The following is a 55666-nucleotide window of genomic DNA, read 5'->3' as shown; positions in this document are numbered from 1 at the left end:
CGCGCCCTGATGGATGAGCTGGTCGAAATGCTGATTCGCGACGAAACCATCGAAGGTGAGGCCTTTAGAGCGGTGGTGACAAGCCATGAGGCGGCCCATCCGCAGCCGACTGGTTCAGCTGTTGCCCTGCAGGCCACCGGAAAAGCGGATGTCGAGGCTGCGCAAGTAGGTGTGTAGGCCGGCATCTTGAATCGGCAGCAACCGGGAAATCCGCTCGCTGCTGTTGACATGGGCGTGCCAGTAGCCAGGCGGGGTGATGAAGGCCCCACCGGACTGCCAATCGATGCGGCGGGGGTTGGCGATGGCGCCGCTGGCATCGAGCTCCGTGCCCACCAGGGTGTAGCAGCCCGGGTCGCAATCGATGATTAGATCAAGGGCCACCGACTGGTGCCGGTGCGGTGGCTGGATGGCGCCAGCAGGCACCACCCCGAGCATGGCCCATAGGGTGTGGGTCACGGTGCGGCTTTGGGGCAGATCGCTATTAGCTAGCAGCAGGCTCAGCCGGTTGCTGCGAGCGGCGCTGGGATCGGCAAGCAGCTGGTTGAGTTCGCGCTGCAGCAGGGCGGCGGGGTAGTGGGTGGGTTCAAAGCGGGCGGCGCTGGTCTCGACGCCGAGGTGGCTGAGCAGGGGGCCGTCATGCACCCAGTAGAGAACACTGGTGCCCTCTGCCGTTAGCAGGGGGGGCTCGCCAGCTGGCAACACAAATAAATCTCCAGCGCTCCAGTCAAGCTGCGGGGTGCCAGAACGCTTGAGGCCGCCCGATCCGTGCAGCACATAAAACAAGGAGCTAGTGGCGTTCGCCGCTGCCTTGAGGCTTTCACCAGCTTCGATGCGCAAAAAGTTTGCCGCCAGGCCAGGGCTGGTGGCCGGGGCGCTACAGCCGAGCTCGCTGCTGAGATCGAGGGGCAGCACCGCCGTGGGCCCTGACTGGTGCAGGGCTGGGTCCCATTGGCGCAGGGGTATCGGTTCGGTTAGCCCAGCTCGTACCGGATTGGCAGCCTGGCGGTAGTCGAACAACTCGGCCTTGGCTTGCCACTGGGCGGAGCCGGCAGTGGGGATCGACTGGATCGGGGCCTGGGTCATTGCTCTGGCACCTCGCGGGATCTGAACACTATTGGGACTCGGCTCGCGCCTGGAGGCTTCGGTCAGCCGCCGGCCACGGCAGGAACAATCGAAACCTCATCGCCGTCGCTGAGGCTGGTGGTCTGGTTGTCGAGGAAGCGGATGTCCTCGCTGTTTACGTAGACGTTGAGGAAGCGGCGCAGTTTGCCTGCCTCATCGCACAACCGACCCTTGATCCCCGGATAGCGGCCCTCGAGGGCATCGATCAGGCCATCCACATTGGAGGCATCGAGATCCACGCTGGCCTCCTCATTGGTGAACTTCTGCAGGGGGGTGGGGATCAGAACCTGAACTGCCATGGCGGGGATTGGAGGGGCGTGAGGAATGGGTGGGGTGATCAGCGCTGCTGAGAGGCTTGCGCTTTTGCCCAGGCCGCTTTGAAGCTGTCGAGCTGGGCCTCAATCAGGTAGGGCTCGCCGATGGAGGAGGCGATCGCCTCTGTCGTCTTGAGACCGTTGCCGGTGATGTAGGCCACGGTGGTTTCGTCAGGATTGATCTTGCCCTGCTCCACCAGCTTCTTCAGCACGGCGATGGTGGTACCGCCTGCGGTTTCGGTGAAAACGCCCTCAGTTTCAGCCAGCAGCTTGATGCCCTCGATGATCTCTGGGTCGCTGACGGCGGCGATGCTGCCGTTGGTTTTGTTGGCGATGTCGATGGCGTAGGGGCCATCTGCCGGGTTGCCGATGGCAATCGACTTTGCGATGGTATTTGGCTTCACCGGAGTGATGAAATCGCGGCCTGCGGCAAAGGCCTGGGCGATCGGGGAGCAGCCCTCGGCCTGGGCGCCGCTGAAGCGCACGTGCTTCTCCTCTACGAGCCCCACCTTGATGAACTCGTCAAAACCCTTGCGAATCTTGGTGAATAGGGAGCCCGAGGCCAGGGGCGCCACGATGTGGTCTGGTAGTTGCCAGCCCAGTTGCTCGATCACCTCGTAGCCCAGGGTTTTTGAGCCCTCGGAGTAATAGGGGCGCAGGTTGATGTTGACGAAGCCCCAGCCGAAGGTGTTGGCCACTTCCGAGCAGAGGCGATTCACCTGGTCGTAGTTGCCATGCACCGCCATCAAGGTGGGGTTGTAGATCAAAGTGCCCAGCACCTTGCCCAATTCCAGATCGCTGGGGATGAACACGCAGCAATCGAGGCCGGCGTGGGCGGCGATGGCGGCGGTGGAGTTGGCCAGATTGCCGGTGGAAGCGCAGCTCACCGTGGTGAAGCCCAGCTCCCGGGCGCGGGTGAGGGCCACACTCACCACCCGATCCTTAAACGACAGCGTCGGCATGTTGACGCCGTCGTTCTTGATGTAAAGGCTCTTGAGGCCAAGCCGTTTAGCCAGGTTGCCGGCCTTCAGCAGCGGCGTGAAGCCCGTGCCGACGTCTATGGGATCCCCTTCAATCGGCAAAAATTCGCGGTACCGCCAGATCGAGGCTGGACCAGCTTCAATCGTGGCCCGGCTCACCCGATTTTTGATCGCCTCGTAGTCGTAGACGACCTCGAGCGGGCCAAAGCAAACGTCTTCGCAGACGTGGCGAGCGCTTGCTTCGTAGGGATGGCCGCATTCTTTGCAGCGCAATCCAGTGAAGGTGGAGCGGGAGAGGGTGGCAGTCACGGTCACGCTCGGCGATGGCAGCAGATTAACAGCGTTTGTCGGCGAACCGATTTAATCCCGATATTAAAAGTCGGGTATTTATATGGGGTTCGGGCTTGCTGATGGGCCAGGGCTTCCTAGCCTCGGCACCTGCACCTTTTCCCGATGCCAAGGCGCCTCTCGTCTGCCTCCTTGCGTTCGGCGTTCAGCGTGACCCTGGGCCTGGCGCTTCTGGTCGGACTCGGGATGTTGGGGGCCCGCCTCTGGGTGGAGTGGAGCTGGTTTGAGCAATTTGCCAAAGGCCAGGTACTGCTGCGCCGCTGGCTGCTGCAGGCTGGCCTGACGGGTATGGGCTTGGGGCTGGGCCTCGGCCTGCAGGGCTGGCTGAGTCGCTTTTGGCGTCCTGGCTCGGCCGACCCCGGCGAGCGGCGCTTTGCCCTGGCCCCAGCTGGCTACGCCGCCGGGTTAGGGCTGCTTGCCCTGGCCCAGCTGGTGCCGCTGGCCCTGCTGCTGCGCCTGGCCCAACGCCTGGTGCTAACCCCCTTCGATCCCCAGCGGCTACATGGTTTAACCCTGCTCAATGGCCTGCCGTTCTCCCTGCTGTTGCTGCTGGCCGGGTTGCTGGCGGCCCTGCTTGCCTGGCCGCGGCGGGCGCCCCGCTTGGTGGCGGCGCTGGCGTCGTTGGCCACGGCCACGGTGCTGGGCCGGGCTTGGGGGGTGTGGTCGCTGGCACTGCTGGCTCCTGATAGTGGGGTGCGGGAGCCGATGCTCTCGGCAGATATCAGTTTTGGCCTGGTGCGTTTCCCCGCCCTGGCCCTGGGGCTAACCCTGCTGCTTGCCCTTGGTACCTGCCACCTGGCGGCGGGGCTTTGGGGCCTGCTGGCCCGCCCCCCCCAGCTAAGCGATGGCCGTTTCCACGGTTTCACCCCAGCGCAGCTGCTGCAGCTGCGCTGGCCGCTTGGCTCGCTGGCCCTGCTGGTAGCTGGCAGTTTTTGGCTTGGCCGCCACCAGCTGCTGCTCAGCACCGCAGGCAGCGTGCCCGGTGCCGGCTGGCTCGACGTCCATCTGGTGCTGCCCATGCGCACCCTGGCGGCATTGGTGGCCCTGCTCACGGCTGTCGCCCTGCTGCTGCCCCTGCCGCGCCGGGGCATTCGGGGACCTTTGCTTGGGGCTGTTTCCTTGGCCCTGCTGCTGGTGCCCTTGCTTGAGGCCGCGCTCACCCCCGTGCTGCAGCTGCTGCTGGTTAAACCGCGGGAGTTGCAGCTGGAAACTACCTATCTGGCGCGCTCAATCCGGGCTACCCGGGCAGCCTTCCAACTTGATGGCATCAGCACCCGTTTCGTTAAGCCACGGCGGCGCCTCACCCGCGCTGATGTGCTGGCCGGCCAGGCCACCCTGCGCAACATTCGCCTTTGGGATAGTCAGCCCCTGCTCTCCACCAACCGCCAGCTGCAGCAGCTGCGGGTCTATTACCGCTTCTCTGCCGCTGCGGTGGACCGCTACAACCTGGCGCCAAACCAGGGACTGGGCCGTCAGCTGGTGATCATCACGGCGCGGGAGCTCGATCAAGCCTCCCTGCCCCCGGCGGCCCGCACCTGGCTTAACACCCACTTGGTGTTTACCCACGGCTATGGCTTCACGGTTTCGCCGGTGAATACCAGCAGCCCCGATGGCCTGCCGGAATACTTCATCAGCGACCTAGGCGCATCAACCAGGGTTCAGGGCAATGCCCAGCTGGGCATCACCACCGCCCAAGTGAGCGCCGGCATCCCCATCGGCAAGCCCAGCCTCTATTTCGGGGCACTGGTGTCGCCCTATGCCCTCGCGCCCACCAAGGTGCAGGAGTTTGACTACCCCCAGGGTGATGAAAATCTCTACACCCACTACGGCGGCTCAGCTGGTGTGCCGATCGGCTCTGCTTGGGGCCGACTAGCCGCCGCTATTTATCTGCGTGAGCCGAAGCTGCTGGTGCAGGGGGCGATTACCCCCCAGACCCGACTGCTGCTTCGCCGGGAGGTGCGCGAACGCCTGCGCAGCCTGGCCCCGTTTGTGCGCTTTGAGGGTGATCCTTATCTGGTGTCGGTGCAACTCAATAAGCCGGGTCCCTTTGCCCGTGACCAAAACCAGTACTGGATCGTGGAGGGTTTCACCACCAGTCGCAGCTATCCCTACAGCGCTGCCGTGCCTGGCGACGCCGATATCCGCTATCTACGCAATTCGGTGAAGGCGGTAGTCGACGCATACAACGGCACGGCCGTGCTCTACGTAGCCGAACCGCAAGACCCGATCATTGCCGGCTGGCAAAGGTTGTTCCCTGATCTTTTTCAGCCGCTAGCGGCGATGCCTAAGCCACTGCAGGCCCACATTCGGTACCCCCAGCGCCAGTTCGAGCTGCAGACCTCCCAGCTACTGCGATATCACGTCACCGATCCACGCATTTTCTACAGCGGTGATGACGTATGGCAGGTGCCCAAAGAGCTCTACGGGCGCAGTCAGATTCCGGTGAAGCCGTATCACATCAGCGCCCAGCTGACCCCGGAGTTGCCGCCTGAATTCCTGCTGCTGCAGCCGCTCACGCCCTTGGCCCGCCCCAACCTGGCCGCCTGGTTGGCGGCCCGCAGCGACGCCCCCAACTACGGCGAATTGGTGTTGCTGCGCTTCCCAACCCAGACGCCAATCTTTGGTCCGGAGCAGGTTCAGGCCCTGATCAACCAGAACCCGCGTATCAGCCAGCAGTTTGGTCTCTGGGACCGAGCTGGATCGGAGGTAATCCAGGGCAATCTGCTGGTAGTGCCACTGGGTGAGGCGCTTCTCTATGTGGAGCCCGTGTATCTCAAGGCCCGCAATGGTGGGCTGCCCACCCTCACCCGCGTGGTGGTGAGCGATGGCACCAGGGTGGCGATGGAAACCACCCTGGATCGGGCGATTGCCTCCCTGTTGGATCCTGGCCGGCCCAATCAATCAGGGCCATAAAAAAGGCCCCTTTCGGGGCCGATGATCTCCATGACAGGAGCACTAATGGGGTACGGCCAGATCAGGCGGCGACAGCAGCCTTGGGGTCGAGGGAGCCCTTGGCGTAGAGGCCGGCGTAGTAGTTGATGTCGCGCTGCTTGATCTTGCTGGCGTTGCCGGCACACCAGAACTGCTGATAGCGATCCAGGCACACCTGCTTCATGTATTGGCGGGCAGGCTTGTTGAAGTGGCGGGGATCGAAGTTGGCGGGATCCTTGAAGGCCGCTTCCCGAACAGCTGCGGTGAAGGCCAGGCGGTTATCGGTGTCGATGTTCACCTTGCGCACGCCGTTGCGGATGCCCTCCTGGATCTCTTCCACGGGCACGCCGTAGGTCTCGGGGATGGCGCCGCCAAACTTGTTGATCATGTCGAGCCACTCCTGGGGCACCGATGATGAGCCGTGCATCACCAGGTGGGTGTTGGGGATCGCTTTGTGGATCTCAGCGATGCGGCTGATGGCCAGCACTTCACCGGTGGGCTTGCGGGTGAACTTGTAGGCGCCGTGGCTGGTGCCGATGGCGATAGCCAGGGCATCAACTTTTGTTTTGGCGACGAAATCGGCTGCTTCGGCCGGATCGGTGAGCAGCTGGCTGTGGTCGAGCTTGCCCTCAAAGCCATGGCCGTCCTCGGCCTCACCCATTCCGGTTTCCAGGGAACCCAGGCAACCCAGCTCGCCTTCCACACTCACGCCAATGGCGTGGGCCACGTCCACCACCTCCTTGGTGACAGCTACGTTGTACTCGTAGCTGGCGGGGCTCTTGGCGTCAGCCATCAGCGAGCCATCCATCATCACCGAGGTGAAGCCGTTGGCGGCGGCGCCGAAGCAGGTGGCAGGACTGTTGCCGTGGTCTTGGTGCATCACCACCGGGATGTCCGGATAGGTTTCGACTGCGGCCAGGATCAGGTGGCGCAGAAAGTTTTCACCGGCGTACTGGCGAGCCCCGCGGGAGGCCTGCAGAATCACCGGAGAGTCGGTCTCACTGGCCGCCTCCATGATCGACTGCACCTGCTCCAGGTTGTTTACGTTGAAGGCAGGGATGCCATAGCCGTTCTCAGCGGCATGGTCGAGCAGCAGCCGAAGCGGAACGAGCGCCATGGGAAAACCTCTCGGGGTCGGGAGTTGAACTGGGGGTGACTCTAGGCGATGCCCCTTGGAGCGCCCTGGGCTGTTCCCAGGCGGGCCCAGTCGCAGCAGCGCTGGCTCAACACCGCCTCGCCCAAGCCAGGCAGCATCGGCCGGCCCTCGCGCACCGCCCCACTCCACCAGCTGTGAATCCGCTGCACCGGCGCAATCCGGCCATCGGCCCAGGTGCGAGCAAAGCTCCAGCGGGCATCCGCCTCCACCGGCCGCAAGGGCTCTCCCGCCTGGGAGTGCCACAGCCCAAAGCCATGCACGTAGTCGGCCTGATTATCGGAGCCCAGCACGGCGGTGCCGTCGCGGCCGTACAGCTCCAGCCAGCAGCCCCGGCCCCTGCGGGCCACGGAGGCCAGATTCAGCTGGGCCGGCACCGCTTGCCCCAGCGGTGTCTCCAGCTCCAGCTGCACCAAGGCGATGTCTTCGGCATCCACCCTGGCTAGGCGACCACTGCCATCGGCCAGGGGACGCTGGGTAATCGCCGTGCTCAATTGAGCCCTAAGGGAGCGGCTTGGACCCACCAGCCAGTGCAGGGTGTCAAAGGCGTGGGTGCCCAGCGCTCCCAGCACCCCACCGCCTTCGGCTGCCTGGGAGTACCAGCTCCAAGGGCGCGAGGCGTCAGCCCGGCTGCCCATTAGCCAGTCGTATTTCACCAGCACCAATTCACCGAGGATGCCGCTGGCCAGCAGGTCGGCGAGCTGCTGGAACAGGGGAACGGCCCGGTATTCAAAGTCGACCGCCACGGTTAGCCCCCGCTGCAGGGCCAGCCGTTGCAGGCTCTCGATCTGCTCAGCGTTGAGGGCCACGGGCTTCTCCAGCAGCAGGTGCTTGTCCGCTTCCAGGGCGCGCCTGGCCAGATCAAAACGGGGTCCTGGCGGGGTGGCGATCACGATCGCCTCGACGGCCGGATTGGCCAGCAGCTCATCGAAGTCGCTGTGGCCAGGCAGTTCGGCGCTGCGGCAGGCGGCTTCCAGTCGCTCGGGGCGCGGGTGCCAGAGGGCCACCGGCTCGGTGCCGGGGCAGGCACGCAATGCGGGTAGGTGCACGGCCTCGCCAAAGCCCAGACCAGCAATGGCCACCTTCAGCGGGTGAGCGCTCATGAGAGGCCCTCGGCTGCGGTGGCACAAACTTCGCCGATCACGCTGCTGATCAGGTTGTCTCCCGATGCCGGCTGCCATTCAGCCCTGAACTGGGGCAGGCCGTTGATCGAGGTGTCGCGGAACAGCTCCTGACCGCAGTCGATTTCCATCACGTAGAGGTCGGATAGGGGCCGGGGTTGCTCCTCGCTGACGGGTTTCTGGAAGCGAGTCAGTACCGAAATGTTGCCGCCGCGGCTTGTCCGCAGGCTGCCGCCATCCCACCATTGGCGCCCCTCGCTGGTGCCGGGCACCTCATGCCAGTTGACCGGGCCAGCCAGTGCCCTTCCAGGGGTGGTGGCCAAGACCCCCAGCAGCAGCGCAACCAGAAGTAGGGAGCGGGCTGCCCAGCGCAGGCCGCTCATGCCGTCACCGTTTCACGGCAGCCGTGCATGGTCAGCAGGCTGGCCAGGGTTGCCTTGAATTTGGTGCGATCCACGATCGCGTCAACGAAGCCGTGGTCGCGCAGGTATTCGGCGGTTTGGAAGCCCTCGGGCAGCTTTTCGCGCAGGGTCTGCTCGATCACCCGGCGGCCGGCGAAGCCGATCAGGGCCTTGGGCTCGGCCAGGATTAAGTCGCCCAACATGGCGAAGCTGGCAGTCACCCCTCCGGTGGTGGGATAGGTGAGTAGGGGCAGGTAAAGCAGCTCTGCCTGGCGGTGCCGCTCTAGGGCGCCAGAAATCTTGGCCATCTGCATCAAGCTCAGCATCCCCTCCTGCATGCGGGCGCCACCGGAGGCGCAGACAATCAGCACCGGCATGCGCCGGGCGGTGGCGGTTTCGATCAGGCGGGTGAGCTTCTCGCCCACCACCGAACCCATCGAGCCGCCCATGAAGCGGAAATCCATCACCCCTAGGGCCAGGGGCAGGCCACTGGTGCGGCAGATACCGGTAATCACGGCGTCGAGCAGGCCCGTGCTCTGTTGGCTGTCGCGGATTCGATCGGCGTAGCTGCGCCGGTCCTTAAAGGCGAGTGGGTCGGTGGGTGAGAGGCCGGTATCCATGGGCTCGAAGCTGCCCGGATCGGCGATCAGGGCGATGCGCTCGGCACTATCAATACGGTTGTGGTGGCCACATCCTTTGCAAACGCTGGCATTAGCCACCAGGTCTTTGCGATACACCACCAATCCGCATTCCGGGCACTTGCTCCAGAGACCATCTCCCTCCTCTGGCTCCTGGGTGACCCGCACGGTCGGGGCATTTTTTTGGCGGTCAGCAAACCAGTCGAACAGCGACATGTGGCGGACACCAACAGCTCGACCTATTTAAGGCGCTTCACCACACCAGCCCCAGCACGACCAGCCATAGGTCGTTGCCGAGCAGCCACACGGCGGCTCCGCCTGCTGCAAGAAAGGGGCCAAAGGGAAAGGGCTGGTGCTTGCCCAGCAGGCCGCTGAGGCGGCCGATGCTGCCCAGCACCGCCCCGGCAAACACCGCCAGGATCACGGTGATGCCAAGACCGGTGAGACCAAGCCAAGCCCCCAGCAGGGCAGCCAGTTTGGCGTCTCCCAGCCCGAGGGCCGGCCGGCCGAGTGCCTTGTGGGCCAAGGCACTGACCGTTTCAAAGCCAACCAGGCCAACCCCGGCGGCTACCAGATGGTGAAACAGCAGCTCTCGGCCCGTATCGGAGCCCTGCTGGAAGCCGATCACGGCGCTCACCGCTAGGCCTAGTAACAGGCCAATTCGGCACAGGGGTTCGGGCAACCAGAGGCGATCAATATCGATCAACACCAGCGGCAGCAGCCAGCTCAACAGCAGCCAGCCTGCGGCTACCAGCAGCCAGGGCTGGGGCTGGCTGCCCATGGCGCTCGGCTGGGCCAGCAGGGCCGCTACCCAGAGCCCGGCGCTAAGCAGCTCCACCAGGGGGTAGCGGCAGGAGATCGGAGCACCGCAGTGGCCACAGCGGCCCCGCAACAGCAACCAGCCCAGCAGGGGCACATTTTCAAACCAGCGCAGCCGGCTGCCGCAACGGGGGCAGTGGCTGGGTGGCAGCACGATCGATTCCTCCCGAGGCAAGCGCCAGGCCACCACATTGAGAAAGCTGCCCACGCAGGCCCCAAGCAGGGCCACCACAACTGGCACGGCTGGAGCGCTGGCAAGAAGCGGAGCAAGGCTGCTCAAAAGGGCCTCAGGAGAGAGGGGGGGCGGAAGGTTTTCGGGGTAGTCGCAGCCGGGCAGCACCGCTGCGGCCCACTCGGCCCCGAATCAATTCAATCGGCACAAAGTGCTCATCTGGTAGCAGCACCGGCTGATCGAAAACGATGCGTCCCTGCCAAAACTGTTGGCCTTTGCCCAGATTCTGACCAGTGCCCTGGATCTGGCAGCCATTAAGGACCACTCCTGAGGGTTCATTGGCTGAGCCGCCGAGCTCAAGGGCCTGAAACAAAACGCGGCGAGCAGCCTGGATCACCAGGCTGCTGTTGATTAGGTCGAGTCGCAAAGAAGCAGCCGCCCTGTTTTTGGCAGCTCCCGGAATCAGAAACGACGGGGAAGGATTCTTCGTGGGTGTGGCGAAGGAGATCGGCCTCACCAGAACGAATTGCAACCCCAGAATAGGGGCTGCAACTGCAATCAAGCTAGTTTCTTTTTCTCTTCGATCATGCGATGGATGATCGGCGTAAGGATCAGCTCCATGGCGAAGCCCATTTTGCCGCCGTCTACAACGATCGAGGTAGGGCTGGACATGAACGAGTCATGGATCATGTCGAGCAGGTAGGCGAAGTCGATCCCCCACTTTTCGCGGGCACCTTTGCGGAAGTGGATGATCACAAAGGATTCATCCGGCGTGGGGATCTCCCGGATCATGAAGGGGTTGGAGGTGTCCACTGTTGAGACACGCTGGAAGTTGATATCCGTGAGGCTGAACTGGGGGCAGATGTGGTTGATGTAATCCGGCATACGGCGCAGGATTGTGTCAACTGTGGCCTCAGCCGAATAGCCACGCTCCTTGTTGTCGCGGGCGATTTTCTGGATCCACTCCAAGTTCACTACCGGCACCACGCCCACTAGAAGGTCTGCCAGGCCGGCTACGTCGTAACCCTCACCCTGCACTCCACCGTGCAGACCTTCGTAGAACAGCAGGTCGGTGCCGGTGGGGATGGCTTCCCAAGGGGTGAACTGGCCAGGATCCAGGTTGGTGCCGAGGCGGGCGTTGTGATCTGCAGCCTCTTCAACGGAGTGCAAGTAGTAACGCTTCTGGCCACTGCCGGTTTCGCCGTAGGCCTTGAACAGCTCTTCGAGCTTGTCAAACAGGTTTGCTTCGGGGCCGAAGTGGGAGAAGTTTTCACCATTGGCCAAGGCGGTGGCCATGGCTTCCTTCATCGGGCCGCGCTCGTAGCGGTGGTAGCTGTCGCCCTCCACCACTGCAGGTGTGATGCCTTCGCGCTTAAAAATGTGCTCGAAGGCGCGCTTGACAGTGCTGGTGCCTGCGCCGGAGGAACCGGTGACAGAAACAACCGGGTGACGCTTCGACATGCGCAGGGATCAACGAAACTGATCGAGAGTTTGGCAGGTCGCCGGCGCCTACCCGGCCAAGGCCCCTAGCAGCTGCTCTCCCATGGCACGGCAGCCCAGCTGGGTGCAGCCCTCGCTCATCAGGTCGCCGGTGCGGAAGCCAGCGGCCAGCACCCGGTCGACGGCGGTTTCTAGGGCGGTGGCAGCGGCGTCTTGCTGCAGGCCGACCCGCAGCATCATGGCGGCGCTGAGCACCATCGCCATCGGGTTTGCCTTGTCCTGGCGGGCGATATCGGGGGCGGAGCCGTGGATCGGCTCAAACAGGCCTGGCCCGCTGGAGCCCAGGGAGGCGGATGGCAGCATGCCGATCGAGCCGCTCAGCATGGCGGCCTCATCGCTGAGGATGTCGCCGAAGAGGTTGCTGGTGAGCAGCACGTCGAATTGACGGGGATTGCGCACCAGCTGCATGGCGGCGTTGTCGACATACATATGGCTGAGCTCGACACCGGGGTAGTCAGCAGCCATGGCATTGACCCGGTCTCGCCAGAGCTGGCTCACATCCAGCACATTGGCCTTATCAACACTGCAAAGCCGGCCACCGCGCTGCACGGCTAGCTCGAAGCCCACCTTGGCGATGCGGTCGATCTCGTCGTCGAAGTAGGCCATGGTGTTGAAGGCCCGGATGCGGCCATCAGCTTCCACCCGGCCCTTGGGGGTGCCGAAATAGACGCCGCCGATGAGTTCCCTGACAACCAGCAGGTCAACCCCTTCGATCACCTCGCGTTTGAGGCTGGAGGCGTCGATCAGAGACGGAATGATCTTTACCGGCCGCAGGTTGGCGAACAGGTCCAGGCCAGATCTCAGCTGCAGCAGACCCGTTTCGGGGCGCTGCTCTCGCGGCAGGCTGTCGTACTGGGGGGAGCCGATGGCAGCCAGCAGCACGGCATCGGCGGCCTTGCAGGCCTCGAGGGTGCTGTTGGGCAGGGGCTCGCCGGTGGCATCGATGGCCACGCCGCCCATGGGCTGTTCGTCGTAAGTGAGGCTGAAGCCATGGCTGGCGCTCACCGCGTCGAGTAGCTGGCGGGCCACCGCCGTGATTTCCGGGCCGATGCCGTCGCCGGGGAGCAGGGTGATCCGGTAGCTCGACGTCATGGCCCTTGAGGTGTTGGGCGCGAGGCTAGGGCTTGATCTGCTTCTCCAGCTGCCGCAAGGCTTTAGCCAGCTCAGGCAATTTGTTGAACACTGCCGAGCTCCGCAGCCAGAGGCGGTTGGGGATGGCCGGATAGCCGCTCACTACCTCGCCAGCGGCGATTTCGCCATGCACACCGGATTTCGAACTAGCGATGGCCCGGTCTCCCATTACCGCCTTGTTTGCCAGGCCCACCTGGCCCGCCAAAATCACGCCATTGCCGAGGCGGGCCCCGCCGGCGATGCCTACTTGGGCCGCCAGAGCACAGCCCTTGCCGGTGCTGACGCCATGGCCGATGTGAACCAGGTTGTCGATCTTGGTGCCGGCGCCGATGCGGGTTTCGCCAACCGAGGGTCGGTCGATGGTGCTGCCGCAGCCCACCTCGACGCCCTCCTCAAGAATTACTTGCCCTGTCTGAGGCATCTTGCGCCAACCAGTGGCAGTGGGCACGAAGCCGAAGCCCTCGCTGCCCACCACAGCATTGGAGTGCACGACGCAGCAAGGGCCCAGGCGGCTGCCGGAGTGCAGCACGGCCCCAGCATGCAGCTCACAGCCAGCACCGATTTGTACGTCTTCGTAGAGCACCACATGGGGGTGAAGTATGCAATCGGCGCCGATCTGCACGTCGGCGCCGATCACCACCAGGGCGCCGACATGGGATCCCATCCCAACGACGGCGCTCGGGTCGACAACGGCACTGGGGTGGATGCCGGCGGCGGGCTGGCGTTGCGGGTGGAGGGCCTCGAGAGCCTCGGCAAAGGCCAGGCGTGGATCATTTAGGGAGATCCAGGCCAGGCCCTGCTCCTGGGCCTGCTGCTGCAGGGCTGGGGCCTCCTCGCCCCGCGCCGGCAGCAGGATGGCTGCGGCGTTGCTGCCGGCCAGGGCAGTCGCCAGGGCATGGCCCGATTCAAGAAAACTCAGCTGGCCGGTCCCAGCCTGGTCGAGGGCGGCGGCACCGCAAATTTCGGGGTCGCAGCCAAGGTGGCGCGGGCTTGCATCAGTCACGTCGCTCAGATGGCTGAGCAGTTCGCTGAAGCGCATTCCAAGGAAGCCGGCCAGGCCGAATCGTAGGTCCGGCCTCAACTGCTGGTGAGCACCAGCTGGTCGCGGTGGATCACCTCAACGCCGGAACTGCCCATCAGCTCTCGCAGCTCCGTGCTGCTGAGGCTGGTCAGGCCCCGGCCTAGCTCCCGCCCGTCACTGGCCAGTAGCCGCACCGCTTCGCGGCGCTCGAAGTCGCCCTCCACCGCGTGCACCCCCACGGCCAGCAGGGAGGCCCCCTGCTGGAACAGGGCCCGTTCGGCGCCGGCGTCGAGCTGCAGGCTGCCCTTCGGCAGGAGCGCATGGGCAAGCCAGCCCTTGCGGTCAGGAAGGGGGGTGGGGCTGGGCTGGAACACGGTGCCGACCCGGTCGCCGGCCAGCAGGGCATCGAGCACGGCGATGTCGCGGCCGTCGGCAAGGCGCACCCGAATGCCGCTGGAGGTGGCGATGCGGGCTGCGGTGAGTTTGGTGGTCATGCCGCCAGTGCCCCACTGACCACCACCGGTGGCCACTGATTGCAGGCTGTCGAGCTCGGCCAGGCTGGCCACCTCCTCAATCGGCCGGGCCTCGGCATCGCTGCGGGGATCGCCTGAATAAAGGCTGTCCACGTCGGTGAGCAGCACCAGCTCATCGGCGCCTATCGCCACCGCCACTAGGGCTGAGAGGGTGTCGTTGTCACCGAAGCGCAGTTCGTCGGTGGCCAGGGTGTCGTTTTCGTTGACCACCGGCACCACGCCCCAGGCCAGCAGCTGCTCGAGGGTGCGGCAGGCGTTCTGGTAGCGACGTCGGGAGGCCAGATCGCCGCGGGTCAGCAGCACCTGGGCTACCGCCAGCCCACGGACGGCGAAAGCGTCTTGGTAGAGGGCCATCAGCCGGCCCTGGCCCACGGCGGCGGCGGCCTGGAGAGCCACTACTTCGCTAGGGCGCTGCCCCAGGCCAAGGGCTTCGCAACCCAGCCCCACGGCCCCACTGGTCACCAGGGCGATGGTCTCGCCCCGTCGCCGTTGGCGGCTAAGACTGGCGGCCAGATCGGCGATCACTGCCGCTGTGGGCCGTTCAGCACTGCCCCGCAGCAGGCTGGTGCCCACCTTGATCACCCGGCGCATGGGGGGGGGTGGGTTTGCCATCAGCCCAGGCCGGTGCCCACCCAATTGGCCAGGCGCAGTTCCATTTTCTGGAGTCGATCTTTCTTGCAAGGGTGGCCTTGGGGATCGATCGGTTTGACCAGCACAGTGAATAAACCGAGCCGGTTGCCGGCGATCACATCTGTAAACAGGCGGTCACCGATCAGAGCTACCTCCTGGTGGGGCAGCTTGAGCTCGGCCAGCACCCGACGCAGGGCGCTGCGGCGTGGTTTGCCGGCGGAAATTGTGTATGGAAGGTCTAGCTGGGCAGCCACTGCTCCGATCCGCTGGCGGGAGGGGTTGTTGCTGAACAGGTGGATCGGCACCTGCTGCCGCGCCTGCTGCAGCCAGCGCAGGGCGCTGTCGGGCAGCTCCGCTTGGCGGCGAGGCAGCATGGTGCGATCAACATCGAGCACCAGGGCCCGGATCGGCTGGCAGAGCAGCTCCTGCAGGGGCAGCTCTGCCAGGCTGCACTCCAGCAGCCAGTTGGGGCGCAGCAGCTGGCGCAGCATCAATCGTCGCCCTCTCGTTCTTCCAATTCGGCCTCAATCCGGGGCTGCACCCGCTCAAACTCCTCGCCTTCCACGAGCAAGGCGCCGTCGCCATTCATGCGGGCCACTACGAAGAAAGGGTCGAGAGGGATGTAAAGCCCGTATTCCAGATCGTCTACCAGGAAACTCACCAGCAACTCGTAGGTCTCGGAGTCGTCATCGTCGTCGTCATCGTCGTCGAGCTCATCGGGTTCAGGTTCGTCGAGTTCGCCGCTGACGGTGAGGGTGACTGCAGAGCGCACCAGGGTGAGGTCATGCTCCTGCAGTACTACATCTGCCACTGACAAAATTGGCTCGGTGGCATCAATGGTGTCGATTAGTTCCGGATCCTCTTCACCGTCGAGGCGGAACAAGCAGACCGGGGTGTCGACCGGCGTGAGCAGCACGTAGTCGTGACCATCTAGGGGTATCAGCTGCTCGAGGAAGCAGAGCAGCTGGCGGCCGCGGCTGTCGTGCACCAGCACAGTGGGCACATCAGCGGGGATCTCCGAGCTGGACTGGGACGGGGGTTCGGAACTCATGGGCTGGAATTGGATCTCTTTAGAATGCTGCAGCGTTGGCCGTCCGGTCGCGCTCAATGGCCGCCGGGAGCACCGGATCTGGGCCGTCCTGCAGCCATTGCTCGAGCAGCAGGGCGGCGGCGGCGCTGTCAAGGGCACCGCTGCGGTCGCCGTGAAGCCCGTGGCGCTCGCCGGCGGCCCAGGTGCTGGCGTGCTCGTTTACCCAGGCCAGGGGCAGCTGAAGCCGGCGGGCCAGGCGCTCGCCGTAGCGCTGGCAGTGCAGGGCCTGGGCTGTGGGCTGTCCTGACGCATCGAGCGGCAGGCCCACCACCAGGGCCAGCACTCGCCGCTGCTGCACCAGGGCACTCAGGTGGCCTAAGTCGGTGGTGAAGGAGCCCCGGGCCAGGGCTCGCAGGGGGGTGACGGTGAGGCCGAGGGGGTCACAGCCCGCCAGGCCGATGCGCCGCCGCCCAACATCAAGGGCCAGGGCCGAGCGGGGCTGCGGGGTGCCTCTGGATCGTGGCGCGCTCACAAATGTGGGGCCAGGGGGGTTGGGGTGGGCAGGGGCCGGCGACGGGGTTGCCACTGCTCCAGCAAGGCATCGATGCGTTGGGCGGCCCGGACCGGGGCATGCAGCCCCTGACGCCGCCAGACGCTGCGCGCCATCAGCACCCGCTCGCCCCGCTCCTTGGCCCCCAGGCCAGCCAGCCAGAGCTGGCGAGCTTCATCGCGCAGGTCACAGCGCAGCCAGAGGGGTTCGCCGGCGCCCAGACCGGCCTGGGCCTGGTGTAGTAGTAGCTCGGTAGGGCTGCCCACTAGGTGCTCCCAGCCGGGATGGACGCTCAGCTCGACATCGTGGCCACCGCCTGGGTGCTCGCCGATCCAGCGCACGGCGGCTACCGCCTGTTCCCGACTGGGATCCACCAGCATCCAGCCCCGGCCGTGGCTCTGGTCGAGCAGATCTTCGACGCGGCGATCCAGCAGCTGGCGCAACTGGGCCGGGCAGGCGGCCTGCTCCAGGTGCCAGAGCAGGCCAGCGCTGCGGCGGTTGAGGGGCGTCAGCTGTAAGTCCGCCGGTGCAGGGCTGCTGGCCGAAATAGGGCTGCCGGTGGCAGGGCCGCCAGGCCAGCACCACAGTCGGTCGGTGCGTAGCGGCTGAAAGCCCTGCTCGCGCAGCAGCGCCAGGCGCGTGTCATCCAGGGTGGAGGCTGCTGCAATCCAGCTGGCCGCGCCCCGGGCCCGCTGGATTGCGGCCCGCAGCAGGGTGCTGGCAAGTTCGTGGCGGGCGGCACCTGGGGCCAGCCGCAAGTGCTGCATCTGCCAGCAACTGCCACTGCGGTTGAGCCGGCGGCAGATGATCAGCCCAAGCGGCTTCTGTCCGCTGAGAGCCACCAGCACCTGGGGTGCGAGTGAGGGACGTGCCAAAAGCGCCTGCAATAACCGTTCCGGCAAGCCCAGGAGCACGGCCCGCTGCAGCACCGGCTGCAGGGGCAGAAAGGTGGGATCGGTGAGTAGGGGCAGGTGCCAGCCGGCCAGGGCTTCGAGCCGCCAGCTATCTGGCTCCGGATGCTCGGGTGGTGCCGGAATGGCAGAGGGTGGCTGCAGGATCCCGAGCATGGGGGCGTGATGAGACAGCCGGGGTTGGACCAACTGTATCGGCGCCAGACTTGCTTGCGACTTAGCTGCGCCGGGGCTCAGGCGGGCCGCACCAGCACCAAAGGGGTGCGCTCGTTGGCATTACCGGCCGGGTTTGGCCTGAGGGCCCGCTCCAGCAGGGCTTCATCACAGCCCGGGCTGGAGGCCAACACCTTGACCCGGCCCAAGTCGTTGACATCAACAACCGCCACTGCCACGCGGAGGGAGCGGGCCATGGCGGCGCAGAAGGCGGCGGGCTGTTGGGGCCCAAGCACAATCGTTTGGTCGTAGGGAGGGGTGGTACCGGTGATGTCGTCGATCAGACGGGCCTGGTCGCCGGCGAGGCGATAAAACCAACCCTTGCTGCCTACGAGTTTCAGGGCCAAGCCAATCAACCAGGCGCCCAGCACCCGGGCTGGACCGACCACATCGATTAAGGACTGCAGGCCGCAGGCTGTGGCCAGGGAGCTGGTGGGGTGGAACACACGGCAGAGCAGGCGTGCCAGGGCGCTGGGCTGCACGGTGGCCGGGTGGTGGTAGCGACCTTGGATCACCGCCAGGGGGGTTTCGCCGATGGTGAGTACGTCGCCGGGCTTGATCAGATCGGCTGCGTAGCGGCGCAGCACTGTTTCGGGATCGTCGAGCACGCCGAGCAGGTGGGTGCCAATCGGCAGGACGCGGCAGCGCTCGCCTTCGCGCCAGCGCGCGGACTCCGGCGCAATTGGGGTGGGTTGCTGCAGGGGCACCAGCAGGCCATCGCGGCGGTGTAAGCGGCCGAAGGGGCCGTAGTTGACCCAGAGGATTTCCAGCCAGAGGGTGTCGAGCAGCTGGGCTAGGGACTGGCCCGGGGCGCCGCTCAGGCTGATCTGGATGCGGGCGCTGGTGCTCTTGCGCCCCTTGACGATGTAAGCGGCCCAGTAGCCATCCGGGCGGGATTCCTCATCCGGATGTAGCGCCTCGATCCGACTCGTCACCGTGACGCCTGCCAAGTCGCCCCGACCCAGCAGGGTGGGCCGCAGTTCGATTTCCGGCACCATCACCTCCATGCGGCGGTGGGGGTTGTGGATTGCCACGACGCCGGAGACGGTGAGGCCATCGCTGCCGGCTTCGACGCGGAAGTCTTCAGCGCGCAGCCGCAGCGGCGAGGCGGGGCGCAGGCGATGGCGAAGCTCCAGCACTACCAGGGTGAGACCCAGCAGCAAGGCCAGCACCAGCACAAGCTTGAGCAGAACCAGTGCGGCAAGCGATGAGGCCATGGGCGAAGGCGCCAATTGCGACGAGGCAAGAATCGACGGAGCGTAAATGGGCTAGTGGACTTAATTTCGCGCCATCACGAAATCGGTGATCGGCGTGCGCAAGACCTTCGTGCTCGACACCAACGTGCTGCTGCACGATCCGGCAGCCCTGACCCGTTTTGAAGACAACAACATCCTGATCCCGATCGAGGTGGTCGAGGAGATCGACCGCTTTAAGCGTGATCCAGCCGAAAAGGGACGCAATGCCCGCCAGGTGTCGCGGCTGCTCGATGGCCTGCGCGCCCAAGGCAACCTGGCTGATGGTGTGGCCAACGGCGAACAGGGCGGCACGCTCAAGGTGGTGTTTTGCCGGGCCGAAACCCTTAGCCAGCTGCCGCCCGAACTCAAGGGCGGCAATGGCGACAACAACATCCTGGCGGTGGCCCTCGAGGAGCAGCGCCTGCAGGCGCTGCTGGGTAGTCAGCCGCCGGTGATTCTCGTTACCAAGGACACCAACCTGCGCATCAAGGCCGATGCGGTAGGGCTGATCGCCCAGGACTACAGCAGCGATCGCGTTGCGATCAGCGACCTCTATCCCGGCTTCTGTGAGGTGTGGGTGGATGCGGAGCAGATGGATCGGGTCAAGCTGCCGCCGGGACTGGCGGTGGAGGGCCTGGTGCTGGAGTCGCCGCTGCAAGCCAACGAGGGTGTGACCCTGATCGACCGGGCCCAGCCGGCCCACACCCTGCTGGCTCGCTTTAATTGCGCCACCGCCAGCCTGCAGCCGCTGCAGCGGGCGCCCAAGGCCAAGCTCGGCCGCATCCAGCCCCGCAACCGAGAGCAGACATTTGCCCTTGATCTGCTGCTGGATCCCAACATCCAGCTGATCACCCTGGTGGGTAAGGCCGGCACCGGTAAGACCCTGCTCGCCCTGGCCGCCGGGCTGCACCAGGTGGCCGATGAGCGGCTCTACGAGCGCCTGCTGGTGACCCGCCCGGTGATTTCCCTAGGCAAGGAGATCGGCTTTCTGCCTGGGGATCTAGATGAAAAAATGGGCCCCTGGATGCAGCCGATCATCGATAACCTCGATTTTCTGCTCGGCGGCAGCGAGGAGGAGGGTCGGGGTGCTGCCCGGGCTGGTGGCAGTCACCGCGGGCCCCGCAGCAATTGGACCGACCTCAAGGGCATGGGCCTGCTCGAGGTGGAGGCGATCAGCTACATCCGCGGACGTTCGATTCCGCGCCAATTCATGGTGGTGGACGAGGCCCAGAACCTCACCCCCCATGAGGTGAAGACGATCGTGACTCGGGTGGGCGAGGGCACCAAAATTGTGCTCACCGGAGACCCTTATCAGATCGACAATCCCTATGTGGATGCTGAAAGTAACGGCCTCACTTGGCTGGTGGAGCGCTTCAAGGGCCAGCGGCTCGCCGGCCACGTGACCCTGCTGCGGGGTGAGCGCAGTGAAATGGCCGAGCTGGCTGCCAATTTGCTCTAGGGCGGCCAGTCTCTTCTGCTAGGGCTGGAAGACGACGTTCCAATCCTGCTTCATATCCACAACTAGCCAGCCCTGCTGGGGAGCCTCTTTTAGGGCTTCTACAAGCTTGCCGGTGCTGGTCGTTTTGGCGTCGTAGGCGTACTCGCGTTCAGCGTCGGTGTGATGGACGATCAGCCCTAAGCTGGGGCGAGGATTATCGATCGTGGTGTACTGCAACATGGCGTGATCGCCATCGCTGTTGCCACAGCAAATCACAGGTCTACGGCCGATAAACTGATGGATGCCAATTGGCTTGCCGGCCTTATCGTTTACGAACAAGTAATCAAGGGTTTTGGTGATTACTGGTTTGCCGTCCCGCAGTTCGAATACGGCCCGCGATGTCGAGCCAACAACTTGCTCTGGTGGTATGGCGTAAACCTGTTCCACCCAGGCCCGCATAAAGTCAGCGCCGCCACCTGAAACAATGAAATTCTTAAAGCCGTTATCGCTTAGGTAGCGAAGAAGCTCCTGCATGGGTTGGTAGGTGAGCTCGCCATAGGCCTTGCCATAGCGCGGATGGTTGGCCGATCTAAACCATGCCTGCACGGCATCTCGAAATTCTTCTACGGTCATGCCTGCATGGGTGATCGCCAAAATCTGCATCAGGCCATCGAAATGTTCGCCTTCCAGGAGTTTTGCAAGATCGCCCTCCAAGGCAGCTTGCACCATGGGGTTTGAGGTAAGGCTCGGCTCGGTGAGGATGCGCAGCTTCAGTTCGTCGATGGCAAAAGCTGCCTGAAAGGGCAGCGGATTTTCCGGCCAGAGCGTGCCGTCATTGTCATGCACAGCAATGCGTTCGGCGGGAGGCAGGTATGCGGCTGAGTCTTTATTTGTGACTTTGGCGATGAATGCAAAAATAGCTTCTTTGACCTGTCCTTCATTCCAGGAAGGCAGCGGATCTGCTTGGCTAGATAAGTCGTATAGTTTCGTTTGGGCGACACCGTAATCACCTATTTGGTAAACGCTAATGGAGGCTGTTTGGAAGCTAAAGGTCTCAAATGGCTCTGCTACTAAAGCTTCAACAAAATCACTTGTGCCAATGCCCAGGGTCAGATGGGGCTGGTAGTTTGGGCCGGTCCGCGCATCACTGAAGCTAGTCACGTAGTTAATAGTTGCCTGGCTGATTGGCTCGCCGTCAAGGCGAGGCGCGAAGGCATCACCTGTGCCGTATTTCACGGCAAACGGTGCGGTGGCATCTATGATCTTTTGCTGAAGTTGTTGCTGATTGGGAGTCGCCTCAATGCGGAATCCCACCAATTTGAGATTCTCGCTGGCTAATTCAAAGTAGCCAGTGGCTTTGCCTTCAATATTGATCGGCGGCTCACCACGCAGCACGTTGGCCACGGCAGCTCCTACTTGGCCCAAGTCTACAGTTTTTATAAATAGCTGGAGAATGGTGATGTGGGGCGCGTGGTTGGCATCTAGGGGGAAGCTGGCTGGGTATTTTTCTCGCAGCCGAGCGTTTATTGCCTTTGCTTTCTCAACGGTGGCAGCATCTGGCTCCAGGAGGACGTTGATTGCAATCAGGGTCATCGGTGCAGTGCTGGGGGTAATAGTCACAAGTTACGGGTTGTCTGGCTCAACAATCCAGGCAAGCGCGGCGCTCAGTGTCGCTGATGTCGCCGCGTTCGCGCTGCCATTGGCGCCGGCGCAGGTTTTCGTAGGCCTGGCAAAACTCTTCGCCCAGGGCCTGGCGCAGGGCCGTATCGGCGCTGAAAGCATCGAGGGCCTCGCCGAGGTTGACCGGCAGCCTGCCGCAGCAGCCGGGATCCAGGGGCTTGGCGTAGTTGTCGTTGTCGCTGCGGGGGCCAGGAGTGAGCTGGCGCTCAATGCCATCGAGCCCCGCCGCCAGGATTGCTGCCTGCAGCAGGTAGGGATGGGCGGCGCCATCGGGCAGGCGCAGCTCTAGTCGCTGGTCGTCGGGGATGCGCACCATGTGGGTGCGGTTGTTACCGGTGTAGCTGATGCCGCCCGGACTCCAGGTAGCACCGGAGGTGGTGGGCGGGGCCGCGAGGCGCCGGTAGCTGTTCACCGTGGGGTTGCTCAGGCAGCTCAGGGCAGGCGCGTGGGTCAGCAGGCCAGCAAGGAAGTGGTATGCCAGTGGCGATAGTCCGAGCTCGCCGCTGGGATCATGGAACAGGTTGCGGCCTGCTTGCGAGCTGCCACTAGTGCCCCACAGGGAGAGGTGGGTGTGGCAGCCATTGCCGGTTAGGGCGGCGAAGGGTTTGGGCATGAAGCTGGCTCTCAGGCCCTGCTGTTCCGCCAGGGATTTCACCATCACCTTGAAAAAGGCGTGGCGATCGGCTGTGATTAGGGCGTTGGCGTAGGTCCAGTTGACCTCAAATTGGCCGTTGCCATCCTCGTGGTCGGCCTGATACGGACCCCAGCCCAGCTCTTCCATCGCCTCCAGCAGGGGTCCGATCAGGGGGTAACGGCGCATTAAGGCCAGTTGGTCGTAGCAGGGCTTTTCTTGGGTGTCGGCGCCATCGCCGATCCGCTCGCCGCTGGGATCGAGCAGGAAAAACTCAGCCTCCACACCGCTGCGCAGCTCAAACCCCCGCTGCGCCGCTCGCTCCAGCTGGCGCCGCAGCAGGCGGCGGGGGCACTGGGCCATCGGCTGGCCATTGAGCTGGAGCTCGGCCGCCACCCAACCCACCTCCGGCTGCCAGGGCAGGGGACTGAGACTGGCCGCCGCCGGGATCGCCATCACGTCGCCATCGGCGGGTGATAAATCCAGCCAGGCGGCGAATCCCGCAAAGCCGGCGCCGTCTGTCGCCATCCCCGCCACCGCTGAGGCCGGCACGAGCTTGGCCCGCTGGATGCCAAACAGGTCGGTGAAGGAGATCAGCAGGAAGCGGAGCTGCAGCTCCTGCATTCGCTGGGCGAGATCAGACATGGGAGGGCTGCTGGAGGAGGGTTGCGACGATGCGGCTCAGCTGCCGCTGCTCGGCAGGGCTGCTGTGGGGGTTGCCCGCCCGGTGGCCGAGCTCCGAGGGGATCACATGCAGCTCCGCCCCGGGGATGGCGTCGGCGTCGGCGGCCAGGTCTTCGAGCGGGAAGTAGAGGTCGTGGCTGCCGGCCACCACGGCGGTGCGGGCTTGGATGCGGCCGAGGCTTGCGGCCAGGTCGCCGCCGGCAGACACGTCGTGGGCCAGCCAGGTGTCGAGCATGGCGATCAGATCACGGGGATCGTGGCGCTGGTAGTGGGGCAGCCAGTGCTGCTCCACGTGGTCTTCCACCGGTTCGGCAAGGCTGCGGAAGAAGGGCTGGCTGGCGGCCCAGCTGGCGTAGATCAGGGCGTAGGTGCGCAGCCCCTGCTCCGGCGGTGCGTTGAAGCTGCTGCCACTCCAGTGGCGATCGGCCGTGAGGGCCTGGCGCAGGCTGAGGCAGAACAGGCGGTTGTGGGGGGAGGTGCGGGCGGTGCCGCAGACGCAGCAGATCCGCTCCACAGCCTCCGGGTGTTCGACGGCCCACTGGTAGGCCTGCTGGGCCCCCATCGACCAGCCGTAGATCAGGGGGAGCCGTTCGACTCCGAACACCTCTGCTAGCAGGCGCCGTTGGGCGGCGACGTTGTCGCGGTGGCTCACCACCCAGCCCTGCTCGGCCAGGCCCATGGCGCCGTGGCTGGGGCTGCTGGAGGCGCCGTTGCCGAACATGCCCGCAATCACGATGCACCAGCGCTCCGGATCCAGCACGGGCCCCGCCAGCCAAGCCAGATCCTCGGGCCGGGCCCCGTAGGAGGTGGGCACCAGGATCAGGTTGGAGCGATCAGCATTGAGCCCACCGATCTGGACATAGCTGAGTTGGGCCTGCGGGATGGTGTGGCCGCAGTTCAGGTGCCAATCGCCTAGGGGGTGCAGGGCCGAATGGGCGAGCGCGTTGGCGCTCATGCCGTCAGCCCCAAGGCCGGCAGGTTGCGCAGCAGCCGGCGGTGCACGGCCAGGTAGCCGGGATCGCAATGCGCCAGATGGGGAGCGATAAAGATGTGGGCCGCTGGCAGGGCGTGGAAGGGCAGGGAGGGATAAAGGTGATGCTCGGCGTGGAAAGGCATGTTCCACATCAGCCAACGCACCGGCCAGATCGTGACGGTGGTGCGGGTGTTCTTGGTGCCGTCACTGCTAAAGCTGCAGCCGCTGTGCTCGGCCAGCAGCACAAAGCGAAGCAACGGCTGGCCCACCGCCAGGGGCAGCAGCCAGAACCACAGCAGGAAGCCGTTAGCGCTCACCAGCGATACCAGAGCCAGGGCGGCATACACCGCAAACTGCAGCCGCACCGACCGACGTACCTGGGGGATCAGCTCCGGGCTTAGGTAGCTCAAGCCGCTGAGGTCGCCCCAGAGCAGCTGCCTGTAGCCAGCCAGTTTGCCGGTCCACCAGTTCCAGCCGCTCAGCTCCAGCAGGTAGGCCCAGGCGGTGGTGGGCAGCGGGTCATTGAGCTCAGGATCTTGGCCGGGTTGGTGGGTGTAACGGTGGTGCCACTGGTGGTAGCGCCGGTAGTAGGTGGAGTTGTAGAAGCTCAGCAGCCCCGCTAGCCAGGCCACGCTGTCGTTGAGGCGGCGGCTGCGGAAGGCAGTGCGATGGCAGCACTCGTGCAGGGGTGCAAAGCAGGTGGCCAGGCCGATGCCGCACAGCAGCAGCCCCACCAGGCGCAGGGCCAGGGGCCAACTCTGGTGGCCCCAGATCAGCCCGCCCAGTCCGATCGTGAAGAGGTGACTGATCAGCCGCAGGGTTGCGGGCCCGTTTTGCAGCTCGTTGAATTGGGCAAGCGCTTCGCGCTGCAGCAGCGGTTGGGTGGAAGAGGGCATAGGGCTATCCCACCAGGCCAGATGCTCCTGCTTCGGTAGGCAATGCGACCAACCGTGCGGCTGGGGCCTTGGCGGCTTGCCAATGATCCACTTAAACCATCTGGCCTGGCTGCACCCAGCGATCAAACTCCTCAGCGCTGATCTCGCCGAGCACTAGGGCGGCTTCACGCAGGCTGAGCTGGTGGTTGTGGGCGTGCTTGGCAATGGCGCAGGCCCGGTCGTAGCCGATCGCCGGGGTGAGGGCCGTGACCAGCATCAGGCTCTGATCGAGCAGGGTGGCGATGCGGCTTTCATTGGCGCTGAGCCCCTCGATGCAATGCTCGCGGAAGCTGGTGCAGCCGCCTGCCAGCAGCTCGATGCTTTCGAGCACGTTGTGGGCGATCACCGGCTTAAACACGTTCAACTCGAAGTTGCCCTGGCTGGCGGCCAGTTGCACGGTGGTGTTGTTGCCCATCACCTGTACGGCCACCATGGTCAGGCTCTCGGCCTGGGTGGGATTCACCTTGCCCGGCATGATTGAGCTGCCCGGTTCGTTTTCCGGAATCACCAGCTCGCCCAGGCCGCAGCGGGGGCCGCTGGCCAGCCAGCGGATGTCGTTGGCGATCTTCAGCAGCGAGCCGGCCAGCACCGTTAGGGCGCCGTGGGCGGCGGCCAGGGGCTCGTGGCCGGCCAGGGCCTGAAATTTGTTTGGGGCAGAGGTGAAGGGCAGGCCGATGCGTTCGCTCAGCCGGGCCGCAACAGCTTCGCCGAAACCGCTGGGGGCATTGAGGCCCGTGCCCACCGCCGTGCCGCCAATGGCCAGCTGGCGCACCTGGGGCAGGCTGGCGCGGATGGTTTCCAGGGCTAGATCCAGCTGGGCCCCGTAGCCGCCGAATTCCTGGCCCAGGCTCAGGGGCACCGCATCCTGCAGGTGGGTGCGGCCGATCTTGATGATCGGGGCAAAAGCCTCGGCCTTGGCGGCCAGAGCGGCGCGCAGAGCTTCGACGGCCGGAAGAAGGCTGCACTCCAGCTCAATTGCTACGGCTATGTGCAGGGCGGCGGGGAAGGTGTCGTTGCTGGACTGGCTGAGGTTCACATGGTCGTTTGGGTGCACCGGGCTCTTGCTGCCCAGCACCCCGCCGGAGGCTTGGATCGCCCGGTTGGCGATCACCTCGTTGACATTCATGTTGGTTTGGGTGCCGGAGCCTGTCTGCCACACCTTGAGCGGAAATTCAGCGTCGAGGCGGCCGGAGGCCACCTCCTCGGCAGCCGCCACGATCAGGGCTGCCAGCTCGGGACTGAGCTTGCCCTTGGCCATATTCACCTCGGCGCAGGCTGCCTTGAGCGCTCCGAAGGCGTGCAGCACCGCCAGGGGCATGGCCTGGCCGAAGGGGAAATATTCGATTGAGCGTTGGGTTTGGGCGCCCCAGTAGTGCTGCTCGGGCACCTCGATGGCGCCCATGCTGTCGCTTTCAAGGCGGCCCATCAGCGGCTCACCACCTCGGAATTGAGTTCGTTGAAGCTCTCGGTGGTGCTGGTGGTGCCCCCCTCCGGCAGGGGGATGCCGGTGGCCTGGCTGACGGCGGCATTAATGGCATCAACGCTCACGGCGCCCTGCTCATCGAAAACCAGCTTCCCCTCGCTGTTGAACACCACCACCTGGGGGATCAGGCCTGACCAGTAGTGGGCCGGATCGCTGGGGCCGGTGTCGGCCCGGTTTTGGAGCGGATCGGTAACCAGCGGAATCAGCTCGATGTCGTTGAGCCACACCCGCTGCAGCTCCGAGACCACCGCTGAGAACTGCTTGCTGGCTGCGTCGTCGTCGAGGTAGTAGACGACAACGGTGGTGCGGTGGTCGGCGAAGGCCTGGGCGAGGCTGCTGCGCGGCGGTACCAGGGAGCCGTTGCCGGCGTAGAGGGCGTAGATGTTGCCGTCGTAGCTGTTGTTGGTGAGCGAGGCCTGGGCTGGGCGGCTACCTAGGCCCACCAGGCCTGCCGCCAGCAGCAGCCCCAGGGCGGAACTGAGCAGGAATCGCAGGATGTGCTCAAGGGTTGAGGCCCGTGCCCCGATCCCCTGTTGCCCGTTCTTATTTCGCCCCATGCCGGCTTGCAAGCTCGATTAATGCCATTGTGGCGGCGCGTCAGCTGCGGCCCACGCCTTTGGCGATGCCCCGGCCCATGCCCTGAGCAATACCCCGGCCCACCAGGCCAATGGCCCGGCCCAGCACCCTGGTGAGCAGCACCACCACCAGATCGCCGAGGCCTCGCAGCAGGCCCTGCACTTGGGGAGCCAGGGCATCGCGGCTTTCCAGGGCCAGGGTTACCAGTTGCTGCAGCCAGCCCAGCTGGCGCAGCTCCGCATCGCGGGGTTCAGTGAGCTCTCGGCAGCGGATAGTGCCGTCGCGCAGGCTGTATAGCCTGCGGCGACTTTCGTAGAGGCTGATCGGCCGCTCCACCCAGCTGCTCCAGCGCAGTTGGGCGTTGAGCTGGTTGCGCAGCCGCTCCAGGTTGCGGGTGGCTAGTAGCTCGGGTTGGAGTAGGTAGCGGCGCAACTCGGGCCAGCTGGCGCAGCTGGCGAGTACCTCGGCACTAATCAGTTCAGCGCTGCGCACCAGCCAGTTGCTCAGCAGTAGTTCCAGGTAGAGCACGGCCCGAGGTTCGTCGGCTGCCAGCAGCTGGCCATCCACCAGCAGGGGCTGGGCCCGCACTAGGGCCGCCAGCATCGGCTGGGCCTCGGGCAGCTCCGGGTCGCGGCCTGCAAAATTGGTGTTGCGGAGCATGCTGTCGGCCACCGGCAGCAGGCTTCCTTCGCAGGGCAGCTGGACGTAGGGATTAACCAGATTGCGCAGGGCCTGCTGGCGCAGTTCGGTTTGCAATTGCTCCCAGCGCTCCTGAAGGGGCTGGTGGGGGGCGGGGTCAGCAAGTAGCCGCTGGCGCAGGCTGTCTAGCTGGTTGAGCAGGGCTAGCAGCAGGTCGCGCCGCCGCTCGGGGCTGAGGCCTTCCAAGGCCAGCAGTTGGCCGCTTTGGTTGCTGAGCTCGGCAGTGGTGCCGGCCTCGAGACGTTGGCGAATGGCGCGCCAGATGCCGTCGGCACTGCGCTGCTGCAGGGTGATCGCCAGCATGGGCTCGGGGCTGCTGGGGCCGGGATCGGGCGCGCCCCAGGCCACACTCACCGGCCCCCAGAGCAGCAGTAGCAGCTGGCGGGCTGCCGAGAGTTCGCGCAGGCGTCCCTGCAGCAGTAACAGCTGCACCAGGTTGGTGGGTGGCGGCGTCAGCAGCCGCTTGATAGCGGCGAGGTCAGCGTCGATCTGTTGCAGACCGCTGATCAGCAGCCACTGACCCAGGCCCAGGGCCGGGCTGGCTGGGGGGCTGGGGGAGGCGCTGCCTGCCGCCGCCGCCAGCACTCGCCCGCCCGCCAGCAGGGTGATGAGGGCCGTCAGCAACTCCTGGGGTTCGGGCGACTCGAGGATTCCAGCTGCCGGCAGTTGCAGCAGGGCATCGCCGCCCAGCCCGTGGGCAGCGGGTAACAGCAGCAGCACAGGGGCTGGCTGCCAGCGCTCTTTGAGGCGCAGCAGTTCCTCGGCCAGTCGCCCACCTTGTAGGTCGCCGCTGCTGGCCTGCCAGATCACAAGCTGGGGTAAGCCCTGCAGTTGGTCTGATCGCTCAGCGACGCTATATAAACCTCTCTGAGCTGCGAGCAGGCGGGTGAGGCCATCGCGCAGCAGCGGTTCGGCAAACAGCAGCAGCTGCGAACTCACGGGTTTGGCCACGGCATGCGCCAAAGGTACCGATGCTGGAGCAAATTCTCCAGTCCTGGGTCGGCTCAGGGATTCAGGAGCGGCGCCGGCCGGTGAGATGCAGGGTGTAGGTCTCGATTGCGAAACCGGTGTGGCGTTCGATCTGGTCGAGCAATTCGCGCGGTAGCTCAACATCTAAATCTTGAATGGCGCCTGATTCCGAACAGGTGAGGTGGCTGTGGGGATCGCTGCGGTATCCATAGAGCCGGCCGGTTGCCCGGTCGAGGCACTCGATCACCCCAGCGGTTTGCAGGGCTTCGAGGTTTTGATATACAGACGTGTGGCCGATATTGCGGCCCAGGTTGTTGAGCTTTTCAAAAATGTCGCGGGCGCTGAGATGGCTTTTCTCAACCCAGAGCAAATCGAGCACCATGCGGCGCTGGCGGCTGAGCCTCATGCCCAGGTCGCGGCAGCGCTGGTAGACATCGTCTACACAGGTTGATGAAATGGTGGTGGCAAGGGCGCCGGCGATCACGCGACACGCCTCAAAACAGATTCAATCTGTTATAGGGCAAGTCGCAAGCGATCCGCTTTTGCCATGGGGGCAGGCTGCCGGCTCAGGCCATCATCGAGGCACTGGTCGGATCCTGCAGGCGGCCCTCGTCGATGGCCTGCAGGGCTTCAGCTAGATCCACCCGTCCGTCGTAGAGGGCCCGGCCCACGATCACCCCCTCCACCCCTAGGGGCGCCAGGCTCAGCAGCGACAGCAGGTGCTCCAGGTTGCCGATGCCGCCGGAGGCGATCACCGGCACGGCGCTGGCCTCGGCCATGGCCCGCAGGGCCTCGAGGTTGGGGCCCGCCATGGTGCCGTCTGTGGCGATGTCGGTGCTGATGATTGCGGCGATGCCGCTGGCGCAGAAGCGCTGGGCTAGGGCGGTGGCTTCGGTGCTGCTTTCTTCGATCCAGCCGCGGGTAGCCACCTTGCCGTTTTTGGCGTCGATGCCCACCACGATCCGGCCGGGATAGCGCGATGCCAGCTCATCGACTAATTCGGGTTGCTCCAGAGCCACGGTGCCGAGGATGACCCGATCCAGTCCGAAGCTCAGCAGCTCCTCAGCCCGTTCGGCGCTGCGTACCCCACCCCCCAGCTGCACGGGGATGCTGAGGGCAGTGGTGATCGCCTTCACGGCCGCATCGTTGATTGGTTGGCCGCTGCGGGCGCCATCAAGATCCACCAGGTGTAGCCGCCTGGCTCCCTGCTGCTGCCAGCTGAGGGCCTGGGCCACTGGGTCGTCGCAGAAGCGCGTCACCTGGTCGTAGTCGCCCTGGTGCAGCCGCACGCAGTGGCCATCGAGCAGGTCGATGGCGGGAATTATCTGCATGGCTGCTGGAGGCAATTGCTGCCAGCCAGGCTGCCAGAGATGCCGGTTGCCCAACTCAGCTAGCGGCACCACCAGCCGAAAGCCCCGCTCCAGCACCGCTTGGAGTTCCACGGCCCGTTCCGCGCCCTGGCCCCGCTCCCCCAGCAGGGCGAAGTGGCGATAGCCGCGGCTGCCGGCGGGCCACGACGTGATGGTGGCGGGTTGGGCGGTGTAGGCCTTGGCCAGACGCATCATTGAAAGCAGCAGATCAAAATGGTGGTGGAGTAACCGCCAGCTAGCCGGGGGTTTAAATGGCGCCCAGTTTCGCGTCCCGTGGGCAGCAGCATGAACATCCTTGTGATGGGCGGCACCCGCTTCGTGGGCAAACCGCTGGTGGAGCGGCTGCAGGCTGAAGGCCATGCCCTCACCTTGTTTACCCGTGGCAACAAGCCAGCGCCGGCCGAGGTGGAGCACCTGATCGGCGACCGCAGCTCTGCTGGGGGGCTGGAGCCGCTAGTGGGTCGCAGTTTTGATGTGATCGTCGATAGCTCGGGCCGCAGCCTTGAGGATTCCCGCGCTGTGATCGAGCGCACCGGGCCTCCGGCCCATCGCTTTGTTTATGTGAGCTCGGCCGGTGTATATGCCGACAGCGAGCTCTGGCCCCTCGATGAAAACAGCCCCGTTGATCCGGCCAGCCGCCACGCTGGCAAGGCCGAAACGGAAGCCTGGCTGCGCAGCGAGGGCATCGCTTTCACCAGCTTTCGGCCCACCTACATAGTGGGGCCGGGCAACTACAACCCTGTAGAGAGCTGGTTTTTTGATCGCATCGTGCATGGCCGGCCCGTGCCCCTGCCCGGTGATGGCAGCACGATCACCCAGCTGGGCCATGTGGCAGACCTAGCCGCCGCCATGGCTCGCTGCATCGAGGTAGATGCCGCCGCTAATCGCATCTACAACTGCACCGGCAGCCAGGGCGTCACCTTCCGCGGCTTAGTGCAGGCAGCGGCCCGGGCGGCCGGCAAGGAGCTCGCTTCTGTGGAAATCCGCAGCTTCGATCCCGCTGCTCTCGATAAAAAAGCCCGCAAGGCCTTCCCGCTGCGTCTGGCCCACTTCCTCACCGACACCACCCGGGTGCGGCGTGAACTGGCCTGGGAGCCGGCCTTTGACCTCGAGGCCACCATCGCCGACAGTTACACCAACGACTACGCCCTGCGGACTCCCACCAGCCCCGATTTCTCCGCAGACGGGGCCTTGATCGGCTGAGCTCCTTTGCCGCAGCTGTGAGGCCTATTTCCATAAGCTGCTGCCATGAACTGGACGACCGACTCCATTCCAGATCAGGCCGGACGCTTGGCCCTGATCACCGGCGCCAATAGTGGCCTGGGCCTGGAAACGGCTAGGGCCCTTGTGGCCAAGGGTGCCACCGTGGTGCTCGGCTGCCGCAGCCTGGCCCGGGCAGAGCTGGCCAAGAGTCAATTACAGGCAGCTGCCGCTAGCGGGGGTGGTGCCGTTGAGCTGCTGGAGCTTGATCTGGCCAGCTTGGCTTGCGTACGTCGTGCCGCCGCCGAACTGGCTGATCGCTACGGCCGGCTGGATCTACTGATCAACAACGCCGGCCTGATGGCCCTGCCTCGGCAGCTCACCCCCGATGGCTTCGAGATGCAGCTGGGCGTGAACCACCTGGGCCATTTCGCCCTCACCCTGGCCCTGCTACCTCTGCTATTTGGCCGCCCGGATGCGCGGGTGGTGAGCGTTACCTCCGGTGCCCAGTATTTCGGCCGGATTGCTTTCGACGACCTGCAGGGTGAGCGCCGCTACGACCGCTGGGCTGCCTACGGCCAGAGCAAGCTCGCCAATGTGATGTTTGCCCTAGAGCTGCAGCAGCGGCTGCGGGATCAGGGCCAAGCCGTGCTGTCGCTGGCGGCCCATCCGGGCTTTGCCCGCACCAACCTTCAGCTGGCCTCGGTGGCTGCCAATGGCTCGTGGTTTGAACCCCTGGCCTACCGGCTGATGGGCCCGCTGTTGCAGAGCGCCGCCATGGGAGCGTTGCCCCAGCTGTTTGCCGCCACCGCACCCGAAGCCACCCCAGGGGGCCACTACGGACCAAACGAGTTTGGCGGCATGCGGGGCTGGCCCACCGAGGTGCGCATTGCCCCTGCGGCCCTCGATGCCGATCAGCGCCAGCGGCTCTGGCAGCGCAGCGAGGAGCTCACTGCTGGGGCTGGGGAACGATGAAAGTCCTGGAGCGCGCTGAATGCCTGCTGGATGCGCGCAGTTCCGGCAATATGAATTTCGCGGTGGTCGCCGACTTGCGCGGTCGTTCTTTGTGGCCAAAGTTGAACCGATTATTTAATGAAAGCTTGCGTTGATATCGCGGTCTGCAGGGCTATGAGGTTTTGGTACACCGACGTGTGGCCGTTGCTGGGGCTGTACTAGTGGATATTCAACAGACGCAGGGTGTGCATGTAGGTGGTATTGCTGACCGCCAACCCTGTGGCCTGTTCCAGACTGGCTTTTAACTGGCGGGCTACCGCCGCCGCCGGCATGTATTCCGGTGAACAACAAAGCAGCAGGTGATGGGGAAGGTGTGGTTGATTACCCCTGGTGGCTGAAGCGAGGCGAGATCCGGTTCCACCATCGTGTTGGTGTACGGCACCAGTACCGCCAGCACGGCCTGCATCGATGGCCTGCAGCCTGAGCAACACTTCAACCTTAAATTTAGCGGCCATGCGGCGTTGCTGGGCTGATCGCCGTGGCCAGTGAGAGCAAGTAGGTGGGATCCTCGCTGCCGAAGATGTGATCGAGATGGGTGAAGTAGAGGCCGAAATGCACCCCAGGACGCCTGTGGTGAATGGCATGGTGGCTCGGACCAATCAACCACCGGCCCAGCCAGTGGTGCGGAAAGGCCAGGGGCAGGCGGTCCAGACCCAGGTGGTTCACCACCGCCCAGACGGTCATGGTGCTGAGCACAGCGATCAGGGTGATCGGGTGCAGGGGGATCAGGGCCACCACCACGATCAGGAACAGGGCCTGCAGCGCCGCCTCCGGTGGATCGAAGGCGAAGGAGGTCCAGGGGGTGGGGCACTGGGAACGGTGATGGCCGCGGTGCATCCACCCATAGGGGGCAGGTTGGTGCACGAGTCGGTGGGTCAGATAGAACCAGGCGTCCTGCAACAGCAGCACCAGCAGGTAGCTGGCCAGCCCATAGGCCAGCCCGCTAACGGGGTTCGGCACAGCCGTGTAGAGGCGGGTCAGCCCGTGGCGATGGGCCGCCAGCAGGGCGAGGGAGGCGAGGGCAAACACCCCGGCCGAGAGCACCGAGAGCACAATGTCGCGGCGGATCGAAATCGCGGAGGGTTGCTTTGGTGGCGTCTTGCCCGGGGGACGGGCGGCGTTGTTTGGGCGGTAGAGCAGCAGGTGGGACACCCCGGCCACCAGTAAATATCGCGCCAGGATCAAGCCGAACACGATCAGCCCTTCGATCAGCGGCGTGTCCCCCTGTCCCGTCCCAAAAACCACCCCAGCCATTGCCGCCATTCCATCCAGCCCATCGAATCCAGCGGATCAGCCGTCAACGTCGTCGTGGCGCAGCTCCTGCTCCAACTAAATCAGACTAGGTGCATTCGTAGCTGTTGAGCACCCGCCCCAGCAGCCCCGACCCACCACCACCGCGTCAAGGAGTCCGGACTGGCTTTCGCCTTGGTGGGTCGTGGTGAACATCGGGGTGTGGAGATGGCTTGCTAAGGAAAAGCTCCCCCAGTCTGGCGCCCCCTGCGTTGAAGTCTGTCCTGTCCACCGGCCTTGTCAGCGCTACCGGTGTCGGCACCAGCAAAGCTTCCGCCGCTATGGCTCGCACGTTGCCCTGGAGTCCCTGAATCTCTCGATCGGGGCGGGTGAATTCTTTTCCATGCTCGGCCCGTCCGGCTGCGGTAAGACCACCACCCTGCGGCTGATCGCCGGCTTCGACCGGCCGGACCGGGGCCCCATCCTGCTCCAGGGACTGGAACTCGCCGAGGCGCCGCCGCACCGCCGGCCCGTGAACCTGGTATCCCAGAACTATGCCCTGTTTCTCCATCTCAACGTGTGGGACAACGTGGCCTTCGGGCCCCGCTCCCAGCGGCTGGGGGAAGCGGAGATCCGCCGCTCACCAATCGCGAGATCGTGCTGGCCACGGCCCTGCTCAACCTGTTCGTGGATCTAAACCTGCCCCGGGGGCCCCTCACCCTGGTGCTGCTTAGCGCGAGGGGCCAAGTAGCCCCAGGCCGAGCTGAGCGCTAGCAGCAGGCAAGGCCAGAACAACCACCAGCCCACCAGTTGGGCCCGGCCGTCGCCGCCCCAGGGCCAGAGCAGCAGCAGCAGGCTGGTGAACTGCAGCAAGGTTTTCGCCTTGCCCCCCAGGGAGGCGGGGCCGCCGCCGCTGGCCTCGCTACGCCAGCCGGAGATCAGCAGCTCCCGGGCAAGCAGCAGCCAGATCGCCCACAGCGGCAGGATTCCCTCCGCTCCAAGCCACAGCAGCGGCGCGCTGATCAGGATTTTGTCGGTGAGGGGATCGAGGCGGGCGCCCCACACCGAGCCGCCGCCGGCCCGGCGTGCCAGGGCGCCATCGGCCCAGTCGCTCAGGCCGCCCAGTAACAGCAGCCACCAGGCCAGGGCTGGTTGGCCCCCCGCCAGGGCAATGATTAGCGGTAGTCCCAGCACGGCCCGGGCCACGGTGAGGCCGTCGGCTAGTTGGCGTATCCGTTGCGTCGCCATGGTGTCTGCCGTGCTCGGCCCCAGAATGGCTCCAGTCGTCTTGTTTGGCCCGTGGTGCAACAGCTGGTTTCCGCCGTGATGTCTGCGCCGGTGTTGAGCGTCACGGCAGACAGCCCCCTGCAGGAGGCCGTGAAGCTGATGAGCGAGCACCACATCAGCGCTTTGCCGGTGGTTGATGGCAGTGGCGCCCTGGTGGGCGAGCTCAGCGAACAGGACCTGATGGTGCGCGAGAGCGGCTTCCAGCCCGGCCCCTATGTGATGCTGCTGGATGCGGTGATCTACCTGCGCAACCCTCTCAACTGGGACAAGGAGGTGCACCAGGTGCTCGGCAGCACCGTGGGTGAGGTAATGAGCCAACACCCCCATAGCTGCAGCGCCGAGCTGCCTCTGCCGGCAGCCGCGGGCCTGCTGCATGAGCGCAGTACCCAGCGGTTGTTTGTGCTCGATCAGGCTGGCCGGCCCGTGGGCGTATTGACCCGCGGCGATGTGGTGCGGGCCCTGGCGGCAGCGGGATAAGGCAGGAGTATCAGCCGATCAGGGCCGAGCTAGCCGCCTTGAGCCCTGAGGCCAAGCAACGATGGCACCCTCTGCCACCAGCCAGATCCGTTCACCTGGGGAGCAGGGATGGCCTCCGGTCAAGCTGCCGTAGGCGGGTAGGGCTAGGCGCTCACTGGTTTCGCAGTAGCTGAAGCAGGGCAGCCGCAGCCGATCGGCACCCCTGCCCACCACCGCCACTGGATGGAGGTGGCCGCAAATATTCAGCAGGCCCGCCCGCGGCTCTGGAATGTGGCTCAGCCACCAGGGGCCAAGGGCTTGGGAGGGCTCTTGCGGCAGCCCCTCGATCCAGCTGCCCTGCTCGTGGTTGCCGCCGATCAGGCGCAGTTGGCAGCCCAGCAGCTCCGGTAGGGCCGCCAGCTTGGCGCGGAGTTCGCCGGTGATCCCTAAGCGGCTATGGATCAGGTCTCCCAGCACCATCACCTGCTGGGGCACCAGCTGATGGGCCAATGCCAGGAGCCCATTGAGGGTCTCGCCGTCGCCATCGCTGGGCAGGGGAATGCCGTGGGTTTGGAAGGTTTCCGCCTTGCCCAGATGCAAATCCGCCACTAACAAGGCCCGGCGCTTGGGGTCCCACGCCGCCTTGGCGCCAAGCAGCTGCAGCGGCTGGCCCCGCCATTTAAAGCTGACGCTTGCTGCAGCAGCGCTTCGGTCTGCGTTCACACCATGCCCTGGGCGCATCGGACGTGGGAGCGTGTACGAGCCATCATCGGTAGCGTTGATGCCTAAGGATCCTTCCGCCACCCTGTTGACCCTGGCCCCGTACTTGCTGGGGCGGGTGCGGCGTGGTGTGGTGGGCAGCAGTCGCTATGCCCAGCGCCTGCGCGAGCAGATCCGCCAGGCTGCCGCTGACCCCGCTGGGCACGCCGTGTTGGTCAGCGGCGAGCCGGGGCTGGAAAAGGACAACATCGCGGCCCTGATTCATTTCGGCTCTGCCGCGCGCCGGCAGTGGCTGGTGCGTCTCGATGGAGCTACGTTGCGGGCTGATGGCGCCAATTTGTTCGGCCAGCCAGGCAGTGATGGCGACGGGTCTTTGCTGGAGTGCCTCGGCAATGGCGCGCTGCTGATCGACAAGCTCGACCAGGTGCAGCCGTCCCTGCAGCTGAGCTTGCTGGAGCTGGCTCGCACAGGGCGCTGGTGCTGTCCGGGGGAGGGCAGCAGACCGCGCCATTTCGGTGGCAGGGTGTTTTTCACCGCCGAGGCCGCCCTGCCTGCTTTTGATCAGGTCTGCGATCTGATCCGGGTGCCACCGTTGCGGGTGCGGCGCCAGGACCTGGGCGAATGGTTGCGCTATGGACTGCGCCAGCAGGCCCGTAGCGCCGGTTGGGAGGTGCTGCCGCAGGTCAGTGATGCGGTGGTGAGGCGACTCCAGAACTACGACTTTCCCAACAACTTGCGCGAGCTGGATGGCTTGATCGCTCGGGCCATGGAACAGGTGCGGCTGCAGGGCAGCGACAAAAAGAGCCCCCAAGGGGTGCTGCTGCCTGAGGATGTGTTCTGGACAGCCAATCGTCCGCAACGGCTGAGATTTGATCTCTGGCGTTGGCGCCCACCCCTGCGTCAGCTGTTGCGTCAGCCCTCGCTTTGGGCTGGCCTCAAATTTGGGCTGGTGAGCTGGTTGTTTGTGGCCGTGAACCTATGGCTGTGGCTGGGGCCGCAGTCTCGGGAGCACAACGGCGCTCTCAACCTGTTCTGGGCGTGGTGGTGGCCCCTGATATTGCTGTCGTACCCCCTGGTGGGTCGATTCTGGTGTGCGGTGTGTCCCTTCATGGTTTGGGGAGAGATCACCCAGGGGCTGGCCCGGCGGCTGGGTTGGCAGCCCAGGCCCTGGCCGCGCGGTGAATTGGACCAGTGGGGCGCGCCCGTGCTGGCTGCCGGCTTCGCTGGGATCCTGCTCTGGGAGGAGCTGGCAAATCTGGAGAACACCGCCTGGCTCAGCAGTTGCTTGCTGCTGGGGATCACCGCTGGTGCGGTGCTGGGCTCCTTGCTCTTCGAGAAGCGTTTCTGGTGCCGTTTTCTCTGCCCAGTGGGCGGCATGAATGGCCTTTTTGCCAAGCTCGCCATGACTGAATTGCGGGCCCAATCGGGCACCTGCAGTGGCAGCTGCAGCAGCTACGGCTGCTTCAAGGGAGGGCCTGCGGTGGGAGAGGGACTTGCTACCTCCGGCTGTCCCCTCGGCACCCATCCAGCCCACCTCACCGACAACCGCAACTGCGTACTCTGCTTCACCTGTGCCGCCGCCTGCCCCCATCGTTCGGTGCAGCTGCGCTTAAGGCCACCGGCTGCCGATCTGCAGCGGGATATGGATCCACCCGCTGGAGAAGCGGGCCTGATCCTTGTGCTGGCTGGCGGTATCAGCCTGCATCATTGGCAGCGGCTGGTGGGCTGGTTGCCACTGGCGCCCGAGAGTCTGCAGGCCGGTCCGTTGCTGGCGCGCTTTGCCATCGGGATGCTGGCGCTGGCGTTGCCGTCCCTTGGCTGGCTTGCATTGCGCCGCCTGCTGGGTCTGTCCACCAGCTCCCCTGCACCTGCTGCTGCCCTTGCTCTGGGCGCTGCTGCTGGCCCGGTACCTGCCCCTGGGGCTCCAGGAGGCGGGGCTGTTGTTGCCGGTGAGCTTTGGCTGGCCGGATCTGCCCCGCTGGAGTGCCGACACCCATGTGATCGCTTTTTGCCAGAGCGCGGCCGTGCTGGTGGGAGTGGCGGGCACGGCCATGTTGATTCCCCGTTTTCAGCCAGCCGGCTGGAGCCGTTGGGGCGGATTGGCTCTGGCCCTGGTGCTGGCGGCGGCTGGCCGCTGGTTGGTGACGGCTTAAACCAGGCGGGATCCAGAAGCGCGCTGTTGCTGTTGCGGGTCGAAGACTGCGGCGATGGTGCGGATCAGCCAGCGGCCCGAGGTGGTGACTGTGACCAAGCCAAGCCGACCGCTGGTTTCCAGTTTCACCAACCCATCTTTGGCCAGCTCCTGCAGTTCTTGCCACTCCCTACTGAAGCGATCAAGCTCAAGGGTCGCTGCAAATTCGCACATCACCTGACGGATCAATTCGCGCCGGTCCAGCGTCTCCGCATCCTTCACAACCAAGCCGCGCTCCACGGGCAGGCGACCCTCTTCAAGGGCCCGGGTGTAGGCCTTGAGATCCCGTTCGTTCTGGGTGAATAGGTGCGGGAATTGGCTGATGGCGGTGGGCCCCACCCCCAGCAGCTCCAGCTCCCCACCGGTTGTGTACCCCTGAAAGTTTCGATGCAGCAGCCCAGCTCGGGCGGCCTCTGCCAGGCTGTCGCCGGCGAGGGCGTAGTGATCCATGCCAACAGCCTCGTAGCCAGCACCGCAGAGCAGCTGCTGGGCGTCTTCGAGCATCATCAAGCGGTCGCCCTGGTTGGGTAGATCGCTGGCGGCAATTTTGCGTTGCAGTGGCAACTGCTCCGGCAGGTAGGCAAAGGAGAACAGGGAGATGCGATCAGGGCGCAACTGCTGCACCAGCGCCAGGGTCTGGCGGAAGCGCTCCGGTGTCTGGAGCGGCAGGCCGCAGATCAGATCCACATTCACGCTGTAGAAATCCGCCTCCCGTAGCCAGCCCATCACCCGGAGCAACTGCTCCGCTGGCACGATTCGATTCACAGCCTTCTGCACCTCTGGATTGGCGTCCTGAATGCCAAAGCTGATGCGGTTAAATCCCAGGCCCCGCAGATGCAGCACCTCCTCGCGACTGAGGAATTCAGGATTAACCTCGATGGAAGCATCGAGGTTGGGCTCGAGATCGAAGTGCTGCTCCAGTAATCCCCAGAGCCGGGCAGATTCTTGCTGATTGAGGTAGTTGGGGGTACCGCCCCCCCAGTGCAGTTGGGCGACCCGACGTCGTTGTGGCATGACTGCCCTGAGGAGCTCCAGCTCAATCCCCAATGAGGCCAAGTATGGCTCCACCACCTTGGAGCCGAGTTGGGTTGTCACCCGGTTGCAGCCGCAATACCAGCAGGCATGGCGGCAGAAGGGCACATGCACGTAGAGCGAAAGGGGTGCGCTGGTTGGTTGGGCAAGTTGCCGGCTGAGATCCCCTGCTCCAATTCCGATCTCAAACGCTGCTGCGGTGGGATAGCTGGTATATCGGGGAACGGGCTTGTTGTACTTGTGCAGCAGCTCGATCGGGCTGAGCGCAGTGGCGATGGCGGGCATGGGAGTGAGGGGTTGGGTTGGGGGGCTGGGATGCGTTGCCGCCTTAGATCTCGGCGAGTTCGGCTAGCAGTTTCTGGGTGAGCTTGAAAGCCGCTACGGCTTCATCCAGCAACTCCTCCTCTTCAGCCTCCGATAGATCCATCTGCTCAAAACCGTCATGCAGGGCTATTTTCAGGGCAGGGATCTCTTGCTCAAATGACCAGAATTTCAGTGCTGGCAAGCCATGGCGGCCCAGAATGATGTTGGCTTGGCCCCCAAGTTGCTGTCCGCCGGAGAGATCGCCGCCATAACGCACATAAACGTGTGCCATCAGCCGGTGGGGTGCCTGGCGAGCCAGCAACTTGACCTGCGCCAGCCAGCTGGCTGCTGCCGCTGATTCCGGTGTTGCTGGCAACACGGCGAGCTGTTCCAGGTCGTGCTCTAGGGCGTGCCTGCGGGCCAGATCTGACCAAGGAATGTTCGTTGCGCCAAGGGCGGTGGCTAGGTCGGGGGCCTCCTGCTCAAGCAGGGTGTAGGCCGGGAGCAGCGCCCTCAGCAGACCTGCCAGCTGCAGCGGCTTGGCTCTCCCTTCCAGTAGAGCCCTAGAAAACTCCATCCCTTCCGCCTGATGGTGGGCCTTGCCGATATGGGCGTGCAGTTTGCGCACCCGAGGTCCAAGGGTTTGGCCCTGCTGGGAGGTGGTGGACAGGGAAGGAGAGGAGAGCATCGGACCTGCCCGGACGGGCGGCGTAAACTGGATCAATGATATGCCACTACCGTTGTTACACTGTTCCGTGATTCCTAAAACGTTGCAACGTTTCCCATGGCCATACCCTTTGAGCCCCAGCCGGGCCCGCCGCCGACGGACCTACTCCAGCTGCAGTTGCTAGTGGCTCCGTTCCCAGCGCTCAGTGGGGATGGCCAGCTGCGCGAACTGATGCTCGAGCGACGCCGTCATCAGGGAATAGGCGAGGCGGGCCTCTGGTACTGCCCGCCGAGCTTCTGCTCCATGCTGGGTTCGGAGGCGATTGCCATCCTCGATCCCAGCGTCGCTGTCTGGCTGCAGTTGCGGTTGGGTGGCGATTTACGGCCCATGCAGCTCAGCAGTGCCTGGCTGATGGGCGAAGCGATTGATCTCCCCTCCCCCGCGCCCCTCGCTGACCTGGCCTGGATCAGCTAGTTGCAGCAGCAGCCAGGCCTCCGGTAACGATGCGTCTGGCTGCTGTTTGATCAAAGCCGCTGGCTTTCAGGGCTTGAAGAAAGAGCTCGCTGAAATTTGCGAGCACCTCGTGCGGGTCCATGCCGATGGCCTTGAGGTCCTTGGCCAGGGTCTGCAGGATGGCCAGAGTGATCGGCAAAGCTTTGCGGCTGACCGTGCCGGCGGATGTCTGCGCTGCGCTGAAGTGGGCATGCAACCAGCGCTCCGCGTAGCCCAGATGCTCACCTTCATCGCTGATTACAGCGGCGGTGATGGGCTGGGCATAGGTGTCGGCCACGGGCAGGTAGGCGTGGTAAGCCGAAAGGGCAAAACACTCCACAATCAAGCCCTGAATCACCAGGCAACCCGGCAGGTCGCCCTGCTGGTTGCACCTCAGGAACAGCTCGTGCAGCGGGGCGAACAGGCGCCGTGCCAGGCCTAGATCGGGCTTGATTCCAAGGTTGCGACCGCAGCCCATGAAGTCGCTGGCGTGGCGCCCTTCCATGGCGGCTAGTCGCTCCAGTTCCTGCTGATCATTTGGAATGGCGCGGGCAAGCAGTCGGAAATGGCGACCAGCGAGATTTTCACCCACCACCACCATGCCGTTGATGCGGCTGTAGGCATCGCGGTAGACGGGGTTGGTGATGTCGGGAATGGAATGATTATTCATAATTTTCATAGTGTCTATCGCAAATTTGATTAGGTAAATTTATTCAGAGAAGTCGTTTAGGGCAGTCATTTAGAGAGCTCATTTGAAAGCTCCATCGGTTGCATCAATTGCTGAAGTAGCAGGAAGCCAAAGCGTGCCTTGAGGGCCAGCTGCCCCATGAGGTTTGTTTCACTGGCTTTCAGCTGGTGAAAGGTCTCAACCAGTTGATTACGCAGGCCGAAATAGCTAGCCTCCAGCTTGAATACCACGGGAAAGGCACGACGCGCTGAGCGGTTGGTCTGGCGGATGACCTCATCGTCAAAATGTTCCGGATCCATGCCAAGCAGCTGGTAGAAGTTGCCCCGCTCACAGACCGTGAGGCTGTGTGTTAGAAAAACACTCCAGAGAAAAAAGCGACTTAGCAGTCTGCCTCTAATGCCACTAGTTATCCCTGGCCAGCAGCGGATCAGCAGGTTAAAAATGTCGCCGTGGCGGTTTTCGTCCTGACACCATGGTTCAAAGAAGTCGAATAGGGGCGCGAAAGAATGCCCTGGATTGGCCTTGAGGTGGCGATCAATTAAAATATAACGCCAATAGCCAATCTTTTCAGATAGAAATACGGAATAAAGAACCCAGTTCAGTGGAAACCAAGTCACGGGCCTCTTGCTGCTGAGTGAAGGTAGATCGATCTCAATCCCCTCGGCCACAAGGGCTCTGTTCAGAAATCCAGCGTGCCTGGCCTCGTCTCTGGCCATCAGATTAAATAGGCGGCCAAGGTCTGTTCGCTGAGCCTTCATCAGCTGGCGAGAAAGCTCCTTGAACAATAAAAATCCTGAAAACTCTGACACGCAGGAGCGCACCAGGTAGCTCTCGTAGGCGTCCTTCTCGGTTGGATTCAGGCTGCACATGCGGCCCATGGGGACCTTGCGATCGAAGTGATCGCGGTTGTAGTCGGCCTCCATCTCGGCGAGCATGGCGTCGAAGGCTGGCCGTTGCTGCCCCAGGTCTGTACGGGCGGCCCTGGCGACATCTGTGGTGTAGAAGCGCGGGGCGAGCATGTTTTCCCGCAGGTGTGGGGCTGGTGCTGTGCTTGCCATGGGAGAGATGGGAATAGGGATTCGGCAGTGCAGAGGGCGAGGGCGTCGGCCCGCTGCCTAGGTGATCAAGTCCAGGTGATTAAGTCCAGGCGGGAGATACCTAGCGATTCAGTGGCAGTTCGCAGGCTGTACGGCTATCAGGATATCACGGAAATGTGTTTCTAGAGTAGCTGCTATGCGTTTGATGCTCTAGAGTGATCCAATCAAATTGCAGTGGAGCTTGGCGGTGGAGCACCTGGCTGACTATTTCAAGGTATTTTCGGAGCCGAATCGGCTTGCCGTACTCCATGCCCTGCGGGCGGGCCCCCTCAACGTGACTGCCGTTGTGGACAGCACCGGCCTGAGCCAGGCGCTGGTTTCGAAACATCTCAAGCTGCTTACCATCGCCGGTGTGGTGCAGCGCCAACCAGAGGGGGCCCTCGTCTACTACGAGGTAGTCGATATGGGCGTCTTCAAGCTGATTGCTCAGGCTGAAAAGTTGTTGCTTGCTTTTCGCCGCCAGCAACTAGATGCCCTTGCTGCCTTTCTCTGATGGCAGAAGAGCAGACCAGCCGCCAATACCTGAGTGCGGCCTTGGAGGCCGGCGAGCGCAATCTCCAGGGTCTGCGTCTCGGTGGCGTTGACGGTCTCGATCTCGACCTCTCTGATTGCAATTTGGAAGGCAGTTGTTTTAAGGAAGCACGTTTCGGCCATGCCCGTCTTCGGGGGGCGCAGGTGCAACGCTGCTGCTTTCAGCAGGCGTTGCTGTGGGGAGCGGATCTCTCCGCCATGCAAGCCCAGGGATCCTTTTGGCACGAAGCCGACCTTTCTGGCTGTCGCCTCCAGGAATCGAACTTTGATCGGGCCGTGATGCACCGCTGCTGTCTACGCGGCGTTGTGGCTGCTGGCAGCAGCTGGAAACAAGCGAGGTTGGTTGAAGCCGACTTCCGCTCAGGACTCGATCAACTCACGGATCTTGGCCATGCTGATTTCGCGGAGGCTGACCTCAGTTTTGCCCTGTTGGAGGGCGCCAACCTGCAGGGCGCCAATCTGCAGGGCAGCTGCATCTATGGAGCCAACCTGCGCAGCTGCAATCTGCGCCAGGCGGATCTAAGTGGTTGCGACCTGCGCGATACCCAGCTGCAGGGAGCCGACCTGGAGGGCGCCTGCTTGGTTGGGGCGCTACTAGCGCCAGGCCAGGGTTCTTGATTCAGGCCCTGCCCATGCCGCGTCGGTAGGCCGGTCGGGCCTGGGTGGCGGTGATCGTGGCCTGCACGTTGGGGTAGGGAGTTAGGTCGATCTGGGGGAAGAAGATCGGCAGGTAGGCCAGGTAGGCATTTACGGCGCAGTCGGCAACGCTCCAGGCTGGATCTCCCCAAGGCCCTGCCAGCAGCGAGCGGCCGTCTGCCAGCAGCCCATCGAGCACCTCCATCAACTTCGGGAATTCCCGCTCCCGGTTGGTAGGCACAAACAGCGCCACCGCCAGGGTGGCATTGGCAAACAAGATCCACTGGTTTGCCAGGGCCCTCTGGGCCGCCACCTCAGCCGTGGTGCCAGTGAATTCGTTGGCGTGGTGGTCGGCTAGATGCAGCAGGATGGCGCCGCTTTCAAACAGCTGCAGCGGTTTGCCGCCCGGCGCGCCCAGTGTTTCATCAACCAGGGCTGGCACCTTGGCGAAGGGGTTGATGGCACAAAAGGCTTCCTGCTTGTGCTCGCTTGCCTCCATGTCGAGCTGAATCCAGTCGTAGGCAATCCCCTTCTCCTCCAGATACCACCGGGGCATTGAGGCGCGGCTGCGGGCGCCGCCGTAAAGCTTCAGGGTCATGGAATGGTGTGGTTACTGGTTCAGGGGTTGCCAGGCGCCAAACGCCGGCGGCGGGGTATGGGGATCAACGCCTCCTGGATTCCCCTTGAGCAGAGATAACATGTGGATCTGTAGATGCTTCTGCCATGACCATCGCCCTATTGATTGCTCTGGCTGGTTCTTTTGCACTGATGGCTGTGATCGTCAAGCGTCTGGAGCAGGCTTGAGATAGCGCTGGGAGCCAAGGCACACCTGCACCGGATTGGTTTGGGCCCGCTTGGCTGCGTACATGGCGTTGTCAGCTGCTGCCAGCAACTGCTCGCTCGTGTAGCCGTGTTCCGGGTAGCGGGCTATGCCCACGCTGGCTGAAATCGCAATGGAGGGGTCCACTTCGAGGTATGGAGCGCGACTTGCTACCACCAGCTTCCAGGCCATGCTTTCAAGTTCCTCGGTGCTGCCAGCCTCTGGCACCAGCACAACGAATTCATCGCCCCCCTGGCGGCAGAGCAGGTCGCCTTCGCGGATCACGCTGCGGAAGCGATCGGCAACTAGCTGCAACACCCGGTCGCCCACGTTGTGACCAAAACGATCATTAACAGGTTTGAAGCCGTCAAGGTCGAGGTAAAGCAGGGCGACTGCATGGCCGTGGCGTTTTGCCAGGGAGAGGTGTCGCTCCAGCTGCTCCATCAGCATCGAGCGGTTGGCCAATCCGGTCAGGGTGTCGTGCTGGGCCATGAAGCGCACGGCCTGTTCAGCCTGTTGCCGCTCGGTCACGTCCTGCAGCATTCCCACGTAGTACTGAGGCTCGAGTCTGTCGTCGCGCACGGTGGAAATGCTGAGGTGATGGCAGCGGATTTCACCGCTGCGCACCCGGTTCCAGATGTCGCCTTCCCAGAAGCCCTTGTGAATCAATTCATCCCACATCCGCTGGTAGAAAGCGTTTTCGTGCCGCCCGGATTTGAGCAGGTTGGTGCGTTGCCCCTTGATTTCTGAGAGGCGGTAGCCGGTGAGCTGGGTAAAGGCGTTGTTGGCCATCAAGATCCGGCCTTCGGGATTGCTGACCAGAATCCCTTGGCCGCTCTCTTCAAACACCGTGCTGGCCAGGGCCCGCTCTTGGGCGGCCGCCTCGCTGATCGCCAGAGCTTCGCGGGTGGCGAGATGGTTGCTGACGAGAATCCGGGTGAGCAGGGCCGCTATCAGGCTGCTGGCCAAACCCACGACCAGATTCATCCAGTAGGCGGAGTCGATACCGTTCGCTCCCACCAGTCGGGGCGCGAGCTGAACGCCCACCAGCCAGGTGCGCCCGGCCATTGCGATGGTCTCGTAGCTGGGATGGCGCAGCTCGTTGCGGCTCTGCAACCTGAGGTTGTCGAAGAGGAGGCGACTGGCGTCGGGTTGGTCACCATCGAACACGAGCACGCCAGCTCCAGCTAGATCGGTGTTGTCGATGCCGCTGATGGCGCTGTTCACCACATCGTTGATGCGTAGGGGGGAATAGGCCCAACCCAGTAGCTCTTGTTGATTGATCCCCCGCACTAGCCCTTGGTCGGCAAAGATCGGCAGATAAATCAGCACTCCTCCTTGGAGGTCTTCCTGGGTTTCCTGCATCAGTCGCACCTTGCCCGTGAGGCTGGCATTGCCGGTGCGCCAGGCGCGTTGCATGGCCTGCCGCCGCACCGGCTCGCTGAACATGTCGAAGCCGAAGGCCCGTTGGTTGCGCCAGTCGAAGGGCTCTAGAAATTCGATGGCGCTGAAGTTTGCCCGGGGGCCGGGGGGCCGCACAGTGAAGGTGGGAAAGCCTTCGCTGCGGATGCGAGCCTCATAGGCCTGGAGCTGAACGGCCGGGAGCCAGCGGGCAAAGCCGACCCCCTGCACGCCCTTTAGGTGGGTTGTGTTGAGCGAAACGGTATCGAAAAAGGTGCTGAATTGTTGGCGATCCACCCCGCTGGAGGCGTTGAATAGCCCCACCACGGCGGCGAGCAAGGCGATGTTGACGTCGAGCTTGCCGCGCAGGGCATCCACGACGTTGTCGAGCAGGGTGGTTTCAATGCGGAGGTGCTTCTGAACGCCGAAGCGGCGGGTTTGTTCGCAGACGGCTGCGGTGAGAATCAGGCCCCCGGCCAGCACCAGCACAGGCAGCAGGGCCACGGGCCGCTGTCGCCGGCCAAAGCGCAGGAGCTGCTCAATCAGGATTCGGGGTTGTACCCGCACTTAGCCAATCCTGATGAATATCAAACCCTAGAAAGGTCTGTCTCGACCCGTTCGGCTTCCTGCCGTAAGCGCTCAAGTCGCTGCAGAAGTGATTCATTGCTCATGCGGTTGTTGAGGCGCTCCGCCAGCAGGGGAAAGGCCAGGGGGCCGGGCCTGGGGGTGCATTCGAGTTGCAGCGTGCAACGCTGCAATCGCTTTAGGGCACCGGTGATTCGGGGCAGGTCGAGCTGTTCGCGCAGCACCTCAGATCGGGCCTGCGCCACCAGGCGATTGTGGGGCTCGTGTTGGCTGAACACATCAAATAGCAGGGCGGCGCTGATCTGCAGCTGGCCGCCCGATCTGGCCTGGCCGGGATAGCCGTTGAGCACCAGCCCACTGATCTGGGCAATGGCCCGGAAGCGGCGGCGGCAGAGTTCGGAGAGGTTGATGGCCTGCTGTAGATCGGCCTCGAGGTTGGTGTTGTCCAGCAGGGCATCGCCGTGGAGATCGAATAGCTCCTCAAACGGGTAGCCCTTGGGGGCCAGTAACTCGAAGCCGTAGTCGTTTACCGAAACGGTGATCGTGCTGGGCTGCTGGCGGGCCAGGCGCCAGGCCCAGAGAAAGCCAAGTCCTTCATGCACGAAGCGGCCCTCAAAGGGATAGGCGTAAAGATGGCTGCCCTCCCGGCTGCGGCACACCTCCACCAGCAAGTCATCCTGTTTCGGCAGGCGCGAGAGCTGGGCCTGGCGCTGCAGCAGGGGCTCGAGCGCCTGCAGTTCTGGGCTGTCGAGGCTTGCCTCTCCCGCTAGAGCGCGGGCACAGCGGTCGACTTCGGCGCGCAGGTGCTGGCTGAGCAGATCGGAGAGAGCCATCTGGCCACCGGACCAGGCGGGCACGGTGGAGCTTTTTTTGGTGGTGGCCTTTACCTGGGCGGTCATCTCCCGCAGCCGCACGAATTCGAGCTGGCGACCGGCAAAAAAGAACACATCCCCGGCTTTGAGCCGGCCGATGAAGGCTTCCTCCACATGACCGAGCACGGCGCCGCGCACGAAGCGCACGGTGACGGCGCGGTCGGCGGTGATTGTGCCGATGTTGAGCCTGTGCAGCCGGGCGATGGTCTTTTCTTTGATCCGGTAGAGAAAGGGCTCGGTAGTGCCGGCGGTAAGGGGCTCGCGCTCGAGCTTGCGGTAGCGGGGATAGGCGCCGAGGCAGTCGCCGCCGTGCTCGAGGAAACGCAGGCACCACTGCCAGTCGTCGTCGCTGAGCTGGCGGTAGCTCCAGGCGCTGCGGACTGCCGCCAGCTCGCTTTCGGCTTGGAAGCCGGGGCCGCAGGCCAGGCTGGTGAGATGCTGCAGCAGCACATCGAGCGGGGCGTGCGGCGGGTGGCGCTCCTCCACTAGCCCCGCGGCCAGGCCCCGCCGCAGGGCGCTGAGCTCGAGGAGCTCCAGGGCATGGGTGGGCATGAACAGCACCTGGGAGGTGCCGCCGGGGTTGTGGGCGCTGCGGCCGGCACGCTGCAGCAGCCGCGCCAGGTTTTTGGCTGAGCCGATCTGCACCACGCTCTCCACCGGCTGGAAGTCGACGCCCAGATCGAGGGAGCTGGTGGCCACCACCCAGCGAAGGGCCCCGCTTTTGACACCGGCCTCAATCGCCTCTCGTTCGGCCCGATCGATAGCGCTGTGGTGCAGAGCCAGGGCGCCTTCCATCTCCGGGCAGGCGTAGCGGAGGCACTGGTGCCAGCGCTCGGCCTGGTTGCGGGTGTTGGTGAACAGCAGGGTGGAAACTGCCGGGTTGAGGGCTGCCACCAGCTCCTCGTACATGCGCAGGCCCAGGTGACCTGCCCAGGGGAAACCATCGATCGACTCGGGCAGCAGGCTGCGGATCGCCGTGGGCCGGGAGACGTTGGCGGTGATGATCTGTGGCTCTCCGGAGCCCACTCCCAGGGCGGCGCTGGCGGCTTCTTTTAGGTTGCCGATCGTGGCGCTGATCGCCCAGGTGCGCAGGCCGGGCCGCTGCTGACGCAGCCAGCTGAGGCACAGCTCGGTTTGGCTGCCGCGCTTGCTGCCCATCAGCTCGTGCCACTCATCCAGCACCACCGCCTGCAAGGCGGCAACCAGCTCGGTGGCCTTCGGATTAGCGAGCAGCAGGCTGAGGGATTCGGGGGTGGTGATCAGGATCTGGGGAGGGGTGCGCAGTTGCTTACCGCGCTCGTAGCTGGAGGTGTCGCCATTGCGGATTCCCAGCCGCAGCGGCCAGCCCATCGCCTCGATCGGCGCCTGGATAGCGAGGGCGAGGTCGCGACTCAGGGCCCGCAGGGGGGTGAGATAGAGCAGGCGCAAACCTGGGCCTGGAGCGGCTAGAAGCTCAGCGATCGGACCCATCACGGCGGCATAGGTTTTGCCGGAGCCGGTGGGCACCTGAATCAGGCCGCTGCCGCCCGCCAGGTAGGCATTCCAGGCTTGCCGCTGGAACGGCATCGGCGTCCAGCCCTGCTGGCTGAACCAGGCTTCGATTGGGGCCAGCAGCGTGCTGGAGAGATCCGATCGCCTGGCCTGGCCCACCGCGATCACCCGTGCAGAGTAGAAACTTAATCACCAAGGGGGCGGTGATGCGCTGCCATGCCAGTGACTGCTACCCACTAACTGGCGTGCGTGTGCAAGGAGATTAAAGGAAGGTTTGCTGACAGCCAACACTTTAATTTTCCGAATTCGTAATATGTAGGTAGTAGTGTTTGAAAACAGGCAGGTGGGGCTTTGGGGAAATAATTTGTTTGACTATTACGATGATAAGGCTAGCGGTGCCATCTTTTCGGATTGTCGGACATGGCGATACGCATTGTGGCGCCGATGGAATTTAGGATTAAGTTGCGATATGGTCGCATTCGTTGGCTTGAATCCATCGGCCGCAGATGAATCAATTGATGACCCAACTATTCGACGCTGCAAAAATTTTGCAAGAAAGTGGGGATTCGACGGAATGTATATGCTTAATGCGTATGCCTTCCGTGCGACTGATCCTAGTGATATGAAAGCGGCAGCGGATCCAGTTGGACCAAAAAATGATCAATTATTAAGGCATTATGGAAGCGAAGTTAATGCAATCGTCGCGTGTTGGGGTGCCCACTGCGAGCCAACACGTGAAGTCGTGGTTTGCCAAATGATCGGTAAGTTGGTTATGAGCCTTGGGACAACAAAACAGGGCCGTCCGAAGCATCCATTGTACTTACGAGCGGATTCCAAGCCGGAACCGTTTTGGCGGCCGCACGTGTGATCTGTTGAACGCTCTCGATCACCTGCCCGCCATGAGCTGGAGGGTGTGCCAGCAAGTCTTAGGTGGCGGGTCAGGTGCAATGGATTGTTAGGCACTTTCTTTTCGCGGTTACAGGCCTTAAAGAACGAAGCAGGAATCAGGCAGATGCCTCATAGAGATACCTCTGGAAGCCTGAAAAGAGCTGGCCGATGTCTTCTGGTCTGCCCAGATCGGCGACGGCATCAGCGATGGAGTTCTGGTAGCGGAGCTGCAGCAATGGCGTGAGCTTTTCCAGAGCCAGCTCTTGCACACCCAGCGTCACGTAGTGCTGGAGAACAAAATTTAGGAAGAGCTGCTGCTTGCTCGTGCATTTGGAATGGATGTAAAGGCGTGCATGCGCAGCGCGCTCCTCACGGGGGATGGGCTGCAGGGCATAGGCCACATGGGCCAGCACGTCGAAAAGATCATTGTTCGCGGCATTGATGATCATCTGCATCTCGGCCAGCTGGGCTGCACCAAACCCCTGCTCCTCGAGGCCCTGCAGCAGCTTGCGGCGAGTGTCTGGGAAACTCCAGAGTTCCCGCAGCTCGGCTTCGTCTTTCACGAAGTCCGGTAGTTTTCCATAGAGCAGTTCCAGGAACTGCTGGGAACTCATCGGTGTGCCGTCTGGGTGCCAGAAGCTGGTCACCATCATGTGCTGGATGGAGCGTTCCTTGCCGTCGCCCAGCTTGATGCGGGCCTTTTGGCGTCGGGCCTGGCCGCTGGTGTCGTCATCCCCGTCGGGGTCATTGGGTTCCGGTGGTTCAGGTGGGGGAAGAGCTTGCCCGGGGCCAAGGGGTTCGGGCTCCTGGGGTTCGCCATCCCACTCAGGATCACTGAAGTGGTGGTGGGCCTTCACGAAGTCGTAGATGGTGAAGTACTCCTTGCCGTCGAACAGGCGAGTGCCACGGCCGATGATCTGCTTGAACTCGATCATCGAGTTCACCGGCCGCAGCAGCACGATGTTGCGCAGGTTGCGGGCATCGACCCCCGTGGAGAGTTTTTGCCAGGTGGTGAGGATGGTGGGGATCGTCTTTTCGTTGTCCTGGAAGGCCCGCAGCCAGGTGTTGCCCAGTTCACCGTCGTTGGCGGTGATCCGCTAGCAGTAGTTGGGATCGGTGCTGGTCTTGAGCTTGTTGATCAGGTCACGGATCGCCAGGGCATGGTCCTGGGTGGCACAGAACACCAGGGTTTTCTGGCGTTGATCGATCTGGCCCAGAAAGATCTCCACCCGCTGCTGTTCGCGCTGTTTGATCTCGATGATTTTGTTGAAGTCGGCTTCCTTGTAGAGCTTGCCGGCTTCGATCTCACCTTCCACCACCGTGTCATCGGGCGTGTAGACGTATTCATCGAGAGTGGTGGTGATCTGCTTGACGCGGAAGGGTGTGAGGAAGCCGTCGTTGATGCCCTCTTTGAGGGAGTAAGTGAACACCGGATCGCCGAAGTAGGCGTAGGCGTAGGTGTCGGTGTTGCCGGCGCGGCGGGGGGTGGCGGTGAGGCCCAGCTGCACGGCAGGGGCGAAGTACTCGAGGATGCCGCGCCAAGTGGATTCGTTGTTGGCTCCGCCACGGTGGCATTCATCGATCACGATGAAGTCGAAGAAATCGGCCGGGTACTGGCCAAACCAGGGGGAGGGCTTGCCGTCCACCGGCGGGCCGCTCATGAAGGTTTGGAAGACGCTGGCGTTGGTGGGCACCCGACCCTTTTTGCGCAGGTCATCGGGTTCGATCCGCGCCAGGGCGTTCTCCTCGAAGGCGGCAAAGGCGGTGAAGTCGTTGAAGGCCTGATCGGCGAGGTTGTTGCGGTCGGCCAGAAACTGAATGCGGGGCCGGCGCGTGGGCTCGCCACTGAGCTTCAGCGGGCGGCAAACAGCTTCCAGAGGATCTGGAAGGCGATCGAGGTTTTGCCGGTGCCGGTGGCCAGTGTCAACAGGATGCGGTTCTGGCCGGAGGTGATTGCCTCCAGCACCCGCTTCACGGCGATCTCCTGGTAGAAGCGGATCTGCCAGCTGCCGCCCTTGTCGGGGTAGGGGATGGCGGCGAAACGATCACGCCAGGCGTTCTCTTCGGCGAAGGTGCGCTGCCACAGCTCCTGGGGCGTGGGGAAGGCTTCGGCCTCCCCCTCCTCGCCCGTTTCCCTCTCGATGACGTAGATGCCCTTGCCGTCGCGGATCTGCTCAATCGTGCGGCCCCGATCGCCCACCTCCAGGCAGCGCCGCAGAAAGGCGGCCATCTGCGCGTTCTCGCGGGACAGGAACTGCGAGAAATTTGTCTTCGCACAGCCTCTTCCATGCAAGAAGTCCGCCATTATGGACATTTGTTTAAAAGAATGTCCATAATGGCAAAATGCCAAGCAAGCCCCCGGTCGTCTTCCCGCAGGAGCAAAGGCTGCTTTCCCAGTTGGGCGAGCGGCTGAGGCTCGCACGCTGCGGCGCAAGTTGAGCAACGCCGTCGTGGCGCAGAGGGCCGGCATCTCCAGAACGTCGCTCTACAAAGTGGAGGCGGGCGACCCGGGAGCCACCTTGGGCACTTACCTGCGCGTGATGGCGGTCCTCGGGCTTGAAGCCGACTTCAATGCTTTGGCGGCAGACGACAAGGTGGGCCGCAGGTTGCAAGACCTAGTCTTCAAACCGCCCGCGTCACAGGCGCGGCGCAGACAAGCCTCCGCCGATGCACCCAAGGCTCCTAGCGGCCGCGCGAACGGCACGGAGAACTCACCATGAGCGGCCAGGACAACGCCCTAGAGGTCTGGCTCGAATGGGACCTGGGGCCGCCATGCCGGGTCGGCACCCTGGCGCATGACCGTGGGCAGATCCGCTTCCAATACGAACAAGCGTGGCTAAGGGACGCACGCGCATTCGCGATCGACCCGGACCTGTCGCTGGACAAAGCACCGTTCTTTCCCAAGCCCGAGTTGGGCAACTTCGGCATCTTTCTGGACTCATCGCCGGACCGTTGGGGCCAGACATTGATGAAGCGTCGCGAGGCCCTGCAAGCCAAGGACGAGAAACGCCCTCCGCGGACGCTGTACACGTGGGACTTCCTGCTCGGAGTCCAGGACTTCACCCGCCAAGGCGGCCTGCGCTTTCGGGGGGTCGGAACGCAGGAGTTCTTGGGCAACGAGAAGATGGCCGCACCGCCCGTCACCACGCTGCGGGAACTGGAGGCGGTCGCGTATCAGCTCAGCAACCGGCGCATCGATGACCTGGACGCGCTGCGCAAGTGGTTAGCAGTGCTGGTTGCACCGGGCGCGTCCTTGGGTGGTGCACGCCCAAAAGCCAACTTTACGGACGCAGACGGTTCGCTCTGGATCGGCAAGTTCCCGGCGCGAAACGACGACCGGGACGTCGGCGCCTGGGAACACGTCTTGCACGGCTTGGCGCAGAAAGCCGGCGTGGACGTGTCAAAAGCCAAGGTCGTGCGGTTGAGCAACGAGTTCCATACGTTCTGCGTGCAGCGCTTCGACCGCGCCAAGGGGACGCGGCGCTTCTGTGCCCTCGCTCTGTTCCTTGCTACGCAAGGAACAGAGCGAGGGCACAAGCTATCTGGAACTGGCCCAGCTCCTTCGGACGCGAGGCGATGGTGCGCATACGAGTGCCGACCTGGAGCAGTTGTTCCGCCGCGTCGCATTCAATGTGGCGATCGGCAATCGCGACGACCATCTGCGCAACCACGGATTTGTGCTGGCCGATACCGGCTGGCGTCTCGCACCTGCATTCGACGTGAACCCCAACGTCGATAAGGCAGAACACGTCCTCAACATCGACGACTCGGACAACCGGCCGAGTCTCACAACGGTGCTATCCACCGCGCTGTTCTATGGGCTGGATGAACAACGCGGAGGGCAGATCGTTGAGGATGTTGTGAGTGCCATCGATGGATGGAAGCTCGCGGCAAAGAAGGCCGGCATCGCGCGTAGCGATATCGAACTCACCGGCAGCGCGTTCTCTGCGCATGCGGAGTACAGGTCAGGCTTTGCAGCCTGACGCGTCAGCCGAGCGCCGGCCGGTAAGCGGTTGGCCAAAGGCCAGTCCGTCCGCACTGGCTTGTTGGGCGAGCCGACTGAGGGTGTCAGGTATTGGCAAAGCATGCTCGCGCATCGCTCTGCCTTCATGTTCGTATCTTGTTCTTCGGTACCTTGGCAAGATGCATGTCATGAAGTCTCAGGCGTGAAACTCTTCGAGGCGACGCGGAACTGCGATGGCAGTTGATCGCGATGCAGATCAGCCTCGTGGTACTGGCTCCAGAACAGAGCCCGCAGCTCGGCTGGCACCGTGAAGGTGATTAGGAAATACTCCACAGTCAGCAGTTTGGCCTGCTGCCGCTCGATCCAGCGCTGGCTGCCCGTGTGCTGGCAGTGGGGGCAACTGCGATGACCACAGGAATGGGGAACCTTGACGCTGTGGCTGCAATCTGTGCAGTGCAGCACCATCAGGTCACTGCCCTGGCGGCGGCAGCGCCGCATGGCTTGCAGTGCCTGGTGGTGGCTTGGTAGGAGCTGGGGGCCATGCAGGCGCTCCAGTTCGCCTTGGTGGTGTTCGACCAACTCGGAAAGGAGCACCATCACAGCAGTGATCGCGCACCACCTGGGTGATGTGGGCATAGCGGGCCGTGGTGTTGCTGTTGCTGTGGCCGAGCAGTGACTGGATCAGCCTCAGGTCCATCCCCTGCTCCAGTAGGTGGGTGGCGTAGGCATGGCGCAGGCTGTGGAGCGTCAGTTTTTTCTGGATGCCACAGTCCAGTCGTGCTGCCCTTAGTGCTGCCTGCACGCCACTGGCATCCATCGGTGCACTGGCGATGCGCACGATGAACTGGTGACCGGCCGGGGAGGGAAACAGCAGCCGGGGATGGCGGTGGCTGCTCCAGAAGCGGCGCATCGCCTGCAGGGTCACTGCCGGCAGGGGAACGTAGCGATCCTTGCCGCCCTTGCCATCACGGATGTGCACCCGCCGCAGGCTGCCATCGATGTCGGCCACCTCCAGAGCCAGGCACTCACTGATCCGCAACCCCAGGCTGTAGACCACGAGCAAAAAGATTCGGTAGCGCAACTTGCGTACCGTGTTGATTAATAGCTGTACTTCTTCCCTGGTGGGAATATCAGGTAGAGTGCGCACGCGCGGGGGACGGATAATCTTGATTCATTCCATCTCGCGTTCCAACACATAGCGGTGGAAGAACTGCAGACTTGAGAGGTCGACCTTGATCGTGCTCCATGAGTATTGCTCCAGCATGGTAGAGAAGTACTCTTTCAACTCGTCAGGCTTGAGGTCATCTGGGCAGCGGCCAAAGTGTCCAGCGACGCGAAAGAGCGTGCGTCTATAACTATCGATTGTCTTGTCGCGCAGGCCATGTAACTTCATGGCCTGCGTCATTGCAACTAAGAGAGTATCGAGCCTGGCTTGTTCAGCAGGATCCATGGGTCATGCCTCCGGAAGAAAAGATGAAGGAACGCTGCACATCGATGGATGTGCATTCCTCAGTGTCTTTCTCTCCTGGCTGAGCGGCATTGAGGCCCAGCCAATCGCTGCACTCAGCCGTTATGGGCTGGTCGTAGCGACAGACGATGCAATGCCTACCTCTGACAGGAACTGAGCTATAATTAGCTGTTGCAATCTGCCGCGTAGCGGCTTAGTTCAACGCGCCAGATCAGAAGCGGGCATACATCTGCGCATTGAACGTAGCCTTGGCTCCCGTCTTCTGCATCTGGTTGTTATGCGGTCTAAGAGAGCTCATGGCAAGACTGGTAGCCCCAGTTCCCTGAGGAAGGAATTATGCTTATCCCGTGCATCAGCAATAGCCTGCTCCAGTGAACCCAGCTCAGAGTTAACCGCTTGCAAGTCGATCTCCTCGTCTGCGGTTGCTGTGCTGATGTAACGG

52 protein-coding genes and 6 pseudogenes (1 of these 58 cut by a window edge) are annotated in these 55666 nt (G+C 63.7%); 15 read left to right on the top strand and 43 right to left on the bottom strand.

The genetic code is table 11. From position 1 onward, the window contains the following. Positions 1-177, top strand: partial view of an ATP-dependent zinc metalloprotease FtsH gene (gene ftsH / locus AC01FP_RS01105; RefSeq protein WP_474477050.1) — the end only. The gene continues 1656 nt to the left of window position 1, outside the view; the window shows 177 of its 1833 coding nt (coding positions 1657-1833); its start codon lies off the left edge, out of view; its stop codon occupies positions 175-177. On the opposite strand, the gene AC01FP_RS01100 is transcribed toward ftsH, so the two are convergent. The 3 genes from AC01FP_RS01100 to thrC form a co-directional block, all read right to left on the bottom strand. Next, positions 115-1083: a cupin gene (locus AC01FP_RS01100; RefSeq protein WP_474477047.1), complete on the bottom strand. Its 969-nt coding sequence runs from the start codon at positions 1081-1083 to the stop codon at positions 115-117. The two genes, ftsH and AC01FP_RS01100, sit on opposite strands and share 63 nt — an antisense overlap. Before the next feature lie 62 nt (positions 1084-1145). Beyond that, on the bottom strand, positions 1146-1421 hold the full coding sequence (locus AC01FP_RS01095) for a MoaD/ThiS family protein (protein ID WP_474477044.1): 276 nt from the start codon (positions 1419-1421) through the stop codon (positions 1146-1148). Between the two features lie 38 nt (positions 1422-1459). Continuing rightward, complete coding sequence (gene thrC, locus AC01FP_RS01090) at positions 1460-2725, bottom strand: threonine synthase (RefSeq protein WP_474477203.1); 1266 nt, start codon at positions 2723-2725, stop codon at positions 1460-1462. A gap of 171 nt (positions 2726-2896) precedes the next feature. Here thrC and AC01FP_RS01085 point away from each other — a divergent pair, with 171 nt between their 5' ends. Further along, a complete protein-coding gene (locus AC01FP_RS01085) occupies positions 2897-5677 on the top strand; it encodes a UPF0182 family protein (protein ID WP_474477042.1) in 2781 nt (926 codons plus the stop codon). A gap of 61 nt (positions 5678-5738) precedes the next feature. On the opposite strand, the gene fba is transcribed toward AC01FP_RS01085, so the two are convergent. The 15 genes from fba to AC01FP_RS01010 form a co-directional block, all read right to left on the bottom strand. Further along, positions 5739-6812, bottom strand: coding sequence for a class II fructose-bisphosphate aldolase (fba, locus tag AC01FP_RS01080; RefSeq protein WP_474477039.1), 1074 nt, complete (start codon positions 6810-6812; stop codon positions 5739-5741). 41 nt (positions 6813-6853) lie between these two features. Continuing rightward, on the bottom strand, positions 6854-7951 hold the full coding sequence (locus AC01FP_RS01075) for a Gfo/Idh/MocA family protein (RefSeq protein ID WP_474477037.1): 1098 nt from the start codon (positions 7949-7951) through the stop codon (positions 6854-6856). Then, the gene (locus tag AC01FP_RS01070; protein WP_474477034.1) at positions 7948-8352 is read right to left on the bottom strand and encodes a hypothetical protein; all 405 of its coding nucleotides are present in this window, start codon (positions 8350-8352) and stop codon (positions 7948-7950) included. The genes AC01FP_RS01075 and AC01FP_RS01070 overlap by 4 nt, the downstream gene beginning before the upstream one ends. Further along, on the bottom strand, positions 8349-9224 hold the full coding sequence (gene accD / locus AC01FP_RS01065) for an acetyl-CoA carboxylase, carboxyltransferase subunit beta (RefSeq protein ID WP_474477031.1): 876 nt from the start codon (positions 9222-9224) through the stop codon (positions 8349-8351). The genes AC01FP_RS01070 and accD overlap by 4 nt, the downstream gene beginning before the upstream one ends. Before the next feature lie 37 nt (positions 9225-9261). After that, a complete protein-coding gene (locus tag AC01FP_RS01060) occupies positions 9262-10068 on the bottom strand; it encodes a prepilin peptidase (RefSeq protein ID WP_474477027.1) in 807 nt (268 codons plus the stop codon). 46 nt (positions 10069-10114) lie between these two features. Then, positions 10115-10426, bottom strand: coding sequence for a hypothetical protein (locus AC01FP_RS01055; protein WP_474477024.1), 312 nt, complete (start codon positions 10424-10426; stop codon positions 10115-10117). 131 nt (positions 10427-10557) lie between these two features. Further along, complete coding sequence (locus AC01FP_RS01050) at positions 10558-11460, bottom strand: phosphoribulokinase (RefSeq protein WP_474477021.1); 903 nt, start codon at positions 11458-11460, stop codon at positions 10558-10560. Between the two features lie 48 nt (positions 11461-11508). Beyond that, entirely contained in the window at positions 11509-12591 is a 1083-nt protein-coding gene (gene leuB, locus AC01FP_RS01045) for a 3-isopropylmalate dehydrogenase (RefSeq protein ID WP_474477017.1), read from the bottom strand. Positions 12592-12616: 25 nt separating this feature from the next. Further along, positions 12617-13669, bottom strand: a complete 1053-nt coding sequence (lpxD, locus tag AC01FP_RS01040; protein WP_474477200.1) for a UDP-3-O-(3-hydroxymyristoyl)glucosamine N-acyltransferase — start codon at positions 13667-13669, stop codon at positions 12617-12619. A 38-nt stretch (positions 13670-13707) separates the two neighbouring features. Beyond that, positions 13708-14796, bottom strand: coding sequence for a glutamate 5-kinase (proB, locus tag AC01FP_RS01035; RefSeq protein ID WP_474477014.1), 1089 nt, complete (start codon positions 14794-14796; stop codon positions 13708-13710). Next, entirely contained in the window at positions 14796-15305 is a 510-nt protein-coding gene (locus AC01FP_RS01030) for a YqeG family HAD IIIA-type phosphatase (protein WP_474477012.1), read from the bottom strand. Before AC01FP_RS01030 ends, proB begins: the two co-directional genes overlap by 1 nt. After that, positions 15305-15865: a DUF3727 domain-containing protein gene (locus tag AC01FP_RS01025; RefSeq protein WP_474477009.1), complete on the bottom strand. Its 561-nt coding sequence runs from the start codon at positions 15863-15865 to the stop codon at positions 15305-15307. The genes AC01FP_RS01030 and AC01FP_RS01025 overlap by 1 nt, the downstream gene beginning before the upstream one ends. Before the next feature lie 19 nt (positions 15866-15884). Then, the gene (gene ruvX / locus AC01FP_RS01020) at positions 15885-16376 is read right to left on the bottom strand and encodes a Holliday junction resolvase RuvX (RefSeq protein ID WP_474477006.1); all 492 of its coding nucleotides are present in this window, start codon (positions 16374-16376) and stop codon (positions 15885-15887) included. Further along, positions 16373-17461: a GNAT family N-acetyltransferase gene (locus AC01FP_RS01015; protein ID WP_474477003.1), complete on the bottom strand. Its 1089-nt coding sequence runs from the start codon at positions 17459-17461 to the stop codon at positions 16373-16375. The genes ruvX and AC01FP_RS01015 overlap by 4 nt, the downstream gene beginning before the upstream one ends. Positions 17462-17538: 77 nt before the next feature. After that, positions 17539-18735, bottom strand: coding sequence for a F420-0:Gamma-glutamyl ligase (locus AC01FP_RS01010; RefSeq protein ID WP_474477000.1), 1197 nt, complete (start codon positions 18733-18735; stop codon positions 17539-17541). 94 nt (positions 18736-18829) lie between these two features. Between AC01FP_RS01010 and AC01FP_RS01005 the strand changes: the two genes are divergently transcribed. Continuing rightward, positions 18830-20212, top strand: a complete 1383-nt coding sequence (locus tag AC01FP_RS01005) for a PhoH family protein (protein ID WP_474477197.1) — start codon at positions 18830-18832, stop codon at positions 20210-20212. Positions 20213-20230: 18 nt separating this feature from the next. Here the strand turns inward: AC01FP_RS01005 and AC01FP_RS01000 are convergent, their stop codons facing one another. From AC01FP_RS01000 to AC01FP_RS00955, 10 genes and pseudogenes are all read right to left on the bottom strand, one after another. Next, positions 20231-21784: a haloacid dehalogenase-like hydrolase gene (locus tag AC01FP_RS01000; RefSeq protein ID WP_474476997.1), complete on the bottom strand. Its 1554-nt coding sequence runs from the start codon at positions 21782-21784 to the stop codon at positions 20231-20233. A 46-nt stretch (positions 21785-21830) separates the two neighbouring features. Beyond that, on the bottom strand, positions 21831-23147 hold the full coding sequence (gene glnT, locus AC01FP_RS00995) for a type III glutamate--ammonia ligase (RefSeq protein WP_474476994.1): 1317 nt from the start codon (positions 23145-23147) through the stop codon (positions 21831-21833). After that, positions 23140-24141: an alpha/beta fold hydrolase gene (locus tag AC01FP_RS00990; RefSeq protein ID WP_474476991.1), complete on the bottom strand. Its 1002-nt coding sequence runs from the start codon at positions 24139-24141 to the stop codon at positions 23140-23142. Before AC01FP_RS00990 ends, glnT begins: the two co-directional genes overlap by 8 nt. Further along, positions 24138-25055 (bottom strand): fatty acid desaturase, encoded by a 918-nt coding sequence (locus tag AC01FP_RS00985; RefSeq protein WP_474476989.1) that lies wholly within the window; start codon positions 25053-25055, stop codon positions 24138-24140. The genes AC01FP_RS00990 and AC01FP_RS00985 overlap by 4 nt, the downstream gene beginning before the upstream one ends. Before the next feature lie 91 nt (positions 25056-25146). Beyond that, positions 25147-26520, bottom strand: a complete 1374-nt coding sequence (gene fumC, locus AC01FP_RS00980) for a class II fumarate hydratase (RefSeq protein WP_474476986.1) — start codon at positions 26518-26520, stop codon at positions 25147-25149. Next, positions 26520-27134 (bottom strand): thylakoid membrane photosystem I accumulation factor, encoded by a 615-nt coding sequence (locus tag AC01FP_RS00975; protein ID WP_474476983.1) that lies wholly within the window; start codon positions 27132-27134, stop codon positions 26520-26522. Before AC01FP_RS00975 ends, fumC begins: the two co-directional genes overlap by 1 nt. A 40-nt stretch (positions 27135-27174) precedes the next feature. Continuing rightward, positions 27175-28803 carry a DUF3685 domain-containing protein gene (locus AC01FP_RS00970; RefSeq protein WP_474476981.1) on the bottom strand — a complete coding sequence of 543 codons (1629 nt, stop codon included), beginning with the start codon at positions 28801-28803 and terminating at the stop codon, positions 27175-27177. Between the two features lie 61 nt (positions 28804-28864). Next, positions 28865-29227, bottom strand: coding sequence for a Fur family transcriptional regulator (locus AC01FP_RS00965; protein WP_474477194.1), 363 nt, complete (start codon positions 29225-29227; stop codon positions 28865-28867). Positions 29228-29387: 160 nt separating this feature from the next. Continuing rightward, positions 29388-30152, bottom strand: coding sequence for a 1-(5-phosphoribosyl)-5-[(5-phosphoribosylamino)methylideneamino]imidazole-4-carboxamide isomerase (gene hisA, locus AC01FP_RS00960; RefSeq protein ID WP_474477191.1), 765 nt, complete (start codon positions 30150-30152; stop codon positions 29388-29390). A 30-nt stretch (positions 30153-30182) separates the two neighbouring features. Continuing rightward, positions 30183-30383 (bottom strand): annotated as a pseudogene (locus AC01FP_RS00955) (TIGR02450 family Trp-rich protein); the annotation flags it as partial. 93 nt (positions 30384-30476) lie between these two features. On the opposite strand from AC01FP_RS00955, the gene AC01FP_RS00950 reads away from it, so the two are divergent. Then, complete coding sequence (locus AC01FP_RS00950; protein WP_474476978.1) at positions 30477-31394, top strand: NAD-dependent epimerase/dehydratase family protein; 918 nt, start codon at positions 30477-30479, stop codon at positions 31392-31394. Positions 31395-31439: 45 nt separating this feature from the next. Further along, positions 31440-32366, top strand: a complete 927-nt coding sequence (locus AC01FP_RS00945; protein WP_474476975.1) for an oxidoreductase — start codon at positions 31440-31442, stop codon at positions 32364-32366. Between the two features lie 197 nt (positions 32367-32563). Here the strand turns inward: AC01FP_RS00945 and AC01FP_RS00940 are convergent, their stop codons facing one another. Beyond that, positions 32564-32860: a hypothetical protein gene (locus AC01FP_RS00940; RefSeq protein WP_474476972.1), complete on the bottom strand. Its 297-nt coding sequence runs from the start codon at positions 32858-32860 to the stop codon at positions 32564-32566. Continuing rightward, positions 32850-33668: a sterol desaturase family protein gene (locus AC01FP_RS00935; RefSeq protein ID WP_474476970.1), complete on the bottom strand. Its 819-nt coding sequence runs from the start codon at positions 33666-33668 to the stop codon at positions 32850-32852. The genes AC01FP_RS00940 and AC01FP_RS00935 overlap by 11 nt, the downstream gene beginning before the upstream one ends. A 172-nt stretch (positions 33669-33840) precedes the next feature. On the opposite strand from AC01FP_RS00935, the gene AC01FP_RS00930 reads away from it, so the two are divergent. Further along, positions 33841-34332, top strand: coding sequence for an ATP-binding cassette domain-containing protein (locus AC01FP_RS00930; RefSeq protein WP_474476967.1), 492 nt, complete (start codon positions 33841-33843; stop codon positions 34330-34332). On the opposite strand, the gene AC01FP_RS00925 is transcribed toward AC01FP_RS00930, so the two are convergent. Beyond that, complete coding sequence (locus tag AC01FP_RS00925) at positions 34329-34883, bottom strand: CDP-alcohol phosphatidyltransferase family protein (protein ID WP_474476964.1); 555 nt, start codon at positions 34881-34883, stop codon at positions 34329-34331. The genes AC01FP_RS00930 and AC01FP_RS00925 overlap by 4 nt on opposite strands. A gap of 78 nt (positions 34884-34961) precedes the next feature. On the opposite strand from AC01FP_RS00925, the gene AC01FP_RS00920 reads away from it, so the two are divergent. Continuing rightward, positions 34962-35399 (top strand): CBS domain-containing protein, encoded by a 438-nt coding sequence (locus tag AC01FP_RS00920; protein WP_474477188.1) that lies wholly within the window; start codon positions 34962-34964, stop codon positions 35397-35399. A gap of 18 nt (positions 35400-35417) precedes the next feature. Here AC01FP_RS00920 and pdeM read toward each other — a convergent pair whose 3' ends face one another. Then, positions 35418-36119, bottom strand: a complete 702-nt coding sequence (gene pdeM / locus AC01FP_RS00915; RefSeq protein ID WP_474476961.1) for a ligase-associated DNA damage response endonuclease PdeM — start codon at positions 36117-36119, stop codon at positions 35418-35420. 40 nt (positions 36120-36159) lie between these two features. On the opposite strand from pdeM, the pseudogene AC01FP_RS00910 reads away from it, so the two are divergent. Beyond that, a pseudogene (locus AC01FP_RS00910) lies at positions 36160-37452 on the top strand (sigma 54-interacting transcriptional regulator); the annotation flags it as partial. Positions 37453-38247: 795 nt separating this feature from the next. On the opposite strand, the gene hemN reads toward AC01FP_RS00910, so the two are convergent. Together hemN and AC01FP_RS00900 are read right to left on the bottom strand one after the other, a co-directional pair. Further along, positions 38248-39606, bottom strand: a complete 1359-nt coding sequence (gene hemN, locus AC01FP_RS00905; RefSeq protein ID WP_474476958.1) for an oxygen-independent coproporphyrinogen III oxidase — start codon at positions 39604-39606, stop codon at positions 38248-38250. A 43-nt stretch (positions 39607-39649) separates the two neighbouring features. Further along, positions 39650-40312, bottom strand: a complete 663-nt coding sequence (locus AC01FP_RS00900; protein ID WP_474476955.1) for a biliverdin-producing heme oxygenase — start codon at positions 40310-40312, stop codon at positions 39650-39652. Between the two features lie 96 nt (positions 40313-40408). Here AC01FP_RS00900 and AC01FP_RS00895 point away from each other — a divergent pair, with 96 nt between their 5' ends. Next, positions 40409-40765 carry a hypothetical protein gene (locus AC01FP_RS00895; RefSeq protein WP_474476953.1) on the top strand — a complete coding sequence of 119 codons (357 nt, stop codon included), beginning with the start codon at positions 40409-40411 and terminating at the stop codon, positions 40763-40765. On the opposite strand, the gene AC01FP_RS00890 is transcribed toward AC01FP_RS00895, so the two are convergent. Next, positions 40758-41453, bottom strand: coding sequence for a long-chain fatty aldehyde decarbonylase (locus AC01FP_RS00890; protein ID WP_474476950.1), 696 nt, complete (start codon positions 41451-41453; stop codon positions 40758-40760). The genes AC01FP_RS00895 and AC01FP_RS00890 overlap by 8 nt on opposite strands. Positions 41454-41518: 65 nt before the next feature. Next, the gene (gene acsF, locus AC01FP_RS00885; RefSeq protein ID WP_474477185.1) at positions 41519-42538 is read right to left on the bottom strand and encodes a magnesium-protoporphyrin IX monomethyl ester (oxidative) cyclase; all 1020 of its coding nucleotides are present in this window, start codon (positions 42536-42538) and stop codon (positions 41519-41521) included. A 217-nt stretch (positions 42539-42755) separates the two neighbouring features. On the opposite strand from acsF, the gene AC01FP_RS00880 reads away from it, so the two are divergent. Next, on the top strand, positions 42756-43061 hold the full coding sequence (locus AC01FP_RS00880) for an ArsR/SmtB family transcription factor (protein WP_474476947.1): 306 nt from the start codon (positions 42756-42758) through the stop codon (positions 43059-43061). Continuing rightward, positions 43061-43717, top strand: a complete 657-nt coding sequence (locus AC01FP_RS00875) for a pentapeptide repeat-containing protein (RefSeq protein WP_474476944.1) — start codon at positions 43061-43063, stop codon at positions 43715-43717. The genes AC01FP_RS00880 and AC01FP_RS00875 overlap by 1 nt, the downstream gene beginning before the upstream one ends. A 1-nt stretch (position 43718) precedes the next feature. Here the strand turns inward: AC01FP_RS00875 and AC01FP_RS00870 are convergent, their stop codons facing one another. From AC01FP_RS00870 to AC01FP_RS00860, 3 genes are all read right to left on the bottom strand, one after another. Further along, positions 43719-44333, bottom strand: coding sequence for a glutathione S-transferase family protein (locus AC01FP_RS00870; protein WP_474476941.1), 615 nt, complete (start codon positions 44331-44333; stop codon positions 43719-43721). 183 nt (positions 44334-44516) lie between these two features. Further along, positions 44517-46523, bottom strand: coding sequence for a CHASE domain-containing protein (locus AC01FP_RS00865; RefSeq protein ID WP_474476938.1), 2007 nt, complete (start codon positions 46521-46523; stop codon positions 44517-44519). Positions 46524-46543: 20 nt separating this feature from the next. Continuing rightward, positions 46544-49072 (bottom strand): ligase-associated DNA damage response DEXH box helicase, encoded by a 2529-nt coding sequence (locus AC01FP_RS00860; RefSeq protein ID WP_474476935.1) that lies wholly within the window; start codon positions 49070-49072, stop codon positions 46544-46546. A gap of 157 nt (positions 49073-49229) precedes the next feature. Here AC01FP_RS00860 and AC01FP_RS00855 point away from each other — a divergent pair, with 157 nt between their 5' ends. Next, on the top strand, positions 49230-49772 hold the full coding sequence (locus AC01FP_RS00855; RefSeq protein WP_474476933.1) for a DUF1643 domain-containing protein: 543 nt from the start codon (positions 49230-49232) through the stop codon (positions 49770-49772). Between the two features lie 136 nt (positions 49773-49908). Here AC01FP_RS00855 and hsdR read toward each other — a convergent pair. Then, positions 49909-51956 (bottom strand): annotated as a pseudogene (gene hsdR, locus AC01FP_RS00850) (EcoAI/FtnUII family type I restriction enzme subunit R); the annotation flags it as partial. Between the two features lie 256 nt (positions 51957-52212). Here hsdR and AC01FP_RS00845 point away from each other — a divergent pair. From AC01FP_RS00845 to AC01FP_RS00835, 3 genes and pseudogenes are all read left to right on the top strand, one after another. Continuing rightward, positions 52213-52512, top strand: a pseudogene (locus AC01FP_RS00845) (helix-turn-helix domain-containing protein); the annotation flags it as partial. Beyond that, positions 52509-53264 (top strand): annotated as a pseudogene (locus AC01FP_RS00840) (type II toxin-antitoxin system HipA family toxin); the annotation flags it as partial. The pseudogenes AC01FP_RS00845 and AC01FP_RS00840, both read left to right, overlap by 4 nt. Before the next feature lie 16 nt (positions 53265-53280). Beyond that, a complete protein-coding gene (locus tag AC01FP_RS00835) occupies positions 53281-53775 on the top strand; it encodes a type II toxin-antitoxin system HipA family toxin (RefSeq protein WP_474476930.1) in 495 nt (164 codons plus the stop codon). A gap of 251 nt (positions 53776-54026) precedes the next feature. Here the strand turns inward: AC01FP_RS00835 and AC01FP_RS00830 are convergent. The 3 genes and pseudogenes from AC01FP_RS00830 to AC01FP_RS00820 all read right to left on the bottom strand — a co-directional run. Next, positions 54027-54335, bottom strand: a pseudogene (locus AC01FP_RS00830) (transposase zinc-binding domain-containing protein); the annotation flags it as partial. Further along, positions 54226-54903, bottom strand: a complete 678-nt coding sequence (locus tag AC01FP_RS00825) for a tyrosine-type recombinase/integrase (protein WP_474476927.1) — start codon at positions 54901-54903, stop codon at positions 54226-54228. The pseudogene AC01FP_RS00830 and the gene AC01FP_RS00825, both read right to left, overlap by 110 nt. Before the next feature lie 24 nt (positions 54904-54927). Then, positions 54928-55206 carry a site-specific integrase gene (locus AC01FP_RS00820; protein ID WP_474476924.1) on the bottom strand — a complete coding sequence of 93 codons (279 nt, stop codon included), beginning with the start codon at positions 55204-55206 and terminating at the stop codon, positions 54928-54930. Positions 55207-55666 lie beyond the last annotated feature (460 nt).

The sequence above is a fragment of the Cyanobium sp. NIVA-CYA 375 genome (genome assembly GCF_056108345.1).
The sequence above is the reverse complement of the archived record's forward strand: the minus strand, read 5'-3'. Positions and strand labels throughout refer to the sequence as shown.

Bases quoted from the DNA above. Each gene is read 5' to 3' on its own strand.
- AC01FP_RS01100 (WP_474477047.1), bottom strand. From the start codon at position 1,083: ATGACCCAGGCCCCGATCCAGTCGATCCCCACTGCCGGCTCCGCCCAG.
- AC01FP_RS01095 (WP_474477044.1), bottom strand. From the start codon at position 1,421: ATGGCAGTTCAGGTTCTGATCCCCACCCCCCTGCAGAAGTTCACCAAT.
- fba (WP_474477039.1), bottom strand. From the start codon at position 6,812: ATGGCGCTCGTTCCGCTTCGGCTGCTGCTCGACCATGCCGCTGAGAAC.
- AC01FP_RS01075 (WP_474477037.1), bottom strand. From the start codon at position 7,951: ATGAGCGCTCACCCGCTGAAGGTGGCCATTGCTGGTCTGGGCTTTGGC.
- AC01FP_RS01070 (WP_474477034.1), bottom strand. From the start codon at position 8,352: ATGAGCGGCCTGCGCTGGGCAGCCCGCTCCCTACTTCTGGTTGCGCTG.
- accD (WP_474477031.1), bottom strand. From the start codon at position 9,224: ATGTCGCTGTTCGACTGGTTTGCTGACCGCCAAAAAAATGCCCCGACC.
- AC01FP_RS01050 (WP_474477021.1), bottom strand. From the start codon at position 11,460: ATGTCGAAGCGTCACCCGGTTGTTTCTGTCACCGGTTCCTCCGGCGCA.
- leuB (WP_474477017.1), bottom strand. From the start codon at position 12,591: ATGACGTCGAGCTACCGGATCACCCTGCTCCCCGGCGACGGCATCGGC.
- lpxD (WP_474477200.1), bottom strand. From the start codon at position 13,669: ATGCGCTTCAGCGAACTGCTCAGCCATCTGAGCGACGTGACTGATGCA.
- proB (WP_474477014.1), bottom strand. From the start codon at position 14,796: ATGGCAAACCCACCCCCCCCCATGCGCCGGGTGATCAAGGTGGGCACC.
- AC01FP_RS01030 (WP_474477012.1), bottom strand. From the start codon at position 15,305: ATGCTGCGCCAGCTGCTGCGCCCCAACTGGCTGCTGGAGTGCAGCCTG.
- AC01FP_RS01025 (WP_474477009.1), bottom strand. From the start codon at position 15,865: ATGAGTTCCGAACCCCCGTCCCAGTCCAGCTCGGAGATCCCCGCTGAT.
- AC01FP_RS01015 (WP_474477003.1), bottom strand. From the start codon at position 17,461: ATGCTCGGGATCCTGCAGCCACCCTCTGCCATTCCGGCACCACCCGAG.
- AC01FP_RS01010 (WP_474477000.1), bottom strand. From the start codon at position 18,735: ATGGCCTCATCGCTTGCCGCACTGGTTCTGCTCAAGCTTGTGCTGGTG.
- AC01FP_RS01000 (WP_474476997.1), bottom strand. From the start codon at position 21,784: ATGACCCTGATTGCAATCAACGTCCTCCTGGAGCCAGATGCTGCCACC.
- glnT (WP_474476994.1), bottom strand. From the start codon at position 23,147: ATGTCTGATCTCGCCCAGCGAATGCAGGAGCTGCAGCTCCGCTTCCTG.
- AC01FP_RS00990 (WP_474476991.1), bottom strand. From the start codon at position 24,141: ATGAGCGCCAACGCGCTCGCCCATTCGGCCCTGCACCCCCTAGGCGAT.
- AC01FP_RS00985 (WP_474476989.1), bottom strand. From the start codon at position 25,055: ATGCCCTCTTCCACCCAACCGCTGCTGCAGCGCGAAGCGCTTGCCCAA.
- fumC (WP_474476986.1), bottom strand. From the start codon at position 26,520: ATGGGCCGCCTTGAAAGCGACAGCATGGGCGCCATCGAGGTGCCCGAG.
- AC01FP_RS00975 (WP_474476983.1), bottom strand. From the start codon at position 27,134: ATGGGGCGAAATAAGAACGGGCAACAGGGGATCGGGGCACGGGCCTCA.
- AC01FP_RS00965 (WP_474477194.1), bottom strand. From the start codon at position 29,227: ATGAGGCTCAGCCGCCAGCGCCGCATGGTGCTCGATTTGCTCTGGGTT.
- hisA (WP_474477191.1), bottom strand. From the start codon at position 30,152: ATGCAGATAATTCCCGCCATCGACCTGCTCGATGGCCACTGCGTGCGG.
- AC01FP_RS00950 (WP_474476978.1), top strand. From the start codon at position 30,477: ATGAACATCCTTGTGATGGGCGGCACCCGCTTCGTGGGCAAACCGCTG.
- AC01FP_RS00945 (WP_474476975.1), top strand. From the start codon at position 31,440: ATGAACTGGACGACCGACTCCATTCCAGATCAGGCCGGACGCTTGGCC.
- AC01FP_RS00940 (WP_474476972.1), bottom strand. From the start codon at position 32,860: ATGGCCGCTAAATTTAAGGTTGAAGTGTTGCTCAGGCTGCAGGCCATC.
- AC01FP_RS00935 (WP_474476970.1), bottom strand. From the start codon at position 33,668: ATGGCGGCAATGGCTGGGGTGGTTTTTGGGACGGGACAGGGGGACACG.
- AC01FP_RS00925 (WP_474476964.1), bottom strand. From the start codon at position 34,883: ATGGCGACGCAACGGATACGCCAACTAGCCGACGGCCTCACCGTGGCC.
- AC01FP_RS00920 (WP_474477188.1), top strand. From the start codon at position 34,962: ATGTCTGCGCCGGTGTTGAGCGTCACGGCAGACAGCCCCCTGCAGGAG.
- pdeM (WP_474476961.1), bottom strand. From the start codon at position 36,119: ATGCGCCCAGGGCATGGTGTGAACGCAGACCGAAGCGCTGCTGCAGCA.
- hemN (WP_474476958.1), bottom strand. From the start codon at position 39,606: ATGCCCGCCATCGCCACTGCGCTCAGCCCGATCGAGCTGCTGCACAAG.
- AC01FP_RS00900 (WP_474476955.1), bottom strand. From the start codon at position 40,312: ATGCTCTCCTCTCCTTCCCTGTCCACCACCTCCCAGCAGGGCCAAACC.
- AC01FP_RS00895 (WP_474476953.1), top strand. From the start codon at position 40,409: ATGGCCATACCCTTTGAGCCCCAGCCGGGCCCGCCGCCGACGGACCTA.
- AC01FP_RS00890 (WP_474476950.1), bottom strand. From the start codon at position 41,453: ATGAATAATCATTCCATTCCCGACATCACCAACCCCGTCTACCGCGAT.
- AC01FP_RS00875 (WP_474476944.1), top strand. From the start codon at position 43,061: ATGGCAGAAGAGCAGACCAGCCGCCAATACCTGAGTGCGGCCTTGGAG.
- AC01FP_RS00870 (WP_474476941.1), bottom strand. From the start codon at position 44,333: ATGACCCTGAAGCTTTACGGCGGCGCCCGCAGCCGCGCCTCAATGCCC.
- AC01FP_RS00820 (WP_474476924.1), bottom strand. From the start codon at position 55,206: ATGGATCCTGCTGAACAAGCCAGGCTCGATACTCTCTTAGTTGCAATG.